General features: G+C 68.4%; 36 protein-coding genes. 17 read left to right on the top strand and 19 right to left on the bottom strand.

Annotation, left to right across the window (positions count from 1 at the left end; all coding sequences use genetic code 11):
* Positions 1-173 precede the first annotated feature (173 nt).
* The 4 genes from VF536_RS23555 to VF536_RS23540 all read right to left on the bottom strand — a co-directional run bounded on the left by VF536_RS23555 (position 174) and on the right by VF536_RS23540 (position 4332).
* Positions 174-824 carry an L-threonylcarbamoyladenylate synthase gene (locus tag VF536_RS23555; protein WP_331617344.1) on the bottom strand — a complete coding sequence of 217 codons (651 nt, stop codon included), beginning with the start codon at positions 822-824 and terminating at the stop codon, positions 174-176.
* A 132-nt stretch (positions 825-956) separates the two neighbouring features.
* Positions 957-1823: a 3',5'-nucleoside bisphosphate phosphatase gene (locus VF536_RS23550; RefSeq protein WP_331617349.1), complete on the bottom strand. Its 867-nt coding sequence runs from the start codon at positions 1821-1823 to the stop codon at positions 957-959.
* A gap of 101 nt (positions 1824-1924) precedes the next feature.
* Positions 1925-3763 (bottom strand): bifunctional diguanylate cyclase/phosphodiesterase, encoded by a 1839-nt coding sequence (locus tag VF536_RS23545; protein ID WP_331617343.1) that lies wholly within the window; start codon positions 3761-3763, stop codon positions 1925-1927.
* A gap of 107 nt (positions 3764-3870) precedes the next feature.
* Positions 3871-4332 carry a host attachment protein gene (locus VF536_RS23540; RefSeq protein ID WP_331617342.1) on the bottom strand — a complete coding sequence of 154 codons (462 nt, stop codon included), beginning with the start codon at positions 4330-4332 and terminating at the stop codon, positions 3871-3873.
* 217 nt (positions 4333-4549) lie between these two features.
* Between VF536_RS23540 and trxC the strand changes: the two genes are divergently transcribed.
* Positions 4550-5005 carry a thioredoxin TrxC gene (gene trxC, locus VF536_RS23535; RefSeq protein ID WP_331617341.1) on the top strand — a complete coding sequence of 152 codons (456 nt, stop codon included), beginning with the start codon at positions 4550-4552 and terminating at the stop codon, positions 5003-5005.
* A 13-nt stretch (positions 5006-5018) separates the two neighbouring features.
* Here the strand turns inward: trxC and recJ are convergent, their stop codons facing one another.
* Positions 5019-6776, bottom strand: a complete 1758-nt coding sequence (recJ, locus tag VF536_RS23530; RefSeq protein WP_331617340.1) for a single-stranded-DNA-specific exonuclease RecJ — start codon at positions 6774-6776, stop codon at positions 5019-5021.
* Positions 6773-7705: a hypothetical protein gene (locus VF536_RS23525; protein ID WP_331617339.1), complete on the bottom strand. Its 933-nt coding sequence runs from the start codon at positions 7703-7705 to the stop codon at positions 6773-6775. Before VF536_RS23525 ends, recJ begins: the two co-directional genes overlap by 4 nt.
* An 81-nt stretch (positions 7706-7786) precedes the next feature.
* Here VF536_RS23525 and VF536_RS23520 point away from each other — a divergent pair, with 81 nt between their 5' ends.
* Positions 7787-8638, top strand: coding sequence for a UDP-2,3-diacylglucosamine diphosphatase (locus tag VF536_RS23520; RefSeq protein ID WP_331617347.1), 852 nt, complete (start codon positions 7787-7789; stop codon positions 8636-8638).
* Positions 8639-8774: 136 nt separating this feature from the next.
* A complete protein-coding gene (gene ppk1 / locus VF536_RS23515; protein WP_331617338.1) occupies positions 8775-10835 on the top strand; it encodes a polyphosphate kinase 1 in 2061 nt (686 codons plus the stop codon).
* A 183-nt stretch (positions 10836-11018) separates the two neighbouring features.
* Here the strand turns inward: ppk1 and VF536_RS23510 are convergent, their stop codons facing one another.
* Positions 11019-12533, bottom strand: coding sequence for a Ppx/GppA phosphatase family protein (locus VF536_RS23510; RefSeq protein WP_331617337.1), 1515 nt, complete (start codon positions 12531-12533; stop codon positions 11019-11021).
* A gap of 138 nt (positions 12534-12671) precedes the next feature.
* On the opposite strand from VF536_RS23510, the gene VF536_RS23505 reads away from it, so the two are divergent.
* Together VF536_RS23505 and VF536_RS23500 are read left to right on the top strand one after the other, a co-directional pair.
* Positions 12672-13601 (top strand): dienelactone hydrolase family protein, encoded by a 930-nt coding sequence (locus VF536_RS23505; protein ID WP_331617336.1) that lies wholly within the window; start codon positions 12672-12674, stop codon positions 13599-13601.
* Positions 13602-13835: 234 nt separating this feature from the next.
* Positions 13836-14612, top strand: a complete 777-nt coding sequence (locus VF536_RS23500) for a ZIP family metal transporter (RefSeq protein ID WP_331617335.1) — start codon at positions 13836-13838, stop codon at positions 14610-14612.
* Between the two features lie 49 nt (positions 14613-14661).
* Here the strand turns inward: VF536_RS23500 and VF536_RS23495 are convergent, their stop codons facing one another.
* From VF536_RS23495 to VF536_RS23480, 4 genes are all read right to left on the bottom strand, one after another.
* On the bottom strand, positions 14662-15114 hold the full coding sequence (locus VF536_RS23495) for a universal stress protein (RefSeq protein ID WP_331617334.1): 453 nt from the start codon (positions 15112-15114) through the stop codon (positions 14662-14664).
* 167 nt (positions 15115-15281) lie between these two features.
* On the bottom strand, positions 15282-16238 hold the full coding sequence (locus VF536_RS23490; protein WP_414710437.1) for a sulfurtransferase: 957 nt from the start codon (positions 16236-16238) through the stop codon (positions 15282-15284).
* A gap of 6 nt (positions 16239-16244) precedes the next feature.
* Entirely contained in the window at positions 16245-17141 is an 897-nt protein-coding gene (locus tag VF536_RS23485; protein ID WP_331617333.1) for a DMT family transporter, read from the bottom strand.
* Between the two features lie 149 nt (positions 17142-17290).
* Complete coding sequence (locus VF536_RS23480; RefSeq protein ID WP_331617332.1) at positions 17291-18469, bottom strand: aromatic ring-hydroxylating dioxygenase subunit alpha; 1179 nt, start codon at positions 18467-18469, stop codon at positions 17291-17293.
* A gap of 257 nt (positions 18470-18726) precedes the next feature.
* Here VF536_RS23480 and xseB point away from each other — a divergent pair, with 257 nt between their 5' ends.
* The 3 genes from xseB to dxs are packed head-to-tail and all read left to right on the top strand — an operon-like array spanning position 18727 to position 21900.
* Entirely contained in the window at positions 18727-18987 is a 261-nt protein-coding gene (gene xseB, locus VF536_RS23475; protein ID WP_331617331.1) for an exodeoxyribonuclease VII small subunit, read from the top strand.
* A gap of 27 nt (positions 18988-19014) precedes the next feature.
* A complete protein-coding gene (locus VF536_RS23470; RefSeq protein WP_414710436.1) occupies positions 19015-19875 on the top strand; it encodes a polyprenyl synthetase family protein in 861 nt (286 codons plus the stop codon).
* Positions 19876-19935: 60 nt separating this feature from the next.
* On the top strand, positions 19936-21900 hold the full coding sequence (gene dxs, locus VF536_RS23465; RefSeq protein ID WP_331617329.1) for a 1-deoxy-D-xylulose-5-phosphate synthase: 1965 nt from the start codon (positions 19936-19938) through the stop codon (positions 21898-21900).
* A gap of 36 nt (positions 21901-21936) precedes the next feature.
* Here dxs and VF536_RS23460 read toward each other — a convergent pair whose 3' ends face one another.
* A complete protein-coding gene (locus VF536_RS23460) occupies positions 21937-22872 on the bottom strand; it encodes a LysR family transcriptional regulator (RefSeq protein WP_331617327.1) in 936 nt (311 codons plus the stop codon).
* A 145-nt stretch (positions 22873-23017) separates the two neighbouring features.
* Between VF536_RS23460 and lysA the strand changes: the two genes are divergently transcribed.
* The 3 genes from lysA to ahpF all read left to right on the top strand — a co-directional run bounded on the left by lysA (position 23018) and on the right by ahpF (position 26822).
* On the top strand, positions 23018-24280 hold the full coding sequence (gene lysA / locus VF536_RS23455) for a diaminopimelate decarboxylase (protein ID WP_331617326.1): 1263 nt from the start codon (positions 23018-23020) through the stop codon (positions 24278-24280).
* 220 nt (positions 24281-24500) lie between these two features.
* Positions 24501-25064, top strand: a complete 564-nt coding sequence (ahpC, locus tag VF536_RS23450) for an alkyl hydroperoxide reductase subunit C (RefSeq protein ID WP_067283909.1) — start codon at positions 24501-24503, stop codon at positions 25062-25064.
* 204 nt (positions 25065-25268) lie between these two features.
* Entirely contained in the window at positions 25269-26822 is a 1554-nt protein-coding gene (gene ahpF, locus VF536_RS23445) for an alkyl hydroperoxide reductase subunit F (protein ID WP_331617325.1), read from the top strand.
* A 57-nt stretch (positions 26823-26879) separates the two neighbouring features.
* Here ahpF and rarD read toward each other — a convergent pair whose 3' ends face one another.
* Positions 26880-27797, bottom strand: a complete 918-nt coding sequence (rarD, locus tag VF536_RS23440) for an EamA family transporter RarD (RefSeq protein WP_331617324.1) — start codon at positions 27795-27797, stop codon at positions 26880-26882.
* Between the two features lie 71 nt (positions 27798-27868).
* On the opposite strand from rarD, the gene VF536_RS23435 reads away from it, so the two are divergent.
* Both VF536_RS23435 and VF536_RS23430 read left to right on the top strand, forming a co-directional pair.
* Positions 27869-28138, top strand: a complete 270-nt coding sequence (locus tag VF536_RS23435) for a MoaD/ThiS family protein (RefSeq protein WP_331617322.1) — start codon at positions 27869-27871, stop codon at positions 28136-28138.
* 132 nt (positions 28139-28270) lie between these two features.
* Complete coding sequence (locus tag VF536_RS23430) at positions 28271-29353, top strand: exo-alpha-sialidase (protein ID WP_331617321.1); 1083 nt, start codon at positions 28271-28273, stop codon at positions 29351-29353.
* A gap of 9 nt (positions 29354-29362) precedes the next feature.
* On the opposite strand, the gene VF536_RS23425 is transcribed toward VF536_RS23430, so the two are convergent.
* Together VF536_RS23425 and VF536_RS23420 are read right to left on the bottom strand one after the other, a co-directional pair.
* Complete coding sequence (locus VF536_RS23425) at positions 29363-30079, bottom strand: pseudouridine synthase (RefSeq protein WP_331617320.1); 717 nt, start codon at positions 30077-30079, stop codon at positions 29363-29365.
* A 300-nt stretch (positions 30080-30379) separates the two neighbouring features.
* Complete coding sequence (locus VF536_RS23420; protein WP_331617319.1) at positions 30380-30850, bottom strand: YchJ family protein; 471 nt, start codon at positions 30848-30850, stop codon at positions 30380-30382.
* Positions 30851-30887: 37 nt separating this feature from the next.
* Between VF536_RS23420 and VF536_RS23415 the strand changes: the two genes are divergently transcribed.
* The 3 genes from VF536_RS23415 to VF536_RS23405 all read left to right on the top strand — a co-directional run bounded on the left by VF536_RS23415 (position 30888) and on the right by VF536_RS23405 (position 35051).
* Positions 30888-33320, top strand: a complete 2433-nt coding sequence (locus VF536_RS23415; RefSeq protein WP_331617318.1) for a UvrD-helicase domain-containing protein — start codon at positions 30888-30890, stop codon at positions 33318-33320.
* Between the two features lie 139 nt (positions 33321-33459).
* Positions 33460-33777, top strand: a complete 318-nt coding sequence (locus VF536_RS23410; RefSeq protein WP_088408724.1) for a helix-turn-helix transcriptional regulator — start codon at positions 33460-33462, stop codon at positions 33775-33777.
* Complete coding sequence (locus VF536_RS23405; protein WP_331617316.1) at positions 33774-35051, top strand: HipA domain-containing protein; 1278 nt, start codon at positions 33774-33776, stop codon at positions 35049-35051. Before VF536_RS23410 ends, VF536_RS23405 begins: the two co-directional genes overlap by 4 nt.
* Positions 35052-35180: 129 nt before the next feature.
* On the opposite strand, the gene VF536_RS23400 is transcribed toward VF536_RS23405, so the two are convergent.
* The 4 genes from VF536_RS23400 to VF536_RS23385 all read right to left on the bottom strand — a co-directional run bounded on the left by VF536_RS23400 (position 35181) and on the right by VF536_RS23385 (position 39851).
* Positions 35181-37403: a PhoX family phosphatase gene (locus VF536_RS23400; protein ID WP_331617314.1), complete on the bottom strand. Its 2223-nt coding sequence runs from the start codon at positions 37401-37403 to the stop codon at positions 35181-35183.
* 216 nt (positions 37404-37619) lie between these two features.
* Positions 37620-38465 (bottom strand): BPSS1780 family membrane protein, encoded by an 846-nt coding sequence (locus VF536_RS23395; protein WP_331617313.1) that lies wholly within the window; start codon positions 38463-38465, stop codon positions 37620-37622.
* Positions 38462-39445 carry a homoserine kinase gene (locus tag VF536_RS23390; protein ID WP_331617312.1) on the bottom strand — a complete coding sequence of 328 codons (984 nt, stop codon included), beginning with the start codon at positions 39443-39445 and terminating at the stop codon, positions 38462-38464. The genes VF536_RS23395 and VF536_RS23390 overlap by 4 nt, the downstream gene beginning before the upstream one ends.
* 55 nt (positions 39446-39500) lie before the next feature.
* The gene (locus tag VF536_RS23385) at positions 39501-39851 is read right to left on the bottom strand and encodes a hypothetical protein (RefSeq protein WP_331617310.1); all 351 of its coding nucleotides are present in this window, start codon (positions 39849-39851) and stop codon (positions 39501-39503) included.
* A gap of 114 nt (positions 39852-39965) precedes the next feature.
* On the opposite strand from VF536_RS23385, the gene polA reads away from it, so the two are divergent.
* Positions 39966-42743, top strand: coding sequence for a DNA polymerase I (gene polA, locus VF536_RS23380; RefSeq protein ID WP_331617309.1), 2778 nt, complete (start codon positions 39966-39968; stop codon positions 42741-42743).
* The last annotated feature ends 36 nt before the right edge of the window (positions 42744-42779 follow it).

The raw sequence follows: 42779 nt of genomic DNA, 5'->3' as shown, positions 1-42779 counted from the left end.
TAGCGCAGTTGACGGCAGGACTCGGCAGGACGACTTCAAGACTCGAAGCCCCTGCCGCCCCTATGAAACTGAGCCTATCGGCAGGACTCAGCGGGATAGCACGGATAACAGTGGTGGTGCCTCGAACGGGACTCGAACCCGATCGCGATGCCCGGCGCCGGCCCGGGCCCGAATCACTCGTCGGCTTCGGCCTCTTCGAGTTCCAGCCCCAGGCAGGCCGGATCGCCGCAGCCGCGGCGCACCAGCACCGGCGGCTCCGCCGTGAGGTCGACGACGGTGGTCGGCTTCATCGGGCAGGCGCCGGCGTCGATGATCAGCTGGATCAGCTTGTCGTAGCGGGCGGTGATCTCTTCGGGGTCGTTGATCGGCTCGTGCTCGCCGGGCGGGATCAGCGTGGTGGCCAGCAGCGGACCGCCGATCAGCGCCAGCAGGTCCTGCGTGACGCGGTGGTCCGGCACGCGCAGGCCGATGGTGCGGCGCGACGGGTGCGACAGGCGCCGCGGCACTTCCTTGGTCGCCTCCAGGATGAAGGTGAACGGCCCGGGCGTGGCCGTCTTGATCATCCGGTACTGCTTGTTGTCGACGCGCGCGTAGCTGCCCAGCTCGCTGAGGTCGCGGCACAGCAGGGTCATGTGGTGCTTGTCGTCGACGCCGCGGATGCGGCGCAGCGCCTCGGCGGCGGCCTTGTCGTCGAGCTGGCAGACCAGCGCGTAGCTGGAGTCGGTCGGGATCGCGCCGATGCCGCCCTGGCTCAGGATCTGCGCCGCCTGGCGCAGGAAGCGGGCCTGCGGGTTGTCGGGATGGACTTCGAAGATCTGGGCCATGGTCCTCACCTGGGGCAATCGGCGTGCGAGCCGATCAAGGAGCCGGTCTTCGCCGGCGGATGGTTCCTGAGATTCCTGACGCGATGGCCGTCGATCCGAAGCGATCCGCGGAGGTCCGCAGCAGGCGCGGGATCAGGCCGGCCAGTGGATGCGGTGTTCGAGCACATCCCACACCGGTTTCAACCGGCCGGAGAGATGCTGGTCGAGCTTGCCGACATCGACGCGGCTTTCTTCGGGGCTGTGGAAGTCCGAGCCCCGCGACGCGAGCAGGTCGAATTCGAGCGCCGTGTCGGTGTACTGGATCATGTCCGAGGCGGTGTGGCTGCCGGTGACGACTTCGATGCCGCGTCCGCCGTGCGCGATGAATTCGGTGATCAGCGCGTATTCCTCGGTCGGCGTGAAACCGTAGCGGCCCGGATGCGCGATGACGGCCAGGCCGCCCGCGTCGACGATCCAGCCGACCGCGTCGCGCAGCGCCGCCCAGCGGTGCGGCACATAGCCGGGCTTGCCTTCGGTGAGGTAGCGGCGGAAGACCTCGGGCACATCCGAGCACTGGCCGGTCTCCACCAGGAAACGCGCGAAGTGGGTGCGGGAGATCAGTTCCGGATTGCCGGCGAACTTGAGCGCCCCTTCATAGGCGCCGTGGATGCCGGCCCGGGCCAGGTCGTCGGACATTTCCTTCGCCCGCGCGCCGCGGCCGCCGCGCGTGGCCCGCAGGCCGGTCTCCATGCGGGGATCTTCATGGTCGAAGCCCAGTCCCACGATGTGCACGACCTTGCCCGCGAAGGTCACGGAGATCTCGACCCCGGTCAGGTAGGGCAGCCCCGCCGCCTTCGCCGCCGCCATCGCGCGCGTCTGGCCGCCGACCTCGTCGTGGTCCGTCAGCGCCCAGAGCTCGACGCCGTTGGCCTTGGCGCGCGCCGCCAGGGCTTCCGGCGGCAGTGTGCCGTCGGAGACGGTCGAGTGGCAATGGAGGTCCGCATTCGTCTGCGCATGCAGCGCGATCCGCCCGGACGCAGGCGCAGCGCCTGGCAGCGCATCGGTGCGGGCGGAGGATTCCGGCGGAGCCGGTGGGATCGGTGAAGCGGAGGAAGGGGTGTTCACCCCGTCGATTCTAGGAGCGGCGCCATGTCCGTGACGCCGGTGCTGGATCGACGGCGGTCGACGAAGTAGCGGCTGGGTCCGGTGCCGCACTTGGCGACGTGTTTGGGCTCGGCCAGCGCGGCCGACAGCGCGCGCACGCTCTCGAACGCGCCGGGCTGCACCTGGATCACGCCGGCGCTGAGCGTCGGCAGCGGATTGAAGGATTCCTGGTTCTGGCGGTTCAACGTCACGTAGCCGCCCAGCGCCTGGTGTTCGGCGGAGAAGAAGGGGCGGATCTGGCGGTCGAACTCGCGGCAGACGCGGGTGACGCGGGCGGTCCAGTCGGGGGAACCCAGCACCATCACGAAGTCGTCGCCGCCGATGTGGCCGACGAAGTCCAGCGACGGGTCGGCGGCGTCCTGCAGGATCTGCGCGCAGAGCTTGATGATGTCGTCGCCAGCCGCGTAGCCGTAGACGTCGTTGAAGGGCTTGAAGTGGTCGATGTCCCAGGCGACGACGACGAACTCGCGCGCCTCGTGCAGCAGGGCGTCCAGGTGCTGGTCGGTCGGCACGTTGCCCGGCATCAGCGTCAGCGGATTGGCGTACCGCGCGCTGTGCACCTGCAGGTCGGACACGGCCTTGAGCAGGTCGGTGCTGCGGCCGGTGCCGAAGTACTCGCCGTTGCGGGTGACGATGAAGCCGTCGACCATCAGCCGGTCGTCCAGGCTGGATATCGCGTCGCTCATCTCGCGCAGCGAGGTGCTGGCGTCGAAGATCAGCGGCTGCGGGTCCATCAGCGCGGTGCAGGAGCGCTTCTCGTGGATGTCCATGAAGTAGCGCTCGGCGCTGCGCTTGAGCACCTGCAGCGAACGCAGGATGCCGATCGGGCGGTTCGAGTCGTCCAGCACCGGCATGGAGAACAGCTGCTCGTCGCGCTGGAACATGTCGGCGACCGTCTGGCAGTTGAGCTTGGGCGTGACCGTGTGGCTGCGGCGGGCCAGTTGCGCGGCGGTGGTGATCGCGTCAGGCGGCAGGCGCATCCAGTCGGCGTTGCGGCGGCGGTGCTCGGGCGCGAGCAGCGCGTCCACCTCGGCGCGCAGCGCGGCGCGCGGGGCGGCGCTCGGGCGGGCGAGCAGGTAACCCTGGCAGACCGGCACGCCCAGGCGGCGCAGCACGGTCAGATCGCTGAGCTGCTCGAGGCCTTCGGCGACGACGGTGCAGCCGGAGGTGGCGGCCATCTCGAGGATGGAGCGCACGAACTGCTGCTTGAGCGGGTCCTGCGCGATGCCGTCGATGAAGTGCCGGTCGATCTTGACGAAGTCCGGGCGGATGTCCATCCAGCGCTTCAGGCTGGCGAAGCCTTCGCCGAGGTCGTCCAGCGCGACGACGAAGCCGAGCTCGCGCAGGCTGCGCATGCTGTCCTGCAGGCGTTCGGGCTCGAGGATGGGCCGGGTCTCGGTCAGTTCGATGACCACGCGCGACGCGGGCAGGTCGAGCTGCGCGAACTCGCGGGCGATCAGCGCGCCGCGGTCGCTGGTGGCGAGCAGCGTGTCGGCGGTGAGGTTCAGGAAGAGCTGGCCGGGGAGCTTGAGCTCCTTGAAGCGGCGCAGCGCGCGGCGCACGACCAGGCGCTCCAGTTCCACGAGCCGGCCCAGCCGCGCGGCGGTCTCGAACAGCACCAGCGGCGAATGCAGGGGCGTGTCCGCCGGCCCGCGCGTCAGGGCTTCGTAGCCCAGGATGTTCGCCCGCTCGACCTCGACCAGCGGTTGGAAGTGGATGTCCAGCGCGCCGTCGCGAATGATGGCGGACAGGGCGATGCTCAGCGGGTCGGGCGGTTGCAGATGGGTGGTCGGCATGGGGAGGAACCACGGCGGACGGAGCGCCGCGTGGTGTCCCCATTCTGGGTGGCCTCTATGTCATCGATTTGACAAACTGTTACAGCAGGGGTCAGGTGTGAAGCACCTCACGGCTTCTGCTTGCTGAAGTCCCGCTCCGGGAACAGGCGGGTCGTCAGCGCGCCCAGGCTTTCGTGGACGACGTCGACGTTGGTTTCGGCGATGACCAGCTTGGTGATTTGCGGGCTCAGGGCCTTGCGCAGCAGGCCGAGGAAACGCGGCGCGGCGACGACATGCAACTGCGTCACCTCGCCGTTGTTGTAGCCGTCGTCCAGCGTCTTCGCGACGCGCGCGGCGAAGCCGATGGCTTCCTGGTGCGACGCATCCACGCCCGCCGACGAGGTCACGTTGTTGCCGCGGCGGCCTTCGGCGTCGCGTCGCAGGTCGGCATTGTTCGCATGGGCGGCGGCGTCGGTCAGCGTCGTGACGTCCTCCAGGTCGCCGCCTTCCTCCGGCAGCTTCAGCAGACGCGCCACGCCCTCGTCGGCCACCAGCACCCAGAGCTTTCCATCGTCCTTGTAGGCGGTCATCCCGATTCCTTCAGCAGAGTTGTCGTTGAAGGCAGGGTGGCAATCGTCGTACCTCCGGCCATGCCGGTGAGGAGCGAGGCGAGGAGAGAGGCCAGGCCAGGGCGAGAAGACGGCGAGGCGAGGGCCGGGTGAAGGTGCGCTTGGCGATCCGGCGCGAAGCAGGGAACATGGCTTGCCCGCCGGTAGATCGCACCGGCTCTTCCGACACGAGACCGCCATGGACACCGATCACCCCGCCGCCGTCAGCCTCCACATCGTCTGCCCGTCCTGCGGCGCGAAGAACCGCGTCCCGCGCGAGCGCCTGGGCGAGGCCCCCGATTGCGGCCGCTGCGGCACGCCGCTGATGCAGGCGCAGGCCGTGGACCTGACGCCGGAGGTGTTCGACAGGTTCATCGCCGGCACCGAACTGCCGGTCGTCGTCGACTGCTGGGCGGAGTGGTGCGGCCCGTGTCGGATGATGACGCCGCAGTTCGAGGAGGCCGCGGAGATGTTGCCCGAGGTGCGCTTCGTCAAGCTCGACACCGAAGCCGCGCCGCAGCAGAGCGCGCGTTACGGCATCCGCAGCATCCCCACGATGCTGCTGTTCCTCGACGGGCAGGAGATCGCCCGCGAGTCCGGCGCGATGCCGGCTCAGGCGATCGTGGAGTGGGTGCGCAAGCAGCTGCTCGGCTGAGCGCCCCGGCGCACTATTCCGCCATCGCCTCCACGACCATCTGCACGCGCTGCTGCCCCTGGAACTCGTCGAGGCTGAGCCGGTAGGCCAGCGTCACCTGCTCGGGCAACGGCTCGGTGTGGCCGAACCAGATGGCGTCGCGGATCCAGGCGCCCTGGCGAAGGCGAAGCTTGAGGTGGCGCTCGCCGACGATGCGCTGGTTCACGACCTGCATGCGGTCGCAGAAGAGGGGCGCCTCGAAGGCCTGGCCCCAGACCTGCGCTTCCAGTTCCTGGACCGTCTCGGCGCAGAAGGCCTCCGGCGGCAGCGGGCCGTCGGTGCGCAGTGTGCGGGTGAGCGAGGCCTCGTCCAGCCACTCGCGGGCGACGTCTTCGAAAGCGGTGCGGAAGGCGTCGACGCCGCCGGGCGCCAGCGTGCACCCCGCCGCCATCGCGTGACCGCCGAATTTTTTCAGCAGCTCGGGATGGCGCTTGGACACGAGGTCCAGCGCATCGCGCAGGTGGAAGCCGGGGATGGAGCGGCCCGAGCCCTTGAGCTGACCGTCCGCACCCTCGGCGAAGACGAAGACGGGGCGATGCAACCGGTCCTTGATCCGCGAGGCCACGATGCCGACGACGCCTTCATGGAAGTCGGCGTCGAACAGCGCCAGTGCGGGCGGCGGCGCGCCATCCAGGCGCGGATCCGTCATCAGTCTGTCGAGCAGCGCGAGCGCCTGCTCCTGCATGCCGGCCTCGATCTCGCGACGCTCGCGGTTGATGCGGTCGAGCTCGCGCGCGAGGGCGAGCGCCTGTTCGCTGTCGTCCGTCGTCAGGCAGGTGATGCCCAGCGTCATGTCGTCGAGGCGGCCGGCGGCGTTGATGCGCGGTCCCAAGGCGAAACCGAGGTCGAAGCTGTTGGCGCGCGAGGAGTCACGGCTCGCCGCGGTGAAGAGCGCCTGCACGCCCGGCTGCATGCGGCCGGCGCGCATCCGTCGCAGGCCCTGCGCCACCAGGCGGCGGTTGTTGGCGTCGAGTCGCACCACGTCGGCGACGGTGCCCAGCGCGACCAGGTCGAGCAGCCCGTCCAGTCGAGGCGGCGCGCTATCGCCCGGGGCGCCGAAGGCGCCGCGGCGGCGCAGTTCGCCGCGCAGCACCGTCAGCACGTAGAAGGCGACGCCGACACCGGCCAGGCTCTTGCCGGGGAAGGGGCAGCCCGGCTGGTTGGGATTCACCAGCGCGTCGGCGTCGGGCACGGTCGGTTGACCGTCGGCGGTGACCGCGGGCAGGTGATGGTCGGTGACCAGGACCTTCAGGCCGAGCGCCCGCGCGAAGGCCACGCCGGCGTGACTGGCGATGCCGTTGTCGACGGTCACCAGCAACTGGGGCTCGTGCTTCAGCGCCAGTTCGACGATGGTCGGCGTCAGGCCGTAGCCGTGCACCGCGCGGTCGGGCACGACGTAGCTGACCGTGCCCGGCTTCGCGCCGAGCAGCGCGAGGCCGCGCAGCATCACCGCGCAGGCGGTGGCGCCGTCGCAGTCGTAGTCCGCCACGATGCAGATGCGCTCGCCCGCGGTGATCGCGTCGGCCAGCAGCACCGCGGCCTTGTCGATGCCCAGCATCCCCAGCGGACCCTCGGGCGGCAGCAGATGCTTGAGGTCGGGGTCGAGCTCGTCGCGCGAGAGCACGCCCCGCGCCGCGAAGAGGCGCGACAGCAGCGGCGAGAAACCGGCTTCCTGCAACGCATGGGCGGAGTCCGGCGGGACGTCGCGGGTCAGGAGGCGGGGACTGCTCACAGAGGCTCCAGGGCGGTGGCGACCGAGGCGCTCGGCGCTGAGAACTTTTCCTTCAGACGCTGCCAGCCGCTGACGTGCTGGCGTCTCCAGGTGCGGGCCAGGCGCTCGCCGCTCAAGGTCAGCGAGACCGGCTCGCCCGCGCGTGCGGCGTTCAGGGCCTGTGCGATCGGACCCTGGTCCAGCGCCTTCCAGCCCTCGCTCCAGCTGTAGAGGTCGCCGGTCAGCATCGGCGCGCGCAGGCGGTCGTCGACGACGAGGTCGGCCGGCAAGGCGTTGCCGCGCTCACGGGCGCCGCCGCCGATCCAGACGGCGTTCAGCGGACGGCGGTTGCGTTGCTCGCGCGCCTGGTTGAGCGGGTGGTCGTGCAGCAGCATCTGCGCCTCGTTGAGCAGCGTGCGCAGGCGGCGGGCGCGCGGGTACCAGGTCTCGACGCCGCGGTTGAGCACGCGATCCGCGCTGGCGGCCTCCAGGCCGTCGAGCTCGTCATGGGCGATCGCCCACTCGCCGGTCGACAGCCAGGCGGTCCGCCAACCCTCGGCGGCGGGGAACAGGGCGGTCGTCAGCGCGTCGAGGAAGGCGCGCGATTCAGCTTCATCGAGATCGAGCGTCTCGGGACCGAGCGCGGTGACGCCCTCGGTGCCGATCGCGAAATGGGCGGGCGTCAGCAGCGCCCAGGCGGCGCCGGCGGGATCCTGCCCGGCGGCGCGTACGCGCCAGGCGGCGATCGGGGGATGGTCGTCGGCGACGCCGCGGCGGCGCGCCAGGAAGTGCTCGTGCGGGGGGAGGGGGGAGCTCTCGTCGGCGTCGCCGACGTCCTCCACCGGGGCCAGCAACCCGAGCAGGCGGCTCAGGTGAGGCAGCTCCAGTTCGCGCAGGGCGCCCTCGAAATGAGGGTCCAGCGAACTGGCAAAGGGGATCATCAAATGCATGGCGGGGGATTATCGGCGGTCCGGTCATCAAGCTTTCATCCAGGGTCGGCAACCTGTGGGGCCATGCTGACCGACACCCTCATGGCCGCCGCTCTTTCGAACGAACCGCCTGTGGCCGAGGCGGAGGATGGTGGCTCCATCCGCGTGCGCACGGTGTGGATCTCGGATCTGCACCTGGGCACGCCGGGCTGCCAGGCCCGGGCGCTGCTCGAGTTCCTGCGCGAGGTCGAGTGCGAGCAGCTCTTCCTCGTCGGCGACATCGTCGACGGCTGGCAGCTGCGCCGCAGCTGGTACTGGCCGCAGGAGCACAACGACGTCGTCCAGAAGCTGCTGCGCAAGGCGCGCAAGGGCACGCGCGTGATCTACGTGCCGGGCAACCACGATGAATTCGCCCGCAAGTACCTGCAGCACAGCTTCGGCGGCATCGAGGTCGCGCACGAGTGGATCCACGAGACCGCCGACGGCCGCAAGTTCTGGGTCACGCACGGCGACTTGTTCGACGGCGTCATCCAGCATGCGAAGTGGCTCGCCCATCTGGGCGACACCCTCTATGAATTCACGCTGAAGCTGAACCGCCACCTCAACTCGCTGCGCGCGCGCATGGGCCTGCCCTACTGGAGCCTGAGCAAGTACCTCAAGCTCAAGGTCAAGCGCGCGGTCTCGTTCATCGGCGAGTTCGAGCAGGCGCTGGCCCGCGAGGCCCGCAAGCGCGGCGTGCAAGGCGTCGTCTGCGGCCACATCCACCACGCCGAGCTGCGCGACATCGACGGCATCACCTACGCCAACGACGGCGACTGGGTCGAGAGCCTCACCGCGCTGGTCGAGCACGCGGACGGCCACCTCGAGATCCTGGACTGGGCGGAGCGCCAGCGCCGGGTCACCGAGCAGGGCACCGCGGAGGCGCTGGCCGCCGCGATGCGCCAGCCGGCCTGATCGGCCAGACCGGCGGAGAGGGAAACGGGAATCCCGGAGCGGGAGTCCGGAAGCGGGAAGCAGAAGCGAGAAAGCGGGCGAAACCCGCCCGAAAGAGGGTCATTGGACTGTCATGACAGCTTCATAGAATCAGTCCATGACATTGCCTGACGTCCCGCTGCTCAACCGCGAAAACGCGATCCTCGAGTTCAACCGGCGCGTCCTGGCCCAGGCCCAGCGCGTCGACGTGCCGCTGCTGGAGCGGCTGCGCTACATCTGCATCGTGTCCAGCAACCTCGACGAGTTCTTCGAGGTGCGTTTCGCCGACATGCTGGACGTGCAGCGCGACGGCAGCGGGCTGGTGACGCCGCGCGACGTCGAGCGCGTCGGCCGTGCCGCCCACGACTTGATCGACGAGCAGTACGCGATCTTCAACGACCAGGTCATGCCCGCGCTGCGCGAGCACAACATCCAGATCCTGAACCACGCCGACCGCACCGACGAGATCCGCGCGTGGGTCGCCAAGTTCTTCGAGCGCGAGGTGCGTCCGCTGCTGGTCCCGGTGGGCCTGGATCCGGCGCACCCGTTCCCGCAGGTCGGCAACAAGTCGCTGCACTTCATCGCCCGGCTGTCGGGCAAGGACGCCTTGGGCCGCGACAACCGCATCGCCATCGTCAAGGTGCCGCGCGTGCTGCCACGCGTCATCAAGGTGCCGTCCGTCATCAGCGGCGGCAAGCAGAGCTTCGTGCTGCTGACCAGCGTCATCCGTGCTCATCTGGAAGAACTGTTCCCGGGGCGCCATGTCGAGGCCTTCTCCCAGTTCCGCGTCACGCGCGACTCGGACCTGGAGGTCGACGAGGAAGAGATCGCCAACCTGCGCCACGCGCTGCGCTCCGGCCTGACCACGCGCCACTTCGGACGCGCTGTGCGGCTGGAAGTCGTCAACACCTGCCCCGAGGAGCTGTCGCGTTTCCTGCTTGAGCAGTTCGACCTGCCGGAGGCGGCGCTGTACCGCGTCAACGGGCCGGTGAACCTGGTGCGCCTGAACGAGTTGATCGACCAGACCGACGCCGACGACCTGCGCTTCCAGCCCTACGAGCCGAGCTGGCCGAAAGGCCGGCTGCCGCGCGGCAAGTCGATCTTCGACAAGCTGCGGACCAAGGGCGACGTGATGCTGCATCACCCGTTCGAGAGCTTCGACCCGGTGGTGCAGCTGCTGCGCGAGGCGGTCGAGGATCCGGACGTGCTGGCCATCAAGCAGACGATCTACCGCACCGGCAGCCAGTCGGTGCTGGCGGACCTGCTGATCGAGGCGGCGCGGCGCGGCAAGGAAGTGCTGGCGGTCGTCGAGCTGAAGGCGCGCTTCGATGAAGAGGCCAACATCAACTGGGCGGAACGGCTGGAAGCCGTCGGCGCGCAGGTGGTGTACGGCATCGTCGGCCTGAAGACGCACGCCAAGCTGATGCTGATCACGCGCCGTGAGGGCGGCAAGCTGCGTCGTTACGGGCATCTGTCGACCGGCAACTACAACCCGAAGACGGCGCGCTTCTATACCGACCTCGGTTATCTGACGGCCGATTCGGAGATCACGGCCGACATGGACCTGGTGTTCAGCCAATTGGCCTCCTTGTCCAAGTTCAAGGCGCCGAAGAAGTTGTTGCTGGCGCCGTTCAACCTGCACCGCACCATGTGCGAGTTGCTGACGCAGGTCGAGGAAGCCGCGAAGCGCGGCGAGACCGCGCGCGTGGTGCTGAAGATCAATGCGCTGACCGATGCCGAGCTGATCAACGGCCTGATCCGTGCGGGCAAGGCCGGGGCGAAGATCGACCTGATCGTGCGCGGCGCCTGCATGCTGCCGCCGGGTCTGCCGGGCGAGACGGACAACATCCTGGTGCGCTCGGTGGTGGGTCGATTCCTGGAGCACTCGCGGATCTTCTATTTCCGCTGGGGCAAGGACGAGCAGGAGGCGCTCTACCTGTCGAGCGCCGACTGGATGGCGCGCAACATGCTGAGACGCATCGAGGTGGCGTGGCCGATCACCGATGCGAAGCTGCGTCAGCGCGTGATCGACGAGGGCCTGACGCCCTACCTGTACGACAGCCTGGACGCCTGGCAACTGGGTCCGGACGGCACCTCGCAGCGCATTGGTACGGAAGACAACCCGAACAGTGTCTGCGCGCAGCAGGCGCTGATGCGCCTCTACCGCGAAGAGCTCTGACGCTCGCTGAAGTCCTCGTTCCCGATGGACGGGCATGGCCCGGGCCGGCGACGAAGTCGAGCTTCAACAACTGACTTGGGCGCCGTCTGTCTGAGCGTCGCGAACCGGAGGTGAGCAGAGCGAGTTGGCGCCCGGCTCGACGACCGGCGCCGGGCCGGGCCATGCCTGTCGCGCTCGGTGATGTCAGGCTTCCAGCGCCAGCTGGACCTTCCCGATCTTGGCCCAGGCGTCCAGCTCTTCGCGGAGCAGGAAGTGCGCGCGCGGATGCGTGTCGGCCCAACCTTTGCGCATTTCGATGGTGACGTCCATGCCGTCGCGGCGGATCTTGATGTCAGCCGGATCGACGTTGCTGCGCGCGTGGCACTTGATCGCCGCCAGGCGGAGCGCCAGCAGTTGCCAGACCATGGGTTCTTCCTGCAGCTGTTCCTCGAGCTTGCGCAGCCCGCCGCGCTGACCCAGCGCGAGGTCGCCGAGACGGCGCAGCTGATTCTGCGAGAAGCCCGGGGCGTCGACATGCGACAGCAGGTAGGCGCTGTGGCGGTGGTGGTCGTGGTGCGACACCATCATGCCGATCTCGTGCAGGGCGGCGGCCCAGGAGAGCTCGCGGCGGTGTTCTTCCTCGGCCTTGGGCGACAGCTGGGCGTGCAGGCGTTGGGCGAGCGACTGCACGCGGCCGGCCTGGTCGCGGTCGACGGCGAAGCGGCGCTGCAGTTCTGACACCGACTGCTCGCGCATGTCGCGGCCGGCGGCGAGCATCTTCGGGTCGAGGCGTTCCGCGAGGTCGAAGATCACGCCCTGGCGCAGGGCGCCTTTCGCCGGGTACAGGCGGTCGATGTCGAAATGCGTGAGCAGTGTGTAGAGGATGCACAGCCCGCCGCCGACGACGGCGCGGCGGTCCTCCTTCAGGCCGGGGAGCTTGAGCGCGTCGACGCGGCCGGCGACGAGGCACTGCTCGATGCACCAGCGCAGGCCGTCGAGCGTGATGGAGCCGTCGGGGCTCACGCCGCTGGCGGCCAGGATCTGCGAGACGGCGCCGACGGTGCCGGACGAGCCCAGGGCCTGCTTCCAGCGCGGCTGCGCCGACTGGCGGGAGAACTCGGTGATGGCTTCCTCGAGCTCGGCGCCGGCGGCGACCTGCGCGGCGCGGAAGGCCTCGGCCGTGAAGCGGCCGTCGGGGAAGAAGCGCATCGACAGGCTGACGCTGCCGATCTGGAAGGATTCGGCGCTGACCGGCTGCGGGCCGCGGCCCAGGATCATCTCGGTGGAGCGGCCGCCTATGTCGATGACCAGGCGCGGGTCCTCCGCCGTCTGCAGGCGGGCCACGCCGGCGTAGATGAGGCGGGCTTCCTCGCGGCCGGAGATCACTTCGATCGGATGGCCCAGCACCTCCTGCGCGCGGGCGAGGAAAGCGTTGCGGTTGCGCGCCTCGCGCAGCGTCTGCGTGGCGACGGCGCGCACCTGGCGGCCGGGCAGTCCCGAGAGGCGTTCCGCGAAACGGCGCAGGCAGGCGAGGCCGCGTTCCGTGGCTTCCTCGGTCAGCATGCTCATCGCATCCAGGCCCGCGCCCAGGCGCACCGTTTCCTTCAGGTAGTCCAGGCGGCGGTACTGCCCGTGCTGCAACTGCGCGAGTTCCAGACGGAAGCTGTTGGAGCCCATGTCGATGGCGGCCAGGATCAGGGGGACTTGCGCTTGCGTCATGGGTCGCGATTGTCGCGGTGTTTGGCGTGCCCGCCCGGAACGAAGTGCTTTCATCGTGCGCGTCATCGTGCTGTCGCACGACGCCCGCGCTAGCATCCGGCGTTCCGTCCACCCCGCATCCCAACCGAGGAGCCGCAGATGACGAATTCCGATTCCCGCGACGAAGGCGCCGCAGGCGTGTCCCCTGAACTGGTCGACGCGATCCGCGACGACATCGACACGCTCGCCCCGGGCCGGGCCTTCAGCCGCCGCGCGTTCGTCGGCACGGCGGTGGGCAGCGGCTTCGCGGCGGCGGTGCTGCCGGTGTCGGCGCAGACGATCAGCACCGACACGCAGGGCCTGGATGCCGGGCCGGTGACCATCCCCGTCGGCGACTTCAAGGTGCCGGCGTACGTCGCACAGCCGGCCGGCAAGAAGAACGCGCACGTGGTGCTGGTGATCAGCGAGATCTTCGGCGTGCACGAGCACATCGCCGACGTCGCGCGACGCTTCGCGAAGCTGGGCTACCTGGCCATCGCGCCCGACCTGTTCGCACGCCAGGGCAATGCGACGGTCTATTCCGACATCGCCAAGCTGCAGAGCGAGATCATCCAGCGCACGCCCGACGCGCAGGTCATGAACGACCTGGACGCCACGGTCGCCTGGGCGAAGCAGCAGGGCGGCGACACCTCGAAGCTGGCAATCACGGGCTTCTGCTGGGGCGGCCGCATCGTGTGGCTGTACACCGCGCACAGCAAGGCCGTGAAGGCTGGCGTGGCCTGGTACGGCCGCCTGCAGGGTCAGACGAATGCCATGACCCCGAAGCATCCGATCGACGTCGTCGGTCAACTGAACGCGCCGGTGCTGGGCCTGTACGGTGCGCAGGACAACGGCATTCCCGTGTCGACGGTCGCCGCGATGCAGGAGGCGCTCAAGCAGGGCAGTGCCGCGGCCAAGGCGAGCGAGTTCGTCGTCTACCCCGACACCGGCCACGCTTTCCACGCCGATTACCGTCCCAGCTACAAGCCTGAGCCTGCCAAGGATGGGTGGGCCCGATGCCAGGCCTGGTTCAAGCAGCACGGTGTCTGAACTCCCAAGGCCCGGGGTCAGCAAGCGATGCTGGGGCCGGAATGAGGCTTGAGGGTCCAGGAGGGAGCCCTCATGCCTCGTGGAGAGCCCGCGCTTGGCTCCTCGAAGTAATTCCGGAGCCCGCGCTCACCCTCACGCAGTGATCCCAGAGCCTTCCAAAGCGGGGGCTTGACGAGTCTGAGACAATTTTGGGAACCCAACCGGCGCACCCTCAGTGGTGCGCCTTTTTTATCCATGACCCTGACCTACATCCTGCTGGTGACATTCGCCGGCGGTCTCGCCTCCGTGACGATCGCGGCGATGCTGACGGTCGGCTTGCTGAGCCGCATCGTCAAGCACCTCGTGAGCCTGTCCACCGGCGTGCTGCTGTCGACGGCGCTGCTGCATGTGCTGCCGGAGGCGTTCGAGAGCGGGGCGGATCCGCACAACCTGTTCCTGGCGCTGCTGGGCGGGCTGATGTTCTTCTTCCTGCTGGAGAAGGCGGAGCTGTACCGCCACACCCACCACCATGAGGGGGACGGGCACCACCATCATCATCATTTCGACCAGGAGCAGGCGGGCCGGGGCGGGTTGTCGGTGCTGGTGGGAGATTCGATCCACAACTTCTGCGACGGGATCATCATCGCCGCGGCCTTCCTGGCCGATCACCATCTGGGCTGGGTCACCGCGATGGCGATCGTCGCCCATGAGATCCCGCAGGAAGTCGGCGACTACATCGTGCTGCTGAACGCCGGCTTCACGCGCAAGAAGGCCTTGTTCTTCAATGCCGTGTCGGGGATGGCGGCGGTGATCGGGGGGCTGGTGGGTTACTACGTGGTGGGGCCGTGGCAGCAGCTGTTCCCCTACCTGCTGGTGGCGGCCTCGAGCAGCTTCGTTTATGTCTCGGTGGCCGACCTGATCCCGCAGCTGCAGCGCCGGCTGCCGTGGAAGGACACCGCGCTGCAGCTGCTGTGGCTGGGCGTGGGCATCGTGTTCGTGCTCATCGTCGTGGGCGGCAAGCACGCCCATTGACGCAGGTCGGAGGCGCCCGGAGGGCGCTCCGGTCAACCTGCCTGACAGCTTACTGGGGCGCGCCTTCGCCGTGCACCACCAGCACCGGGAACGCACAGTGCGTCAGCACCTTCTGCGTCTCGCTGCCCAGCAGCAGCGCCTGCAGCCCGCGCCGGCCGTGCGTGGCCATCACCAGCAGGTCGGCGTTGACCCGCTTGGCGTGCTCGATGATGGCCTCCCAGGGGTGGAGCGCCTCCACGCTGTGGGCCTCGATCTCCAGGCCTTCGGCCCGCGCCAGCGAGAGGACGTGGGCCAGACGCTCCTGCGCGATGCGCTCCTGGGCGTCGAAGAATTCCTGCGGCGGCGTGGGCTGCATCTCCGACACCGCGCTGTAGGGGAAGGGTTCCTTCACGCTGATGGCGAACAGCCGGGCGTTGTGGAACTTTGCCAGCTGGATGGCGGTGGAGATCGCCTTGGCGGTGATGTCCGAACCGTCGGTGGGAATCAGGATGCGCTGGAACATGGCGAGCCTCCTTCGAGCGAACGGGGTAGGGCTGGGTGGACCCGACCCCCACCACAGGTGGGGTCAGGGCTTGCCTTCGCAGTCTGACCCTCTCATGGTGCTCGCGCCATGCGCAATGTCAATTGGGGCCCGCGTCAGCGCCCGTTCTGCCCCCGTTCCGCCCCCGTTCAGCCCTTGGCGAGCGGCAGACGCGGGTTCGCGCTCCATTCGCTCCACGATCCGGGGTACAGCCGGCTGCCCGGCAGCCCGGCATGGTGCATCGCCAGCAGGTTGTGGCAGGCGGTCACGCCCGATCCGCATTGGTGCACCGTCCCGCCCGCGCCCTGCGGACCGAGCAGCGCGCTGAATTCCTCGCGCAGCTGGGCGGCGGACTTGAAGCGGCCTTCGGGCGTCAGGTTGGATTTGAAGAAGCGGTTCGTCGCGCCCGGAATGTGACCGGCCTGGGTGTCCAGCGGTTCGACTTCACCCCGGAAGCGTTCGCCTGCGCGGGCGTCGATCAGGCGCACCCGGCCCAGGCCTGCGAGCAGTTCCTGGGCGGACCAGGGTGTCTCCAGCGGCTCGGCAGGTTCGAAAGAGGACGTGGCGCCGGAAGCCGGCGTCGCCGAGGCGGCGGAAGGCAGGTCCGAGGTCACCGCGCCGCCGGCCTGCTGCCAGGCGGCGAATCCGCCGTCCAGCACCGCCACCTGCGCATGACCCAGCCAGCGCAGCATCCACCACACGCGCGCCGCGTACATGCCGTCGGCGGCGTCGTAGGCGACGAACTGCCGGCCCGGCGTCATGCCGAGATCCCGCAGGCGGGTGGCGAAGGCGTCGCGCTCGGGCAGCGGGTGACGGCCGCGGAAAGCGCCGAAGGCGTCCTGCTTCGGACCGCTCAGGTCTCGGTCCAGGTTCAGGTAGAACGCGCCCGGCACATGGCCGGCGGCGTAGGCCCGCTCACCGGCAGCGGTGTCCACCAGGTCGAAGCGGACGTCGACGATCAGCGGCGGCGTCGGCGAGGCCATCAACGCCTGCAATTGCTCGACCGTGATCAGGCCGTCAAGACCTGGCCCGGCGGGCGCGGCCTCGGCGTCGGTCTTGGGGGGCGTCGAGGGAGTCACCGGGTGAGGCGTCGCTGAAGTCGTCATGGCCGTTCAAGATTCCTGGACAGAATGCTGGGCGTCCTTGGGCGTGGTCCGGGCGCGCAGCAGCGTCGCCCCCAGGCCCGCCACGACGATCAGCAGGATGCCGATCCACGACAGCAGGCCCAGCAGGTCACCGAAGATCAGCACACCATACAACGCCGAGAACACGATGCCCAGGTACTGCAGCGATGCGTTCACCAGCGGCTTGCCGGTGCCGTAGGCGCGCGTCATCAGCAGCTGCGCGGCGGTGGCCAGCACGCCGACGGCCAGCAGCAGCGCCGCGCCGGTCCAGGTGTGGCCGTGCCAGCCGCCGTGCGACACGATCGTCGTCAGCGCGCCGGCGACCACGCCGCCCATCGAGAAGTAGAAGACGATGCGGAATTCCGGTTCTCCCGCCCGCCCCAGCGAGGTCACCTGCAGGTAGGCCATCGCCGACAGCATCCCGGAGGCCAGCCCGGCCAGGCCGTGCCAGACCTGCTGGTCCTCCATCGCCGGCTGCAGCACCAGCCCGACGCCGACGAAACCCAGCAGCACGGTGATGATCAGCCGCGGGTCGACCTTGGCCGCGCCCATGAGCACCGCGCCGCCGATCAGGAACAGCGCCATCCAGACCGAGGACATGTAGTTCAGCGTCATCGCCGTCGCCAGCGGCAGCTTGCTGATCGCGAAGAACCACAGCGACAGCGCGATCACCCCCGACAGGCTGCGCCAGAAGTGCATCGCCGGCACGGCGGTCTTCAGCGACAGCCCCTTGGCCCGCGACAGCGCGAACAGGAACAGCGTGCCGACCAGGCCGCGGTACATGACGATCTCGCCGGCGCCGTAGTAGGCCGAAGCCAGCTTGACGCAGACACCCATGGTGGCGAACAGCAGGGTCGCCAGGACCATCAGAAGGGGTGCAGACATGCCGCCGATTCTCGCGCCGAAGGTCGGTCCGTCCTGTTGTGGGCAGCCGCAAAAACGAACGCCCCGCAAGAGCGGGGCGTTGTGCGCACCGGGGTGGGTGCGAGGGCGGGGCGCCGGCCTGTTCGTGTCGGCGCGCCGGCGCTGCGGCGTCAGCGTTTCATCAGCCCGCGGTACCACTCGTGGAAGTGCTTCATGCCGTCTTCCATCGGCGTCTGGTACGGGCCGGCCTCGTCGTCGCCCCGCTCCATCAGCGCCTTGCGACCGGCGTCCATGCGCAGCGCGATCTCGTCGTCCTCGACGCAGGTCTCCATGTAGGCGGCCTGCTGGGCATCGATCATGTCGCGCTCGAAGGCGATGACCTCTTCCGGATAGTAGAACTCGACGATGTTGGTCGTCTTCTGCGGTCCCTTGGGGAACAGCGTCGACACCACCAGCACGTTGGGGTACCACTCCACCATGATGTTGGGGTAGTAGGTCAGCCAGATGGCGCCCTGGTCCGGGGACTGGCCGCCGGAGAAACCCAGCACCTGGTCGTGCCACTTGGCGTAGACCTCGGAGCCCGGCTTCTCGAGCGCCTTGTTCACGCCGACCGTCTGCACCGAGTAGTCGCGGCCGAACTCCCACGCCAGGTCGTCGCAGGTGACGAAGTGGCCCAGACCCGGATGGAACGGGCCGACGTGGTAGTCCTCCAGATAGACCTCGATGAAGGTCTTCCAGTTGTAGTCGCACTCGTGGACGTGGACCTTGTCGAGCTGGTAGCCGCTGAAGTCCAGCGCGCCGCGCGGACCCAGCTTCGCCAGGTCGGCGGCGATGTCGCGGCCGTTGTCCTCGAACAGCAGGCCGTTCCACTCGCGGATCCTGTAGCGGTTCAGGTGCAGGCAGGGGTCCTGCTTGAAATGCGGCGCGCCGACCAGTTCGCCCTTCAGGTCGTAGGTCCAGCGGTGCAGCGGGCAGACGATGTTGCTCTGCGTGTTGCCGCGCCCGCGCAGCATCACCGCCTGCCGGTGGCGGCAGACGTTGGAGATCAGTTCCAGGCCTTGCGGGCTGCGCACCAGGGCGCGGCCTTCGCCTTCCTGCGGCAGGGCGTAATAGTCGCCCACCTCGGGCACGGCGAGCGCGTGGCCGAGGTAGCGGGGACCGTGCTGGAAGATCAGTTCCTGTTCGCGGCGGAACAGGTCCTCGTCGAAGTAGGAAGTGACCGGGAGCTGGGGATGGCTGGGGGTCGTGCTGCCCGTGCCGTTGCCCGTGGTGTTACCCGTGGTACTACCCGTGGTACTACCCGGGCCTTTGCGTTCAAGCGCGCTGAGAGGGATGCTCAGGTCGGACATGATCCAAGAGGGTCTCCAAGACTCCAATGTCAACCGTGAATGAAAAACCCGCCGGACCCCTTTTAGGGCATGGCGGCGGGCAAAGGAACCGGTGATTGTACCCGGCCCTTCTCCGAAGGGGAAATCGGTGGGTGTCAAGCTTTACTGAACGATCGAAACACCCGCTGACGCCTGTGGCGGCGCGCTCACATCCCCCGACGGTCGGAAGACGGACGGGGTGGTGACGGTGCTTACAATCCTCATTTTCGCGTTTTGAAATGAGCAAGCCTTCCGCCAGCGCCAAATCGGCGCCGCCCGCGATCCACGAGCAGGAGCCTGCCAGCTACGAGCTGGCGGTCGAGGAGTTGGAACGTCTGGTGCAGGCCATGGAAGCCGGTCAACTGCCGCTGGATCAGCTGCTGGCCAGCTACCAGCGGGGAGCCACCTTGCTCAAATACTGCCGCAGCCGGCTCCAGGCCGTCGAACAACAAGTACAGGTCATTGAAGGTGGCGGCGCGCAGGCTTGGGGAGATGAATAAGTGGATGCAGGGGTTTTCGAAACTTGGGTGAGGCAATCGCTCGAGGACGTCGAGCGCGCGTTGGAGGCCTGGGTGCCCGAGGCGGCACCGGCGGGTCTTGGCGAGGCGATGCGGTATGCCGTGCTCGGCGCGGGCAAGCGCTTGCGCCCGCTGCTGGTGCTGGCCGCGGCCGACGCCGCCGGCGGGCAGCGTGAGGCCGCGATGCGCGCGGCTTGCGCGGTGGAGTTGATCCACGCGTATTCGCTGGCGCATGACGACATGCCGTGCATGGACAACGACGTGCTGCGCCGCGGCAAGCCGACGCTGCATGTGCAGTACGGCGAGGCCCAGGCGATGCTCGCGGGCGACGCGATGCAGGCGCTGGCCTTCGACGTGCTGACGCCGGACGACGGCGTCGCGCCGGCGCTGCAGGCCAAGCTGTGCCGGCTGCTGGCGCGCGCCAGCGGCTACGACGGCATGGCCGGCGGCCAGGCGATCGACCTGGCCAGCATCGGCAAGCCGCTGGACGAGGCGGAGTTGCGCGACATGCATCGCCGCAAGACCGGCGTGCTGCTGGAGGCCAGCGTCCTGATGGGCGCCGCGTGCGGCGAGCTGTCGCCGGCCGCCTGGGCGTCGCTGAGCCGCTACGGCGCAGCGATCGGTCTGGCCTTCCAGGTCGTCGACGACATCCTGGACGTGACGCAGGACAGCGACGTGCTGGGCAAGACCGCCGGCAAGGATCAGGACAACAACAAGCCGACCTACGTCAGCGTGCTGGGCCTGGGGCCCGCCCGCGCGTACGCGCTCCGCCTGCGGGACGAGGCGCATCAGGCGCTGGCCGGCAGCGGCCTGGCCGACACCGCCTGGCTCAGCCTGCTGGCTGACAAGGTGGTCGAGCGCGACAACTGAGATCCGGACCGGATCCCGCAAGGATCCGGGCAGGACCTGACGACAAGGAGAGGCGACGCCATGAGCGAGAACCCATCGAACGCGACGACGGCGACGACCGCGCAGACGCTGCTGTCGACCATCGAGAGCCCCGCGGACGTGCGCCGGCTGTCGCGCGGTCAGTTGCCGCAGCTGGCGGACGAGGTCCGTGCGCACATCCTCAACAGCGTGTCCAAGACCGGCGGCCATCTGTCGTCGAACCTGGGCACCGTGGAGATGACGGTCGCGCTGCATTACGTCTACGACACGCCGCGCGACCGGCTGGTGTGGGACGTGGGCCACCAGACCTACCCGCACAAGATCCTGACCGGCCGCCGCGACGCGATGGCGACGCTGCGCCAGCAGGGCGGCATCTCCGGCTTCCCGCGCCGCGACGAGAGCGAGTACGACACCTTCGGCACGGCCCACTCGAGCACCTCGATCTCCGCCGCGCACGGCATGGCGATGGCCGCCCGGATCAAGGGCGAGGCGCGCCGCGTGGTCGCGATCATCGGCGACGGCGCGATGACCGCCGGCATGGCCTTCGAGGCGCTGAACAACGCCGGCGTCGCCCATGGCGGCCTGCTCGGCGACGTGCTGGTGATCCTCAACGACAACGACATGTCGATCAGCCCGCCGGTCGGCGCGCTGAACAAGTACTTCACCCGGCTGATGAGCGGCAAGTTCTACGCCGCCGCGCGCGAAGGCGCGAAGTCGGTGCTCAAGCACACGCCGCTGTACGAGTTCGCCCGCCGCTTCGAGGAACACACCAAGGGCATGTTCGTGCCCGGGACGATCTTCGAGGAATTCGGCTTCAACTACGTCGGCCCGATCGACGGGCATGACCTGGACGCGCTGATCCCGACGCTGGAGAACCTGCGCGACAAGAAGGGCCCGCAGTTCCTGCACCTGGTCACGCGCAAGGGCCAGGGCTACAAGCTGGCGGAAGCCGACCCGGTCAAGTACCACGGCCCGACGCCGTTCAACCCGGCCGAAGGCATCAAGCCGTCGACCGCGCCGGCCAGGAAGACCTTCACGACCGTGTTCGGCGACTGGCTGTGCGACATGGCCGAGGCCGATCCGACGCTGGTCGGCATCACGCCGGCGATGCGCGAGGGCTCGGGCATGGTCGAGTTCCACAAGCGCTTCCCGACGCGGTACTACGACGTCGGCATCGCCGAACAGCACGCGGTGACCTTCGCCGGCGGGCTGGCCTGCGAGGGCCTGCGCCCGGTGGTCGCGATCTACTCGACCTTCCTGCAGCGCGGCTACGACCAGCTGGTGCACGACGTGGCGCTGCAGAACCTGCCGGTGCTGTTCGCGCTGGACCGGGCGGGCCTGGTCGGCGCCGACGGTGCGACGCACGCCGGCAACTACGACATCGCCTTCACGCGCTGCATTCCGAACATGAGCGTGATCACGCCGTCGGACGAGAACGAGTGCCGCCAGGCCCTGTACACCGGCCATGTGCACAACGGCCCGGTGACGGTCCGTTATCCGCGCGGCGCGGGCATCGGCGCCGAGATCCAGAAGGACATGGTCGCGCTGCCGTGGGGCAAGGGCGAGATGCGTCGGACCTCGTCGCTGCCGTCGACCGGCGGCCGCGCAGGCGTCCATGCGCCTCGCGTCGCGATCCTGGCCTTCGGCACGCTGCTGCATCCGGCGCTGAAGGCGGCGGAGGCGTTGGACGCGAGCGTCGCCAACATGCGTTTCGTGAAGCCGCTGGACGTCGAGCTGGTCAAGGAACTGGCCCGCACGCATGACGCGCTGGTGACCGTCGAGGACGGCTGCGTCATGGGCGGCGCCGGCAGCGCGGTGCTGGAAGCGCTGCAGGCCGAAGGCCTGTCGCTGCCGGTGCTGCAGCTGGGTCTGCCCGACGAGTACGTCGAGCACGGCGAACCCGGCAAGCTCATGGCCCAGTGCGGCCTGGACGCCGCCGGCATCGAGCGCTCGATCCGCGAGCGCTTCCTGTCGACCGTGACGCCGGTGGCGATCAAGGTCGCCTGAGCGAGCGACCCTCCCTCGAACGGCGCTGGCCTGCGGTCAGCGCCGTTTTGCTTTTCCGGCGTGGAGTTGACTGGCCATCGCGGGTGCGAGCGCACGTCTCACCGCATCGATGAAATCCTGCGTCAATGCATGCGCGGCGCGATGCAGCGGCCACAGCGCCTGGATGCGGAAGGGCACCGACACCGAGAACGGTCGCAGGTGCAGATCCGGGCCGCTACACGCCCGCGCGGTCAGCGGATTCACGAGCGCAATGCCCAGGTTTTTCTGAACCAGCGCGCAGACGGCGATCGCGCTGTGTGTCTCCATTTGCAGACGGCGTCGCACGCCGGCGCTTGCAAAGATGGCGTCGAACTGGCGGCGATAGGGATCTTCGGCCGACAGGCTGACGAAGCGCTCGCCCTCGAAGTCCTGGGGGGTCAGGACTTGTCGCTCCAGCAGGCGATGGCCGGCGGGCAGCACGCAGACCTCGTCGAGCTCGGCCAGCGTCTCGCTGCGTGTGCCCGGCACGGTGGCCGAGACCTCGCTCAGGCCGATGTCGAAGCGCTGCGCCGCCATCCATTCCTCGAGCAGCGGGGACTCCTGCGGCGTCAACGTCAGCTCCGCCTGCGGGTGCCGGGTCAGCCAGTCGGCGCTGGCGTCGGGGAGCAGTGCGTGCGCCAGCGCTGGCAGCGTCAGGACGCGCAGGCGTTCGTCCTCGGCGCGTCCCAGCGATTGGGCGCGGGCGACGACCTGATCCAGGCCCTGGTAGGCGCGCTGGACTTCATCGAACAAGGCCAGCGCCCGCGCCGTCGGGCGCAGCCGCCCCGCCGTGCGTTCGAACAGCGCGTAGCCGAGCAGCGATTCCATCCGTGCCAGCTCGCGACTGATCGTCGGTTGGGACGTGAACAGCAGTTGCGCGGCGCCGGTCACGCTGCCGGCGGTCATGACGGCGCGGAAGACTTCGATGTGGCGGTGCGTGACTGGCAGAGACATCCCGGCAGGATATCAGTGCATATCAACAATGAATTCAATCATCAAAACAAAGCATTTGATTGAATACGACGTCCCGTGGATGCTTGCGGCAATTCCAGGAACTTCCGAGAAGTTCCAAGATGCAGTCGACTGAAGGATTCCTGACATGCCGCAAGCCCTGACCCCCGCCCGCGAACAGCAGTTCCAAGCGCTCACCGCCAAGTACGGCACCCCGCTGTGGGTCTACGACGCCGCTGTCATCCGCGAGCGCATCACCGCGCTCGGCGGGTTCGACACGGTGCGCTTCGCGCAGAAGGCCTGCTCCAACACGCACATCCTTGGTTTGATGCGGGAGCAGGGCGTGAAGGTCGACTCCGTGTCGCGCGGGGAGCTGCTGCGGGCCTTCGCTGCCGGTTTCACGGTCGGGACCGGCGCGGACGCGGTCCACTCGGACATCGTGTTCACCGCCGACCTGCTGGACCGGGAGACGCTCAAGACGGTCGTCGAGCACCGCGTTCCGGTGAACGCCGGGTCGATCGACATGCTGGAGCAACTCGGCGAAGTCTCACCCGGCCACCCGGTCTGGCTGCGCCTGAATCCGGGCTTCGGCCACGGTCACAGCAACAAGACCAACACCGGCGGCGAACACAGCAAGCACGGCATCTGGCATGAGCAGTTGAAGGATGCGCTGGCGGTCATCGCGCGCCGCGGGCTGACGCTGATCGGACTGCACATGCACATCGGCTCGGGCGTCGATTACGAACATCTGGGCCGCGTCGGCAGCGCCATGGTCGAGCTCGTCCGAACCGTCAAGGCCAGCGGACTGGATCTGCTGGCCATCTCGGCCGGCGGCGGCCTGTCGATTCCCTATCAGGAGGGTGGCGAGCGCATAGACACCGCCCACTACTTCAGCCTGTGGGACGCCGCCCGGAAGGAAGCCGAGAACGTCGTCGGCCATCCGCTGGAGCTCGAGATCGAACCGGGCCGCTACCTGGTGGCGGAATCCGGCGTGCTGCTGGCGGAGGTCCGCGCGGTCAAGGCGCAGGGGCGTCAGCACTTCCTGCTGGTCGACGCCGGCTTCAACGAGCTGATGCGGCCGGCGATGTACGGCAGTTTCCATGCGATGAGCCTGATCCCTGCGGATGGCCAGCGGCGCCCGATCCAGGAGACGGTGGTGGCCGGTCCGCTGTGCGAATCCGGCGACGTGTTCACCCAGGCCGAAGGCGGCGTCGTGCTGGCGCGGGAATTGCCGCAAGCCCAGGTCGGTGACCTGCTGGTCATTCACGATACCGGCGCATACGGCGCGTCCATGTCCAGCAACTACAACAGCCGGCCGCTGATCGCCGAGGTGCTGGTCGACGGCACGTCGGACCGACTCATCCGCCGTCGCCAGACCGTGGAGGAACTGCTGGCGCTGGAAGCGGTCTGACCGCCGTTCTCTGGGTTTGAACGCGGGGGAAGGGCGATCTGGCGGTTTTGACGGTGGTTTGTCGGCGATATGACGTTTTTGCTATCGCACAAATGATTTTTGATAGCTTGGATCAATAGGGATACGCAATAGGCCGCATTGGGGAATTCAAACCCGCCGATAGCCCCGGCCCCCTATGATTCTTTCCATCCCATCAACCCCAGACAGCGAGAACGAAGCAATGTCCCTGATCAACACCCAAGTCCAACCCTTCAAGGCCCAAGCGTTCCACAACGGCAAGTTCATCGAGGTCACTGAAGAGTCGCTCAAGGGCAAGTGGTCCGTGCTGATCTTCATGCCGGCCGCCTTCACCTTCAACTGCCCGACGGAAGTCGAAGACGCGGCGGACAACTACGGCGAGTTCCAGAAGCTGGGCGCCGAGGTCTACATCGTCACGACCGACACGCACTTCTCGCACAAGGTGTGGCACGAAACCTCGCCGGCCGTCGGCAAGGCCAAGTTCCCGCTGGTCGGCGACCCGACGCACGCCCTGACGAACGCCTTCGGCGTGCACATCCCGGAAGAAGGCCTGGCCCTGCGCGGCACCTTCGTGATCAATCCGGACGGCGTCATCAAGACCCTGGAAGTGCATGACAACGCGATTGCCCGCGACGTCAAGGAAACGCTGCGCAAGCTGAAGGCTGCCCAGTACGTCGCCAAGAACCCGGGCCAGGTCTGCCCGGCCAAGTGGAACGAAGGCGACAAGACCATCGCCCCGTCGCTGGACCTGGTCGGCAAGATCTAAGGATCTCGCCCGCGGGTGCGGGAGCCCCTCTTCGAGAGGGCTTCCGCCCCGACCGTGATCCGGATGAGGACGTTCCTCTCCCCCTCACTGCAGAAGCGCCGCGCGTGGACCGATCCGGTCCGCGGGCGTGTGCTCGGCCGCCCCTCTGATCTGACAGGGAGGCCGGTTCTCGAAGTCGCTTAAGAAAATTGGAAGGAAGCAACGATGTTGGACGACAACCTGAAGGCGCAGCTCAAGGCCTACCTGGAGCGGGTCACGCTGCCGTTCGAGATCGAAGCCTCGTTGAACGACTCCGAGAGCGCCGCAGAGCTCAAGCAGCTGCTGCAGGACATCACCGCGATGTCCGACAAGATCACGCTGAACCTGAACGGCAACGATGCGCGCAAGCCGTCGTTCAGCCTGAAGCGCACAGGCACCGAGCAGAGCCTGCGCTTCGCCGCGATTCCCCTGGGCCATGAGTTCACCTCGCTGGTGCTGGCCCTGCTGTGGACGGGCGGCCATCCCCCGAAGGTGGAGCCCTCCACCATCGACCAGATCAAGGGCCTGGACGGGGACTACCTCTTCGAGGTCTACATGTCCCTGACCTGCCACAACTGCCCGGACGTCGTGCAGGCGCTGTCGCTGATGTCGGTGCTGAATCCGCGCGTCAAGACGGTGATCGTGGACGGCGCGCTGTTCCAGGACGAGGTCAATGCCCGCGAGATCATGGCGGTGCCGACGATCTATCTGAACGGCCAGGAATTCGGCTCGGGCCGCATGACCGTGGAAGAGATCGCCGCCAAGCTGGACACCGGCGCGGCGGAGAAGGACGCGGCCAAGCTGTCGGCCAAGGATCCGTATGACGTGCTGATCGTCGGCGGCGGCCCGGCCGGCGCGGCGGCGGCGGTGTACGCGGCCCGCAAGGGCATCCGCACCGGTATTGCAGCCGAGCGTTTCGGCGGCCAGGTCAACGACACGCTGGCGATCGAGAACTACATCTCCGTGCTGTCCACCGACGGTCCGAAGTTCTCGATGGCGCTGGAGTCGCACGTCAAGGATTACGGCGTCGACGTGATGAACCTGCAGCGCGGGGAAGCGCTGATTCCGGCGACCACGCCGGGCGGCCTGGTCGAACTGAAGCTGGCCAACGGCGGCTCGCTGAAGAGCAAGACGGTGATCCTCTCGACCGGCGCACGCTGGAGGAACGTCAACGTCCCCGGCGAGCAGGAGTACAAGAACAAGGGCGTGGCCTACTGCCCGCACTGCGACGGTCCGCTGTTCAAGGGCAAGCGCGTGGCGGTCATCGGCGGCGGGAACTCCGGCGTCGAGGCGGCGATCGACCTGGCCGGCATCGTGTCGCATGTGACGCTGCTGGAATTCGGCGATCAGCTGCGCGCGGATGCGGTGCTGGTGAGGAAGCTCGAAAGCCTGCCCAACGTCGTGATCCTGAAGCAGGCGCAGACGAGCGAGTTCACCGGCACGGCGGGCAAGCTCGACGGTCTGAACTACGTGGATCGCGCCACCGGCGAGAGCAAGCGCGTCGAGGTCGAAGGCGTGTTCGTGCAGATCGGCCTGGTGCCCAACACCGAGTGGCTGCGCGGCACGATCGAGCTGTCCAAACACGGCGAGATCATCGTCGACGCGAAGGGCCAGACCTCGGTGCCGGGCGTGTTCGCCGCGGGTGACGCGACGACCGTGCCGTTCAAGCAGATCATCATCGCGGCCGGCGATGGGGCGAAGGCGGCACTGAGCGCTTTCGACCACATCATCAGAAACTGATCCCGGTTGAACCGACCTGACTGACGCCCCGAAAGGGGCGTCAGTCGTTTGTGGATTTCACCGACGACTGCGCCAGAGGCTCTCCGCGCTGTAAACCGCGAGCGCCGACCAGATCAGCACGAAGCCGACGAGTCGCGCACCGGCGAGCGGCTCGTGATACAGCCACACACCAAGCAGGAACTGGATCGTCGGGGACAGGTATTGCACGAGGCCGAGCGTCGTCAGCGTGATGCGGCGCGCGCCGGCGGCGAACAGCAGCAGCGGCACAGCCGTCAGCGGCCCGGCGAGCAGCAGCCACGCGATGTGGCCGGCGTCGCCGGTCGCGAACGCGCTGGTGCCGTGGCTGGTCCACCAGAACAGCGCGACGGCGGCGAAGGGCGACAGGATCAGCGTCTCCAGCGTCAGACCTTCAAGCGCGCCCAGATGTGCCGTCTTGCGCATCAGCCCGTAGACCCCAAAGCTCAACGCCAGGACCAGCGCGATCCACGGCAGCCGCCCGGCGGTCACCGTCAGCCAGATCACGCCGGCCGCGGCGAGTGCGATCGCCAGCCACTGCACCGGCCGCAGCCGCTCGCGCAGGAACACGAAACCCAGCATCACGTTGACCAGCGGGTTGATGAAGTAGCCCAGGCTGGCCTCCACGACGTGTCCCTGCTGCACCGCCCACACGTAGACCAGCCAGTTGGTCGAGAGCAGCAGCGCCGACACCGCGCAGGTCCCGAGCAGCTTCGGCGAGCGCAGCACCGGACCCAGCCACGCCCAGCGGCGCAGCGCCGTCAGCACGATCGCGACGAAGACCATGGACCACAACGTCCGGTGCGCGATGACCTCGAAGGCGCTGACGTCGCTCAAGCGCTTGAAGTAGAGCGGGAACAGTCCCCACGCGATGTAGGCCAGTGCGGCGTAGAGCATGCCGGTGCGGGCGTGGCTGATGTCGGCAGAGGCATCGGCGGCGGTCGAGGTGTCGTTGGTCATGGGTTCTGCGAGCGCGAGGGCCCGCGATTCTGCTCTTTTCATACGGCCCGCTTCGTCGCAGGATGGACACCATGGCCCATGTCGAATTCACGTCGCAACTGCATCGCTTCGTCGACACCCCCCAGCTGGACTGCGACGCCGGCACCTTGGGGGAGGCGCTCACGCGCGCCTTCGACTGCAATCCACGCCTGCGCGGCTACATCCTGGACGAGCAGGGCCACCTGCGCACGCATGTCGCCGTGTTCATCGACGGCCACCGCGCGCGGGATCGCCAGGCGCTCAGCGATCCGCTGACGGCGCAGTCCAAGGTCTACGTGCTGCAGGCGCTGTCGGGCGGCTGAGCGCCGGCCGGAGCCGCTGCGCGCCACCGCCCCGCAGCCTGTCGAGAACCGCGACGCCCGTTCGTCGTGAGAGGTGCTGTCCACCATCGCCATGCCCGCCATCGCAACACCAGCCATCGCAAGGAGACACCGATGACCACCACCGCCTGGGCCGCGACCCGCAAGGGTCTGTTCGAATTGCGCAGCGATCCCGCCAACGGCGGATGGTCGATCGGCCGCCACAGCTTCGTGGGGGACCCCGTCAGCATGGTGCTGCCGGCACCCGCGGGAGGGGGCCGGATGTTCGCCGCGCTCAACCTCGGGCACTTCGGCGCCAAGCTGCAGGCGTCGGACGATGGCGGCGCCACGTGGCGCGAACTCGCCGCGCCCGCCTTCCCCGAGCAGCCGGAAGGCGCGGAAGGCCCGCCCTGGAAGCTCCAGCAGATCTGGGCGTTGGAGCGCGGCGGCGACGGAAGGCTGTGGGCCGGGACCATTCCCGGCGGCCTCTTCGCCAGCGACGACCAGGGCGAGACCTGGCAGCTCGTCGACACGCTCTGGGACAAGCCCGAGCGGCTGGGCTGGTTCGGCGGCGGCTACGACGCGCCGGGCATCCATTCGATCAACGTCGATCCGCGCGACCCGAAGCGGCTGCTGCTGGGCATCTCCTGCGGCGGCGCCTGGCGCAGCGAGGACGGCGGCGCGAACTGGCACATCAGCGCCAAGGGCATGCGCGCCGACTTCATGCCGCCGGAGCAGCAGGGCGAGGAGAACACCCAGGACCCGCATCGCATCGTCGCCAGTGCAGCCGATCCGGACGTGCTCTGGTGCCAGCACCACAACGGCGTCTGGCGCTCGGTCGACGGCGGCGCGAACTGGGGCGAGATCAAACCGCCGCTGTCGGGTTTCGGTTTCGCGGTGGCCGCACATGCGGGCGATCCGAACACCGCGTGGTTCGTGCCGGGCGTGAAGGACGAGAAACGCCTGCCCGTCGACGGCGCGCTGGTGGTGAACCGCACACGCGACGGCGGCAAGACCTTCGAGACGCTGCGCAACGGCCTGCCGCAGGCGCATTGCTACGACCTCGTCTATCGCCACGGCCTGGCCGCGCACGACGACGGTCGACGTCTCCTGATGGGCAGCACGACCGGGAACCTCTGGGCGACCGACGATGCCGGCGACCGCTGGTCACTCGTGTCGGGGCATCTGCCGCCGATCTACACCGTGCGCTTCGGCTGAGGCCTCCACTCAGAGGAACGGCGCCCACTCCGGGCCGGGTGCCGCTTCGAGTTCCAGCACCGCTCCGGTGATCGGATGCGCCAGGGTCAGTCGTTGCGCGTGAAGCCACAGGCGCTGCAGCCCGAAATGCGCCGCGAGCGCGCGGTTCAGCGGCCCCTTGCCGTGGTTGGCGTCGCCGACGATGGGATGCGCGATGTGCTTCAGATGCCGGCGGATCTGGTGCCGTCGTCCCTGCACCGGCTCGCAGGCGAGCAGCGCGAGCCGCGTCGTCGGGAAGCGCGGATCGGTGCTGACCGGCAGTTCATGCCGACGCAGGCAGGACCACTCGGTCTGCGCGTCCAGATGCGGCTGCCCGGCGGACGGCAGCTCCGGATCGCGGGCGAGCGGGTGGTCGATGACGCCGCCATCGCGGCCATCGTTGCCGGCTTCGGCGCCGGGCCAGCCGCGCACCAGCGCCAGGTAGCGCTTGTGCGTGCGGCGTTCGGCGAGGGCCACGCCGAGCAGGCTCGCCACCGCGGCGCTCAACGCGAAGACGAGCACGCCCGAGGTGCCGCGGTCCAGGCGATGCGCCGGCCAGACCGGCCGGCCGAGCTGGTCGCGCAGACGCTGCAGCGCGGCGTCTTCCTCATGCGCGTCGATGGCGGTGCGATGGACCAGGAGCCCGGCGGGCTTGTCGATCACCGCGAGGTGTTCGTCCAGATGGAGGAGGGAAAGGGGGGATGTCATCGCTGAAGGGGACGGTGTGCGCACGCCTGGAGCGCTTTTTGCCCTCTTTTCCCCGTTTGGGGGGAGAGGACAGTCACAGGGTGGTTCGCCAAAATCCTGTCATGCGGCCTGCTCATCATCGCAGCAGGCAAGAGCGCCATCGATGTCGGTGGCGGGACCCCCCGGTCCGCACCCGCAGTCGTCGTCGCCAGCAGGAGTTCGCCATGCCTCAAGAGTTTCACATCGGTCACCGGTCCTTCCTGGACCGGCTCGTCCTGGCCTTGCGCGGGGCGGTGAGACGCACGCCGGCCGTGCGGCTGGTCAGTCGATCTGGCCATCCACGTACAGCCACGTCCCGTGCTCCCGCACGAAACGGCTGATCTCGTGCATGCGGTGCGCGCGCCCGCCGAGCTTGCTGCGCGCGACGAAGGCCACCGTCTCGTGGTCCGCGTCCTGGCGCGTGTGCTGCCGCACTTCCAGGCCCAGCCACTTCAGATCCCGCTCGCCGCGATCCAGCGAAGCGGGTCGGGTGCTCGGATGCCAGGTCGCGAGCAGGTAGTCGATCAGGTCCATCGTGTAGGCCGTGTACCGGGAGCGCATCAGCGCCTGCGCGTCGCTCGCGATGAGCGCGCCGTTCTCGGCAAAGGCGCGGTGCAAGGTGCCGCAGCACGATGCATACGACCGGCCCGTGCCGCAGGGGCACTGATTTCCCTCTGAACCGGTGGCCGTTGCCTTCTTGGCTGCGCTGTGCGCCGCGCTGTTCGCCGCGGTCCTGGATTTTTCTGTCTTCATGAGGCCGGCATGATGCCAGCCTCTCTAGAATGGCTGGATGAATTCCCAGGATTTTGGCGACGAGCGCCCGACCCCGCCGCAAGAGGACCTGTTCACGCCGCGCGCGCCGCGCGGTCTGCTGGACAACCTCAACCCCGAGCAGTACGCCGCGGTGACGCTGGGCCAGGAGCCCGCGCTGATCCTGGCCGGTGCCGGCTCCGGCAAGACGCGGGTGCTGACGACGCGCATCGCCTGGCTGATGAGCCAGGGCCACGCGACGCCGGCCTCGGTGCTGGCGGTGACCTTCACCAACAAGGCCGCCAAGGAGATGGTGACCCGTTTGTCCACGATGCTGCCGGTGAACGTGCGCGGCATGTGGATCGGGACCTTCCACGGCCTGTGCAACCGCTTCCTGCGCGCGCACTGGAAACTGGCCGGCTTGCCGCAAGGTTTCCAGATCCTGGACTCGGGCGACACGGTCTCGGCCGTCAAGCGCGTCATCAAGGCGATGAAGCTCGACGAGGAGCGCTTCGTTCCCAAGCAGGTCTCCTGGTACATCGCCGGCGCGAAAGAGGACGGCATGCGTCCCAAGGACATCGACCTGCGCGACGAACAGACGCGCAAGCTGGTCGAGATCTACCAGGCCTACCAGGACCAGTGCGAACGCGAGGGCGTGGTCGACTTCGCCGAGCTGATGCTGCGCTCCTTCGAGCTGATGCGCGACAACCAGGCCGTGCGCGAGCATTACCAGCGCCGCTTCCAGTACGTGCTGGTCGACGAGTTCCAGGACACCAACAAGCTGCAGTACGCGTGGCTGAAGATGTTCGCGCCGCCCGGGCGCGGGCAGGGCGTGTTCGCGGTCGGCGACGACGACCAGAGCATCTACGCCTTCCGCGGCGCGCGCGTGGGCAACATGGCCGACTTCGAGCGCGAGTACCGCGTGCGCCAGGTCGTGAAGCTGGAACAGAACTACCGCAGCTTCGGCAACATCCTGGACGCGGCCAATGCGCTGATCAGCAACAACAGCCACCGCCTGGGCAAGAACCTGCGCACCGAGGCCGGTCCGGGCGAACCGGTGCGGGTGCACGAGGCCAGCAGCGACTTCGCCGAGGCGCAATGGCTGCTCGAGGAGGCACAAGCACTCCATCGCCAGGGCCTGGAACGCAAGGAGATCGCGGTGCTCTACCGGAGCAACGCGCAGTCGCGGGTGATCGAGTCGGCGCTGTTCAACGCCGGCATCCCGTACCGCGTGTACGGCGGCCTGCGCTTCTTCGAGCGCGCCGAGGTGAAACACGCGCTGGCCTACCTGCGCCTGATCGAGAACCCCAACGACGACACCAGCTTCCTGCGCGTCGTCAACTTCCCGGCGCGCGGCATCGGTGCGCGCACCATCGAGCAGCTGCAGGACGCGGCGCGTCCGAGCGGGCGATCGCTGGTGCAGAGCATCGGCGCGGTCGGCGGCCGCGGCGGCGCGAGCCTGGCGGGCTTCGTCGGCCTGGTCGACGCGATGCGCGAGGCCACGGCCGGGCTGACGCTGCGCGAGATCATCGAGCACATCATCGAGCACTCCGGCCTGACCGCGTTCTATCGCGCGGAGAAGGAAGGCGAGGACCGGCTGGAGAACCTGGGCGAACTCGTGAACGCCGCCGAGGCCTTCGTGACGCAGGAGGGCTTCGGCAAGGATGCGGTGGCGCTGCCGGTGGACGAGCACTCGCCCGGCGCGATCGCGGACGGACTGCCGGCGGCGGTCGCCCCGGCCGCGCCGGCGACGCCGGACGCGGAGACCGGCGAGATCATGTCGCCGCTGGCGGCCTTCCTGACGCATGCCTCGCTCGAGGCCGGCGACAACCAGGCGCAGGCCGGCCAGGACGCGATCCAGCTGATGACGGTGCATTCGGCCAAGGGCCTGGAATTCGATGCGGTGTTCATCACCGGCATGGAAGAAGGCCTGTTCCCGCATGAGAACTCGCTGTCCGATTCGGACGGGCTGGAGGAGGAGCGCCGGCTGATGTACGTCGCGATCACGCGCGCACGTCAGCGGCTCTACATCAGCTTCTGCCAGACGCGGATGCTGCACGGCCAGACCCGCTACAACATCAAGAGCCGCTTCATGGAGGAGCTGCCCGAGGAGACGCTGAAGTGGCTGACGCCGCGCAACCAGGGCTTCGGCTCGGGCTTCGCGAAGGACTACCAGCAGGCGTGGCAGCGCGGCTCGGGGCTGAAGTCGATGGTGGGCGCGGGTCGCGTCGATCCGGCCGGTTTCCCGCAGGCGCCGGTGCCCCAGGCCATGAAGCAGTCGGCGGCCGAGAAGACCGGCAATGAACACGGCGGGCTGCGTGTCGGCAAGGGCGTGTTCCACAACAAGTTCGGCGAGGGCGTGCTGCTGACGCTGGAAGGCAGCGGGCCGGACGCGCGCGCGCAGGTGAACTTCGGCCGGCACGGCACGAAGTGGCTGGCGCTCAGCGTCGCCAAGCTGACCCCGATCGACTGAGCGGATATCGTACGGAGCACGCCGTGAGGCGTGTCTCCAGGCGCAGAATGGGCGGTGAGCGATAAAGATTCCAGCAAACAGGAATCACGATTGCCTGGGAGGGAGATCCGGCGACTACGTCTTTGATTCTGGAATCTCCATGCGCACTGTTGTACCGATCGATCCGCCCGACGACCCGATGGTCGAGGACGCCCTGGCGCTGGGCGCCGCCGTCCGGGCCGCCCGCACCACCGCCCGCCTGCCGCTGGTCGAAGCCGCCGAGGCGCTGGGCATGTCGCGCCAGACGCTGATCAACATCGAGACGGGCCAGGGCGGCGTGAGCCTGTCCACCGTGCTCAAGGCGGCGAGGGCGCTCGGCGTGAGCCTCTTCGCCGTGCCGTCGCAGCAGCGCGAGGTCGTCAGACGCGCGATCCGCACCGCGCGCGACTCGAAGTTCTCCGACCTGGACGATGCATGAACGGTGTGGAGGTCTGGCTTGACGAGCATGAGGTCGGCTGGTTGAAGCCGGCCGATGCCGCGTCCGCCGCGTCTGCGGCTTCTACCGCGTCTGGCGCAGCCGATGCGCCGCGCAGGTTGTCGCTGGCCTATCTCGAACGATGGACGTCGGAAGTGCTGGCCTTCGCGCTGGCGCCCTCGCTGCCGATGCCGCCGCGCGGCGGGCCGGGCAGCGAGTCCGCGACGGACGCGATCCTCGCGTTCTTCGACCACCTGCTGCCCGCTGGCGAAGCGCGGCCGCGGATCCTGGCCGCGTTGGGGCTGCGATCCGAGGACAGCTTCGGCGCGCTGCGCCTGATGGGGCGGGATCTGGCCGGCGCCGTCCGGCTGATCGCGGACGGCCTTCAACGGCCGGCCGGCCCGGTGCAGCGCGCTATCGCACGCGAGGAACTGTCGGAACGCCTCCGCCATCGCGAGGCGACGCCCTTCGCGGTGTGGGACGGCCAGGTGCGTGGCGCGCTCGGCGGGGCGCGGGACAAGCTCGCGGTCTATGTGGAGCGGGACGGCGGATGGCACCTCGTCGACGGGCCGCAAATGGCCTCGACCCACGTGCTGAAGCCGGCGTCCGACGCCGGCGCCGACGCGGAAGCGTCGCGCGATCAGGCATTCGACGAATTCTTCTGCATGCGGCTCGCTGCGCGCGTGGGCCTGGACGTGGTGCCGGTGCAGCTGCACCGCATGCCGGAGCCGGTGCTGCAAGTCCAGCGTTTCGACCGGCAGCGGCTCGAGGACGGTCGCGTCCGGCGTCTGCATGCGATCAACGCCTGTCAGGCGCTCGGCGTGACGTTGGCCGATCAGGACACGGTGACGCTCACGCAGCTGTTCTCGCTGCTGGCGCACAGCCCCACGCCGCTGGTCGACAGCCGCGCGCTGCTGCGCTGGACGATGTTCCGGCAGCTCATCGGCTGCGCAGGCTCGGGCGCGGCGGACCTGTCCTTCTTCGTCGACCATGGCGGCCTGCGCGTGGCGCCGGCGCATGGATTCGCGATCGGGAACGACAAGCCACCCGCGTTCAATGCGCAGGCATGGGCAGACTTCGCGCGCGACTGCGACATCGCACCCCGCAGCGTCACGCTGGAATTGAAACGCCTGTGCGAGCAGGTGCGCGCACAGGCGGAAGTAGTGGCTGGTGAACTCGGGAACGACGTGCCGCGGCCCGTGATCGAGCGCCTGCTCGGACGCTTGCTCGAAGAGAGCGACCGTCAGGCAGCGCTTGCTTCGGAGATCTCGAAGTAGCAGCCCTCGAAGAGTCCTGCCATCGCCTGGCGCGGGCTCTCCACGACTCGGGGGGCGTCCCGTCCGGGAACCCCCCGAATCATTCCGGCCCCAGTGAGACCGGGGGCGTCGGGCCTTGGCCCGGCCTGCTTAGATGCCGATCTCGCCGCCGTCCTTGCGGGTGATGATGACGGTCGCGGAACGCGGACGCTTCTTGACGTTGGCATCGGCCTGGTTGGCCGGCCAGTAGCTGCCGAAGGTCTTGGCGTTCCAGTCCGGCGTCGTTTCCTCGCCCGGGTGCTGCACGTTGAAGAACAGCGTCTTGTAGTCAGGCGTCATCGCGATGCCGGTGATCTCGCATTCCTTCGGACCGACCAGGAATCGACGCAGCGTGTCCGAGGTCGCCTTGGCGCCCGCGCGGGTCTGCGTGCCGCCCGCCGCGTTCGCCACGCCGCCGTCGCCGACCTTGCCCGGCAGGGCCGCCAGCATCATGCAGTTGGTGATGTCGGTGTAGGCGCCGTCATCCGTCTGGATCCACAGCATGCCGCGCTTGTCGAAGTACAGGCCGTCCGGGCTCGAGAAGTCGTTGCTGTCCGCCAGCGCCGACAGGTTGACGTCCGCGGCGGCATCGGCCTGGGCACCGAACAGGTAGACGTCCCAGGTCAGCTTGGTGACGTCGGCCGCGTCTTCCTTCCAGCGGATGATGTGGCCGTTGGGGTTGCCCGTCTGCGAGGCCGTGCCCTTCATGTCCACGTAGTAGCGCGGGTTCGCGGCGTCCGGCTTGAGCTGGCTGCCGGTCGGCGTCGCGGTGGGGGCCACGCGGTTGCTGTTGTTGGTCAGGGTCATGTAGACCTCGCCGTTGGTCGGATGCACCGCGCCCCATTCCGGACGGTCCATCTTGGTCGCGCCCAGGATGTCGCCGGCGATGCGCGCGTTGATCACGACGTCGCCCTGGTCGGCGAAGGCGTAGGTCGTGTTGGCCGCGGTCAGGCCGTTGGCGCCGAAGGTCAGCGCCATCCAGTTGCCGGTGCCGTCGGCGTTGAACTTGGCCACGTACAGCGTGCCTTCGTCCAGGTACTTGGCGCCGGCGGCCATGCCCTTGCCGACATCGGCCGCATCCCAGTTCGCCTTGGAGACGAACTTGTAGATGTACTCGTTGCGCGAGTCGTCGCCCATGTAGATGACGATCGGCTTGCCGGCGACCGCCTCGGCGGGCCAGGCGCCTTCATGGTTGAAGCGGCCCAGCGCGGTGCGCTTGGCGGGCACCGAGTCCGGCGCGAACGGATCGATCTCGACCACCCAGCCGAAGGTGTTGATGGTGTTGCGGTAGTCGGCGGTCGCGGCGGCGCCGGTGACCGACGAGTTCCAGCGGGCGAACAGGTCGGTCGTGCCGGCCGTTTCCCACAGGTAGGGGCTCTTGCGGTTCTGCGGCAGGCCGTAGCGGTTCAGGCCGGCCACTTCCTTGGCGCCGCTGCGCAAGGCGTCGTCGCCGGCGGCACGGCTGATCACGTTGAGGTAGTTCTCCTCGCAGGTCAGGTAGGTGCCCCACGGGGTGTAGCCGTTGGCGCAGTTGTTGTTGGTGCCGCGGGTCTGGACCGCCGTCGGGCTGAACAGCGTCTGCAGCAGGGCGTTGCCCTTGGCCGGGCCGGTGAAGTCCATCGTCGTGGCCGAGGTCACGCGACGGTTGTAGCGCGAGCCGCGCACCATGCTCATGCCGGTGCCCGTGGTGTCGCGCTTGACTTCGCAGACGGAGATGCCGTGGGCGTAGATCTCCTTCTCGACCTCGGTGGCGTTGCGCGCGGCGCCGGTGGCGCGGCCGGCCGGATGCAGGCCGTAAGGGGCGACGACGTACTCATGGTTCACGGCCAGCAGGCCGCGGTCCGAGCGCTTGACGTCGAAGGCGCCCGCATCGCTCATGCCGAAGTAGTACATGCCGTCATGGCCGTCGCCGATGCGGCGGTTGTAGGACTCGGCCGATTCGGAGCCGTCGTCCTTCCAGGACTCGTCGCCGAAGTGCAGCGGGTCGCCCAGCGCGTGCAGGATGCTGACGTTGTAGCCGTCGGCCACGGTCACCAGGTCGTTCTTGTTCTTGGGGACGGCGTTGAAGCCGATCTTCAGCGGGGGCGGCGGCGCGGGGGCGGGCGGCGGAGCCGGTGCGGTCGAATCGTCGCTGCTGCCGCAGGCGCTCAGGATGGAGCCGCCCAGCAGCGCGGAGGCCGCCGTGGTGATGCCGCCCTTCAGGGCGACGCGCCGCGACAGGCGCGCGGCGAGGATGTCTTCGAAATGCGGGTTCGCGGACGGGTTGACCACCGCATCCTCGTCGTATTCGTTGGCGCTGTCTTGGCTGGCAACGATGTCGTGCTGCTTGCTCATTCGTGAAGGCTCCGCTCAATGGAAAGGCGGGCGGATTCTGCGAAGGGCAAGTGACGAAGGCGTGAAAAAGTCGTTAGGAATTACGTCCTGTCATCACGGTGCGAATGGCGGATCGGCGCGGGGGCGCGATCGGCGCGCGATTGGCGCGCCGTTGGGGGGCGATGGAGGCAAGACCCGGCACCTGATTCGAGGTGACGCGGGCGATCCGATCCGGGATCAGACCGGCGTCACTGGCGTCTCGGGCAGGTCTTTCGGCGCGCCGAACATGAAGCAGTCGATGAAGGTGAAATACAGCGAGCAGTAGAACGCCGTCGTCAGGATCATCGCCAGCGGCACCAGCAGGAAGGGCAGCAGATTGGCCAGGCCCAGCAGCATGCCGAGGACGGTCAGCGCCATCGTCGCGCCGAAGGTCAGGCCGACCCAGACCAGGCCGGAGAGCGCGAACGCGCCCTTGTTGCGCCACACGCCCAGCGTGCTGGAGAACAGCGCCTGCATGACGCCCTGGCCGCCCCAGTGGATGAGTGCCGGCGCGTGCCAGAACGGGATCGAGATCAGGCCGGTGAGCGCCAGGCGCAGGGCGATGCCGCTGGTCAGCGACGGGTCGGCGATGGTGGCCTCGACCGCCTTCGGGTCGACCTTGCCGGCGCCGGCGCCGCCCGCCGCGGCCACCTGCTCGACCGCGCGCACCAGTGCGCCGCCGTCCAGCCAGTGGGCCAGGAACATCACGGCGATCGTGCTGGCCGCGTAGAGGCCGCCCAGCAGCAACTGGTCGCGACGGCGCTCCTTGGTCAGCTGCAGCGGCTGGACGAAGACCGCGGCCGTCGGCGTGTGCGACTGCAGCACCTGGTGCGACGCCAGCATGAAGGACAGCGACACCAGCGGCAGCGCCGCCAGCACCACCAGCTGGCCCAGCAGCGGCACCAGCTGCAGCAGCGACGAGATCAGCAGGAACACGGCGAACAGACCGATCAGCGCGATCGGCTTGCGCCGCAGCACCTTCAGCCCGTGGCGCACCCAGAGCAGGCCGTTGCGCGGCGGGACTGTTTGCAGGTGCAGGATCATGGCAAGGACTCCAGCGCATGCCAGGGTCTGGCGATGCGCTCGCGCAGGACGCGCTCGAAATGGGTGGGATCGTGGGGCTTGAGAAGGCTGGCCTCGCGCGGCAGGTGGAAGTCCCACAGCCGCGAGATCCAGAAGCGCAGCGCCGCCGCGCGCAGCAGGCCGGGCAGCAGGCGGTGTTCGGCGCCGGACAGCGGGCGCACCGACTCGTAGGCCTTGACGAAGGCACCGGCGCGCTGCTCGTCGAGGCGGCCGCTGTCCAGATCGATGCACCAGTCGTTCAGGCAGACGCAGAGGTCGAACAGGAAACTGTCCACGCCGGCGAAATAGAAGTCGAAGAAGCCGCTGAGTCGCTCGCGACCGGGCAGGCCGTCGAACATCACGTTGTCGCGGAACAGGTCCGCATGGACGGGGCCGCGCGGCAAGGCCGCGGCGGCGTCGGCGAGCTGTTCCTGGAAGGCCAGCTCGGCGCTCAGCAGTTCGGCCTGTTCCGGCGTCAGGTGCGGCAGCACGACCGGCACGGTCTCGCGCCACCAGGGCAGGCCGCGCAGGTTGTCCTGGTGCAGCGGGAAGTCCTGGCCCGCCAGGTGCATGCGGGCGAGGCCGGCGCCGACCTGCTCGCAATGGAACACGTCCGGGGCCAGTTGATGGCCGCCTAGCAGCTTGTCCACCACCGCCGCCGGCTTGCCGGCCAGGGTGTGGAGGATGCGGTCCTGCGCATCGGGCTGCGGCGCCGGGACCGGCACGCCCTTGCGCGCGAGGTGGCGCATCAGCTCCAGGTAGAAGGGCAGCTGCTCGAAGCTCAGGCGCTCGAAGATCGTCAGCACGTAGTCATGCTGCTCGCCGTCGCGCGTCGTGGTGACGAAGTAGTTGGTGTTCTCGATGCCGGCAGTGATGCCCTTGAGCGACTGGAGTTCGCCCAGGGCCAGGGTGTCCAGCAGCGCTTGCGCCTGCTCGGTCGAGACGTCGGTGAATACGGCCATGAAAAGGGGAAAAGAACGGACCGGGAGCCGACCGGAGCGGGTCAGCGTCGACGGGTCAGAAATTGAAGAGGCGCCAGACCCGCGCGCCCGCGCTGCCGCGGTCGTCGCCCTGGCGGGTGGGGAGGTCACGGCCGGTGTCGCCGAGCAGGATCTCGTACTCGGGCGCCTTGCTGTCCTTGTTCTTGACCACGACCTTTTGGGTCAGGCCTCGTACCCGCGTCTCCTCGATCCGGACCTTGTCGTCCTCGCTGACGAGCTGCTCGATCTTCACCTCCGGCACGTCGCGGAACTTCAGCGGCTCGGCGGGGATGGGCGTCGGGGTCGGCGTGGACGCACCGGCCGCATGGGCCTGGAACGCAAAGGCGGCCAGGACGGCCAGCAGCGGGGCGAGGCGGGTGGTTTTCATGGTGACGTCGATTCTAAGCTTGGCCCCAGGAAAACCCCGTCCCCCCGGGCGAGTGCCGGTTGGAGGCCCAGGCTCCTGTCAATCCGGACGCCGCGCGCCTGCAACAATGTCGGGATGAGCAAACCTCTGATGCTGCTGGTCGACGGGTCCAGCTACCTCTATCGCGCGTACCACGCCATGCCCGACCTGCGCGGTCCGGGTGGGCAGCCCACGGGCGCCATCCACGGCATGGTGGCCATGCTGAAGAAGCTGCGCGACGACTACGGCGCCGAGCATGCGGCCTGCGTCTTCGACGCCTCCGGCCCGACCTTCCGCGACGAGTGGTATCCCGAGTACAAGGCCCAGCGCGCCCCCATGCCCGACGCGCTGCGCGAGCAGATCGATCCGATCCACGAGGTGGTGAAGCTGCTGGGCTGGCCGGTGCTGACGGTGCCCGGCGTCGAGGCCGACGACTGCATCGGCACGCTGTCGCGGGTGGCGGCGCAGGCGGGGCACCAGGTGGTGATCTCGACCGGCGACAAGGATCTGGCGCAGCTGGTGACGCCGGACGTCTCGCTGATCAACACGATGAGCAACGAGAAGCTGGACGAGGCCGGCGTGCTGGCCAAGTTCGGCGTGCCGCCGGACCGCATCATCGACTACCTGACCCTGATGGGCGACACCGTGGACAACGTGCCCGGCGTCGAGAAGGTCGGCCCCAAGACCGCGGCGAAATGGATCGGCGAGCACGGCTCGCTGGACGGCGTGATCGCCAACGCGGACCAGATCAAGGGCGTGGCCGGAGAGAACCTGCGCAAGGCGCTGGACTGGCTGCCGATGGGCCGCAAGCTGGTGACGGTCAAGGTCGACTGCGACCTGTGCACGCATGTGGCGGGCTGGCCCGCGCTGGAGGCGCTCGCCTTCAACCCGGTGGACGAGGCGGGGCTGCTCGATTTCTACACGCGCAACGGCTTCAAGACCTGGAAGCGCGATCTGGAAGGCAAGCTCGGCGGCGACGCGCCCAAGCGCGCCAAGCCGGAAGCGGACGTCGGTGCGGCGAGCCCGACCGATCCCTCTGCGGAGGTCGAGCATCCGGCGATCCCCGTGGACAAGCGCTACGAGACCATCCTGGACATGTCCCGGCTCGACGCCTGGATCGAGCAGTTGAACGCCGCGGAGCTGGCCGCCTTCGACACCGAGACCGATTCGCTGGATCCGATGCAGGCGCGCATCGTCGGCATCAGCTTCAGCGTGAAGCCGGGAGAGGCCGCCTACATCCCGATCCGTCACGACGGCCCGGACGCGCCCGAGCAACTGCCGATGGACGAGGTGCTTGCGAAGCTCAAGCCCTGGCTCGAGGATCCGCTGAAGAAGAAGGTCGCGCAGAACGTCAAGTACGACACCCATGTGCTGGCCAATCACGGCATCGCGGTCCAGGGCACCGCCTTCGACACGATGCTGGAGAGCTACGTGCTGGAGGCGCATCGCGGCCACGGCCTGGAAGCGCTGGCCGATCGCGTGCTGGGCCGCAAGGGCCTGAGCTACGAGGACCTGTGCGGCAAGGGCGCGCACCAGATCCCATTCGCGCAGGTGGAAGTGGCCAAGGCCTCGGAGTACTCCTGCGAGGACTCCGAGATGTGCCTGCACGTGCACCAGACGCTGATGCCGCGCCTGGAGGCCGACGCCGGCCTGAAGTTCATCTACGAACAGATCGAGATGCCGGTGTCCGCGCTGCTGGCGCGCATCGAGCGCACCGGCGTGCTGATCGACGCGGGCCGGCTGCAGGCGCAGAGCGCCGACCTCGGCCAGCGCATGGTGGCAGCGGAGCAGGCCGCGTACGAGATCGCGGGGCAGCCGTTCAACATCGGCTCGCCCAAGCAGATCGGCGAGATCCTGTTCAACCGGCTCGGCCTGCCGGTGGTCAAGCGCACCGCGACCGGCGCGCCGTCGACGGACGAAGAGGTGCTGGAGAAGCTGTCGGCGGACTTCCCGCTGCCGGCCAAGATCCTGGAATACCGCTCGCTGGCCAAGCTCAAGAGCACCTACACGGACAAGCTGCCGTTGATGGTCAATGCGACGACGGGGCGCGTGCACACGACCTACTCGCAGGCCGTGGCGGTGACCGGGCGGCTGTCCAGCAACGAGCCCAACCTGCAGAACATCCCTATCCGCACGGCGGAGGGTCGGCGCGTGCGCGAGGCCTTCATCGCGCCGGCGGGGCACCACATCGTGTCGGCGGACTATTCGCAGATCGAGCTGCGGATCATGGCGCACATGAGCGAGGACCCGGGCCTGCTGAAGGCGTTCCAGGAAGGCCAGGACGTGCACCGCGCGACAGCGGCCGAGGTGTTCGGTGCCGCGCTGGACGCGGTCACGCCGGAGCAGCGTCGTTACGCCAAGACGATCAACTTCGGATTGATCTACGGCATGGGCGCGTTCGGGCTGGCGCAGTCGCTGGGCATCGAGCAGAAGGCGGCGAAGGACTACATCGATCGCTACTTCACGCGCTTCGCCGGTGTGCGCAGCTACATGGACGACACGAAGCAGTTCGCCCAAGAGAAGGGCTACGTGCAGACGGTGTTTGGTCGTCGTCTGTGGCTTCCTGAGATCAGGGGAGGCAACGGCCCTCGAAAGGCCGCTGCTGAGCGTCAAGCGATCAATGCGCCGATGCAGGGCACGGCGGCCGACCTGATCAAGCTGGCGATGATCGCCGTTCAGCAGGCGCTGGACGAACAGGGCAAGAAGACGAAGGTCGTCATGCAGGTGCATGACGAACTGGTCTTCGAGGTGCCGGACGAGGAACTCGACTGGGTGAAGGCCGAGATCCCGACGCTGATGGCCGGCGTTGCCGCGCTCAAGGTGCCGCTGCTGGCGGAAGTCGGTGTCGGCGCCAACTGGGACGAGGCCCACTGACGGACGGCTCGCTGCATCGCGGACACCGGGGCGGGG

It is taken from the genome of Roseateles sp. (genome assembly GCF_036486225.1).
Classification (GTDB): Bacteria; Pseudomonadota; Gammaproteobacteria; order Burkholderiales; family Burkholderiaceae_C; genus Roseateles.
The sequence above is the reverse complement of the archived record's forward strand: the minus strand, read 5'-3'. Positions and strand labels throughout refer to the sequence as shown.

Excerpts from the sequence above, each read along its gene's own strand:
- VF536_RS23555 (WP_331617344.1), bottom strand. The coding sequence starts at position 824 with ATGGCCCAGATCTTCGAAGTCCATCCCGACAACCCGCAGGCCCGCTTC.
- VF536_RS23545 (WP_331617343.1), bottom strand. The coding sequence starts at position 3,763 with ATGCCGACCACCCATCTGCAACCGCCCGACCCGCTGAGCATCGCCCTG.
- VF536_RS23540 (WP_331617342.1), bottom strand. The coding sequence starts at position 4,332 with ATGACCGCCTACAAGGACGATGGAAAGCTCTGGGTGCTGGTGGCCGAC.
- trxC (WP_331617341.1), top strand. The coding sequence starts at position 4,550 with ATGGACACCGATCACCCCGCCGCCGTCAGCCTCCACATCGTCTGCCCG.
- VF536_RS23525 (WP_331617339.1), bottom strand. The coding sequence starts at position 7,705 with ATGCATTTGATGATCCCCTTTGCCAGTTCGCTGGACCCTCATTTCGAG.
- VF536_RS23520 (WP_331617347.1), top strand. The coding sequence starts at position 7,787 with ATGGCCGCCGCTCTTTCGAACGAACCGCCTGTGGCCGAGGCGGAGGAT.
- ppk1 (WP_331617338.1), top strand. The coding sequence starts at position 8,775 with ATGACATTGCCTGACGTCCCGCTGCTCAACCGCGAAAACGCGATCCTC.
- VF536_RS23510 (WP_331617337.1), bottom strand. The coding sequence starts at position 12,533 with ATGACGCAAGCGCAAGTCCCCCTGATCCTGGCCGCCATCGACATGGGC.
- VF536_RS23505 (WP_331617336.1), top strand. The coding sequence starts at position 12,672 with ATGACGAATTCCGATTCCCGCGACGAAGGCGCCGCAGGCGTGTCCCCT.
- VF536_RS23500 (WP_331617335.1), top strand. The coding sequence starts at position 13,836 with ATGACCCTGACCTACATCCTGCTGGTGACATTCGCCGGCGGTCTCGCC.
- VF536_RS23495 (WP_331617334.1), bottom strand. The coding sequence starts at position 15,114 with ATGTTCCAGCGCATCCTGATTCCCACCGACGGTTCGGACATCACCGCC.
- VF536_RS23490 (WP_414710437.1), bottom strand. The coding sequence starts at position 16,238 with ATGACGACTTCAGCGACGCCTCACCCGGTGACTCCCTCGACGCCCCCC.
- VF536_RS23485 (WP_331617333.1), bottom strand. The coding sequence starts at position 17,141 with ATGTCTGCACCCCTTCTGATGGTCCTGGCGACCCTGCTGTTCGCCACC.
- VF536_RS23480 (WP_331617332.1), bottom strand. The coding sequence starts at position 18,469 with ATGTCCGACCTGAGCATCCCTCTCAGCGCGCTTGAACGCAAAGGCCCG.
- xseB (WP_331617331.1), top strand. The coding sequence starts at position 18,727 with ATGAGCAAGCCTTCCGCCAGCGCCAAATCGGCGCCGCCCGCGATCCAC.
- dxs (WP_331617329.1), top strand. The coding sequence starts at position 19,936 with ATGAGCGAGAACCCATCGAACGCGACGACGGCGACGACCGCGCAGACG.
- VF536_RS23460 (WP_331617327.1), bottom strand. The coding sequence starts at position 22,872 with ATGTCTCTGCCAGTCACGCACCGCCACATCGAAGTCTTCCGCGCCGTC.
- lysA (WP_331617326.1), top strand. The coding sequence starts at position 23,018 with ATGCCGCAAGCCCTGACCCCCGCCCGCGAACAGCAGTTCCAAGCGCTC.
- ahpC (WP_067283909.1), top strand. The coding sequence starts at position 24,501 with ATGTCCCTGATCAACACCCAAGTCCAACCCTTCAAGGCCCAAGCGTTC.
- ahpF (WP_331617325.1), top strand. The coding sequence starts at position 25,269 with ATGTTGGACGACAACCTGAAGGCGCAGCTCAAGGCCTACCTGGAGCGG.
- rarD (WP_331617324.1), bottom strand. The coding sequence starts at position 27,797 with ATGACCAACGACACCTCGACCGCCGCCGATGCCTCTGCCGACATCAGC.
- VF536_RS23435 (WP_331617322.1), top strand. The coding sequence starts at position 27,869 with ATGGCCCATGTCGAATTCACGTCGCAACTGCATCGCTTCGTCGACACC.
- VF536_RS23430 (WP_331617321.1), top strand. The coding sequence starts at position 28,271 with ATGACCACCACCGCCTGGGCCGCGACCCGCAAGGGTCTGTTCGAATTG.
- VF536_RS23425 (WP_331617320.1), bottom strand. The coding sequence starts at position 30,079 with ATGACATCCCCCCTTTCCCTCCTCCATCTGGACGAACACCTCGCGGTG.
- VF536_RS23420 (WP_331617319.1), bottom strand. The coding sequence starts at position 30,850 with ATGAAGACAGAAAAATCCAGGACCGCGGCGAACAGCGCGGCGCACAGC.
- VF536_RS23415 (WP_331617318.1), top strand. The coding sequence starts at position 30,888 with ATGAATTCCCAGGATTTTGGCGACGAGCGCCCGACCCCGCCGCAAGAG.
- VF536_RS23410 (WP_088408724.1), top strand. The coding sequence starts at position 33,460 with ATGCGCACTGTTGTACCGATCGATCCGCCCGACGACCCGATGGTCGAG.
- VF536_RS23405 (WP_331617316.1), top strand. The coding sequence starts at position 33,774 with ATGAACGGTGTGGAGGTCTGGCTTGACGAGCATGAGGTCGGCTGGTTG.
- VF536_RS23400 (WP_331617314.1), bottom strand. The coding sequence starts at position 37,403 with ATGAGCAAGCAGCACGACATCGTTGCCAGCCAAGACAGCGCCAACGAA.
- VF536_RS23395 (WP_331617313.1), bottom strand. The coding sequence starts at position 38,465 with ATGATCCTGCACCTGCAAACAGTCCCGCCGCGCAACGGCCTGCTCTGG.
- VF536_RS23390 (WP_331617312.1), bottom strand. The coding sequence starts at position 39,445 with ATGGCCGTATTCACCGACGTCTCGACCGAGCAGGCGCAAGCGCTGCTG.
- VF536_RS23385 (WP_331617310.1), bottom strand. The coding sequence starts at position 39,851 with ATGAAAACCACCCGCCTCGCCCCGCTGCTGGCCGTCCTGGCCGCCTTT.
- polA (WP_331617309.1), top strand. The coding sequence starts at position 39,966 with ATGAGCAAACCTCTGATGCTGCTGGTCGACGGGTCCAGCTACCTCTAT.